This is a genomic window from Terribium retamae (assembly GCF_022347545.1).
Taxonomy (GTDB): domain Bacteria; phylum Pseudomonadota; class Alphaproteobacteria; order Rhizobiales; family Rhizobiaceae; genus Mesorhizobium; species Mesorhizobium retamae.
This window is the reverse complement of sequence record NZ_JAKREW010000002.1, coordinates 55435-112879: the sequence shown is the minus strand read 5'-3', so window position 1 is coordinate 112879 and position 57445 is coordinate 55435. Positions and strand designations below refer to the sequence as shown.

The window sequence follows — 57445 nt, the reverse complement described above, 5'->3', positions numbered from 1 at the left end:
TGTCAAGGCGACGCTGGGCGCCGGCCAACTGGCGCGGTTCACAGGCCTGCCCTGGCGCTCCGGCGGCGGCAGCGCCGCCAACATCTCCGACGTGCAGGCCGCGCATGAGACACAGTTTTCGCTGTGGGGCACAGTGCTCGCGGGGGCGACCATGTGTATCCACGCCGCTGGTTGGCTGGAAGGGGGCCTGAGCGTTTCCTTCGAAAAACTGATCACCGATGTCGAGGCGCTGCAGACTATCGCCGAACTGTGCATCGCAGTTCCCGGCGATGCGGATTCGATCGGCTTCGACGCGATAGCCGAAGTGCAGCCAGGCGGGCATTTCTTCGCCGCACAGCACACCATGGCGCGCTATCGGACGGCTTTCTATGAGCCGCTGGTCGCTGACCTTTCCAACTTCGGCGCCTGGAGCGAAGCAGGCGCGCGTACCGCCACCGAACGCGCCAACGACATCTGGAAGCGCAGGCTCGCCGAATTCGAGGCGCCGGCCTCGGCGGCCGCCTGCGGCGAGGCTCTCGACGGGTTCATTGCACGGCGAACTGCGCAAGGGGGCGCGGAGCCCGTTTCGTGATGGTGGGCCGGCAAAACCGGAACGCGTGGCGCCGGCTGGATTGAGCGCCTTTCAGAGTAAAACGACCGCAGCGTTCTAGTCGAATGTCATCTGGTCGGCCTGCGCATCGCCCGCGAGGATGCGCAGGTACATGGGGAACATCTCGCGGCGTGCGCGCTGATCCTCCCGAATGCCCAGCGTGTAGTAGCCGACCTGATGGTAGTAGGTGACCCGTGCGCGGATCCCCGCTTCGTAGGGTGGGTAGCCCATTTCGATGAAGACCTGTTCGAAAAGTTTCATGCGAAGATCATCGATCGCGGCCAATTTCCTTGCCACGGCACGCGAACTGCGGGCCCAGTCGCGCATCGCGGAATCGAATTGCCAATCGAAGGCCTTTTCCTCCAGCCACAGCTTGGCCATTGCCAGATATTTTTCGGGTGCACCGATGTCCGCACGCTTTGCGATCTCTTCGAACGGTCCGGTGTTCTGCGACTCCCACAGTTCTATCAGCGCGGCCAGGACTTCAGCCCTGTTCTTGAAATGCCAGTAGAAGCTGCCGCGCGTGATCTTGAGGCGATTGGCAATGAGATCGATCTTGACGGCGTGGACTCCCCCTTTGATGAGCGCCTCGCGCGCCGCAGCAATCCAATCCATCCGCCCCAGGCGTTCCGCACGGTCTTTCTTGGGCAACGCAGTCCCAGGGCGCTTGCGGCTTCGGGATGTGGTCATGCTGTCGTCTCCGGAAGAGCTCACATGCTGCTATCGCATCAGCCCGAAAATCGGAACCGGTTTTCGTTTCTTCGCTACCATGGGCCACCGCCGGTGTGCGGAACAGCACGATCAAGAGCCGTTGACTATACAATACAGCACTGTATGGTTTTGACCATATCGAGGCGGCGGCACAGAGGTGGTTGTTTGCAGATTCCCCGACGTGCAGACCGGCGCACACGCCGTCAGGTGGCTGGAGCCAGAAGCGCATGACCCGCCGCTATTCCGCCTTCTCCCTCTTCAGGGAAGGCATTGCCGGCCAGAAGGGCTGGGAGCCGGCCTGGCGTTCGCCGCAGCCGCGCAAGACCTATGACCTGCTCGTCGTCGGGGGAGGTGGCCATGGTCTGGCGACCGCCTATTATCTGGCCAAGAACCACGGCATCACCAATGTTGCCGTGCTCGAAAAGGGCTGGATCGGCGGCGGCAACACCGGCCGCAACACCACCGTGGTCCGCTCCAACTATTATTATCCCGAAAGCGTCGCGCTCTATGGCTTGGCGCACAGGCTCTACGAGTCGCTGTCGGATGAATTGAACTACAATGTCATGTTCTCGCAGCGCGGCATGGTCACGCTCTGCCATAGCGTCGCCGAGCTGGAGGTCGCCGCTCGTCTCGTCAACGCCATGCAGATCAACGGCACCGACGCCGAACTGTTCTCGGCGGAGGACGTGCGCCGTGTGCTGCCGAATTATAATTTCGCACCGGAGGCGCGCTTCCCGGTCTTCGGTGGCGTCTGGCAAGGTCGCGCCGGCACCGCTCGACACGATGCGGTGGCCTGGGGCTATGCCCGCGCCGCAAGCCGCCTCGGTGTCGATATCGTCCAGAATTGCGAGATCACCGAATTCATCGTCGAAGGCGGACGCTGCCGCGGTGTCGAAACGAAGCGGGGCAGCATCCGCGCCGATCGCGTCGGCATGGCGGTGGCGGGCCACTCCTCGGTTCTGGCAGCCAAGGCAGGGTTCCGTCTGCCGATCAATTCCTACGCCTTGCAGGCCTGCGTCTCGGAACCGGTCAAGCCGATTCTCGACACGGTGGTGCTATCGCCCGGCACCGGCGTCTATGCGAGTCAATCCGACAAGGGCGAAATCGTCATCGGCGGAGGGCTTGACCGCGTGCCATCTTATGGCCAGCGCGGCAACCTGCCGACGCTGGAGAGCGTCATCGCCGGCCTTTTGGAGATGTTCCCCGCCTTCGGCCAGCTCAAACTGATGCGGCAATGGGCCGGTATCGTCGATGTGGTTCCCGATTCCTCGCCCATTATCGGCGAGTCGCCGCTGCCCGGTCTGTTCCTGAACTGCGGCTGGGGTACCGGCGGCTTCAAGGCCATTCCGGCCGGCGGCACGTTGCTCGCGCATCTGCTGGCGACCGGCCGGCATCACGACATCAGCCGCCCCTTCGATCTCGACCGCTTCGCCACCGGGCGCCTTCTCGATGAAGCGGCCGGTTCGGGCATCGCCCACTAGGACCAGCCCCCATGCAGCTCTTCCCGTGTCCATTTTGCGGCCCGCGTCCCGAAACCGAGTTCCACTACGGCGCCGAAGCCGGCAACCTACGGCCCGATGGCGCCGAGGTCGGCGCCGATCGCTGGGCCGGCTACCTCTATATGCGCGCCAACCCCAAGGGCGCGACGCGTGAGATCTGGGTCCACATGACGTGCGGCGAGTTCTTCGCGATGGAACGCGACACGATCGACCACAAGATCGGACGATCGCTCGCGCTGGGGGAGAACGCCGAATGACGGCCGCCCGCCTTTCTGCAGGCGGCAGCGCCATCGACCGCTCCCGTCCCGTCTCCTTCAGCTTCGACGGTCGCATTGTCGAGGCCTTCGAAGGCGACACCATTGCCTCGGCGTTGCTGGCGGCGGATATCGCTGTCGTCGGTCGCAGCTTCAAATATCACCGCCCGCGCGGCATCTGGGGCGCCGGTGTCGAGGAGCCGAACGCGCTGGTGGATGTCGGCGGCAGCCAGCGGGCCGCGCCGAACACGCGCGCCACCACCCAGCCGGTTTGCGCGGGACTGGTGTCGACAAGCGTCAATGCGTCGCCGAATGCCGCGGCCGACCGCAATGCCTTCATCGATCGTTTTGCGCGCTTCATCCCGGCCGCCTTCTACTACAAGACCTTCATGTGGCCGGACTGGCATCTGTTCGAGCCGCGCATCCGGGCTATGGCCGGCCTGGGCAAGGTCGACCCAAACTGGAAGTCACGAGGCCCGGCTGAATTCGCCGAGCAGATCAACCATCATTGTGATGTGCTGGTGGTGGGCGCCGGCCCGGCCGGCCTTGCCGCGGCCAGGCTCGCCGCGGCCGCCGGAAAGTCCGTCATGCTCGTTGACGAGCAGTACCGCCCCGGCGGCTCGCTGCTGCATCGCGATGCCCAAATCGATGGGGCACCTGCCGCTGCCTGGGTCGAGGAGACCGTCGCTGTGCTCGAGGCCGCGGGCCATCCCGTATTATCGTCGACCACGGCCTTCGGTATTTACGACCACAATCTCGTCGGGTTGAACCAGCGCCATCACGATGGCCGGCCCGATACGTTGTGGCGGGTAAGGCCGCGCCGTGTCGTGCTGGCGACCGGCGCCATCGAGCGGCCGCTGCCCTTTGCCGACAATGATCTGCCCGGGATCATGTCGGCGGATGCCGCGCTCGTCTATCTGCGTCGCTACGGCGTTCTGCTCGGCCGCCGCGTCGTCGTCGCCACCAACAATGACAGCGCCTATGAGGTCTCCGGCGCCCTGGCCGCGGCTGGTGCCGAGGTCGCCCTGGTCGACCTGCGCGCAGATGCCCTGCCAATGCCTGCAGGCGTCAGCCCGCATGTGGGACGCGCCGTCGTCTCGGCGCTCGGTCGCATGCGCGTGGAAGGCGTCAGGCTCGACGACGGCACGACACTTGCCGCCGACAGCGTCGTGGTTTCCGGCGGCTGGACGCCCACCGTGCACCTTTTTTGCCAGGCGCGCGGCAAGCTCGCCTGGCATGAAGACCGCGCGTCCTTCCTACCCGGCGATACCGTCGAGGGCATCGCTGTCGCGGGTGCGCTCGCCGGGGCGGTCTCGCTCTCCGATGTCTTCGGCACGGTCGAGCGAGCAGCCGCATCCTTCGCTGAAAGCAAGACTGGATTGCCGCGCAGCACCGGCACCGAGGCCACTGGCGCGATCATGCCGGCATGGCCGGTCCCTGGTGCCAAGGGCCGCGTATGGATCGACTACCAGAACGATGTCACGGCAAAGGATGTCGAACTCGCAGCGCGGGAGAACTTCGTCTCGGTCGAGCACCTCAAACGCTACACCACGCTCGGCATGGCGACCGACCAGGGCAAGACCTCGAACCTTGCGGGCCTCGCCCTGATGGCCGGCATCACCGGCCGCGCGGTGCCGGAGGTCGGCACCACCACCTATCGTCCGCCCTTCACGCCTGTTCCCCTGACCAGTTTTGCCGGTGCGGTCGGCGGCGAACTGATGTCGCCGGTACGCCGCCTGCCGCTCGAAAACGTCCACCGCGCCAGCGGTGCCGTGTTCCAGGAATATGGCGGCTGGCTGCGCCCGGCCCATTATGGCGGAACGGATGCCGATGCCGACGCGGTGATCCGGGACGAGGCGTTGCGAGCGCGAGGCTCGGTGGCATTGTTCGATGGCTCGACCCTCGGCAAGATCGAGGTGATGGGGCCAAAGGCCGCCGAATTCGTCGATTTCATCTACTACAACACTATGTCGACGTTGAAGCCGGGCCGTTGCCGCTACGGTTTCATGCTGTCCGAAAACGGCGTCGTCTTTGACGATGGCATTCTCATCCGCCTCGATGAGCATCGCTTCATCGTTTCCTGCTCGTCCTCGCATGTCGGAGCCGTCCATGCGCGGCTGGAGGAATGGCGGCAGGACCGGTTCGGTCGCGATGCCGTCTATATTCACAACGCCACCGCAGAAATGGCGACGCTCACCGTGTCGGGGCCGCGCTCCAAGGCACTGGTCGAGGCACTCGGCCTTGGCCTGCCGCTCGACGATGCAGCCCTGCCGCATATGGCGATCGGAAAGGGGACATTCGGCAACGATCCCGTGCGTGTTGCGCGCGTCAGCTTCACCGGCGACCGCAGCTACGAGCTGTCGATCCGCGCCGATCGGGCCAAGCCGCTCTGGGCAGTTTTGCAGGAGTCGGGCAAGGCCTTCGATGCCGCAACCATCGGCCTCGAAGCATTGATGATCCTGCGTGCCGAGAAAGGCTATATCGTCATCGGCAAGGATACCGACGGCACCACCATGCCGCACGACCTCGGCGTCGATGGTCCGCGCCAGAAGCGCGGCAGTGACTATGTCGGGCGACGCTCCCTGTTCACCGATGTCGCTACCGCGGACTATCGCCTGCAGTTCGTCGGCCTGAGGGTTGCTGATGGCGAGGCTCCGCTTTCCACCGGCGCTCATGCCATTGCGAAGCCGGAAGGTGCGATCCGCAGCCAGGGCTTCGTGACGTCCAGCTACCACAGCCCCATCCTGCGGCGACCGATCGCGTTGGCCCTGATCGAGCGTGGCGCGACCCGCCACGGCGAGACGATAGACCTCCAGCATCTCGGCATGCTGCGGCGTGCGACGATTGTCGCTCCTTGTGCTTTCGACCCGGAGGGAGGGCGGCTCAATGCGTGATCTGGCGCAGAAATGGACCGCCGTGCCGGATTGGCATCAAGCCGTCGTCGAGTTATCCGGCCTCGCCGTCCGCTCGCGGGCGGGTCTCCATCAGTATCTGGTCAGTGGCAACCTCGATGCCTGGAGCAGCGCGTCGGGCCTGCCGACGCGTGGGGCGGGGGCTTTTGGCATCACTGGCGGAGATCGCTATGCGGTCCAGGTCGCACGCGACCGCGTGCTCGTCGTCTCCGCCACACCGCTCGACATAGGAAACGGCTGGCATGAACAGGGCTTCGGCGTGACGGAAATCAGCGCCGGCCTGCATGTCTTCGAAGGAGAAGGTCCGGGCCTGCCGGAGCTGATTGCGCGAGCGACACCCGTTGACCCTTATCGGGCAAGTGCCTCGGCTGCGATGTTGTTCGGCGGGGTCAATGCGATCGTGTATCGCTACGACGCCGGGCTGCGCATCCATGTCGACCGCAGCTTGGCAACCTACCTCTGGAGCTGGATAGGAACAGCCGGAATGCCGGTAGCGAAGTCGTAATATCCGTCATTCATGGCCGTCGTCACTCCGCCACCGCCATCTTCGCAACCGCCGACAGCCAACGAACGGCGGGCTCGATGATGTCGTCGTTGAAGTCGTAGCGCTCGTTGTGGAGCTTGCCGCCATCCACGACCGGGCCGTTGCCGATCAGCACATAGGCCCCGCCTTTGCCTTCGACCAAAAAGGCGAAGTCGTCGCCGCCCATGGCTGGCCGGATATCCCGTGTCACCTTCAATCCGGCGCTTTCGGCAGCCAGGATCGCGAGGCGGGATTCTTCCGGTGTGTCGGCCATGACGCGTCCGGTCGACTTGATCTCATAGTCGGCCTCGACCCCGAAGGACTTCGCGATACCCTCGATCACCTCGCCCATGCGCTGGATGACCATGGTGCGCACATCGGCATTGAAGGTCCTGAGCGTGCCGACCAGCTCCACGGTCTCCGGGATCTGATTGCTGACCAGCCCGCCATTGACCATGCTGACGGTCAACGCAACCGTGTCGATCGGATCGACATTGCGCGAGACGATGCTGTGCAACGCGACGATCAGGTGGCCGGCGGCAAGGATCGGATCGCGCGTCGCGTGAGGCAATGCGGCGTGGCCGGCGATGCCTTTCAAGGTGACGTGCCAGTCGCCGCCGGCGGCCATGGACGGGCCGTTATGAACGGCGACGACGCCGGGCTCGATTCCCGGCCAGTTGTGGCAGGCAAAGAGTCGCTCCATCGGGAAACGTTCGAACAGCGCGTCTGCGATCATCGCCTTGGCACCCTCGCCATTCTCCTCGGCAGGCTGGAAGACGAAATGGATGGTGCCCGACCAGCTATCGTCGCGCGAAAGTGCCGCAGCCGCTCCGAGCAGGCAGGCGGTGTGGCCATCATGGCCACAGGCATGCATGATGCCCGGATTGACGGAGGCATGGGCGAATTCGTTGGCCTCGGCGATCGGCAGGGCGTCCATGTCGGCCCTGAGGCCCACGGAGCGGTTCGAGTTGCCGCGCTTGAGCGTTGCAACCACGCCGGTTCCACCAACGCCGGTGACATGCGATATGCCGAGTTCGGTCAGCCGCTCGCTGACGAAGGCGCTGGTCTGGCGTTCCTCGCCCGACATTTCGGGATGCCGGTGCAGGTGACGCCGCCATGCCTTCAGCCTGGCCAGCAGTTCATGATCGATGTGGGTCATGGCTAGGAATTCCGATCAGGGCGATTGGCTAGAGAACTTTGGACAGGAAGGCCCTGGTGCGAGGATTGGACGGGCGGTTCAGCACGTCGCGCGGGTCACCTTCCTCGACGACGGCGCCTTGGTCCATGAACACCAGATGGTTGGCGACCTCGCGCGCGAAACCGATTTCGTGGGTGACCAGCATCATGGTCATGCCGGACTTGGCAAGATCCTTGATGACATCCAGTACTTCCCCGACCAATTCCGGGTCCAGCGCCGAAGTTGGCTCATCGAACAGCATCACCTCCGGCTCCATCGCGAGAGCCCTGGCGATGGCGACACGCTGCTGCTGGCCGCCCGAAAGTTGGCTTGGATAGCGGCCGGCAAGCTCGGCGAGACCGACGCGCTTCAGCAAGGCCTGCGCGTTTTCCCGCGCCTCGGCTCTAGGCATGTTCTTCACCTGTACCGGCCCTTCCATGACGTTTTCGATCGCCGTCATGTGTGGGAACAGGTTGAAACGCTGGAAGACCATGCCAGTGCGGCGGCGCTGCTCGGCGACCCGCCTAGGGGCCAGCACATGCATGCGCCCATCGATCTCGGTGTAGCCGGCGAGTTCGCCGAGCACGAACACCCGGCCGGCAGAAATCTGTTCGAGCTGGTTGATGCAGCGCAGCAGCGTCGACTTTCCGGAACCGGATGGACCGATGGCGACGCAGACCTCGCCGCGCTTGATGGTGAGGTCGACGCCGCGCAAGGCATGCACGGCACCGTAGAATTTATGGATGCCCTGCAGATGGACGCAAGGCTGTGCGTCGGTGCTGCGGGGCGGTGTCATGATGGCGTTCATTCCGTCCTCGCCCGGATCGTGTCGACGCCCTTGCCGAAATGGCGCTCGAGATAATACTGGCCGACCATCAGCAGGCTGGTGATCGAGAGGTACCAGAAGCCGGCGACCAGCAGCAGCGGTACCGGCAGATAGAGCCGGTTGGCGATGGCATTGGTGGCGAACATCAGGTCGAGCGTAAACGGCACGGCCAGCACCAGCGACGTCATCTTCAGCATGCCGATCGTCTCGTTGCCGGTCGGCGGCACGATCACGCGCATGGCCTGCGGCAGCAGGATGCGCCGCCAGATCCGGCCCTGCCGCATGCCCAGCGCCTGCGCTGCCTCGAGCTGGCCACGGTCGATGGCGTTGAAGCCGGCGCGGAAGATCTCGGCGAGGTAGGCGGATTCGTTGAAGCCAAGCCCGACGATCGCCGCCACGGCCGGCGTGACCAGCATCTTGGTGTCGAGGCCGACGATCTCCCCGCCAAAGGGCAACGACAGCGAGATGCGCGGAAAGAGCACCGCAAACAATCCCCAGAACAAGAGCTGCGTGTAGACGGGCGTGCCGCGGAAGAACCAGATCCAGAACCAGGCGCAGGTCCTCAGGATCGGATTGTCGGAACCGCGCATGACGACAAGCAGCAGCGCGATCGAGATCGCCACGGCCATTGCCGCCACCGTGAGCAGGATCGTCCAGCCGACGCCGCGTATCACCTGCGGAGCGAAGACGTATTGGGCAAAGATGTCCCAATGGAAGTTCTCGTTGGTCGCCACGTTTTGAGCAAAGGAAATCGCCAGCCACAGAAGCAGCAGCGTCGCCACCCAGCGGCCGGGATGGCGCCTTGGAACCACTTCGTTCAGCTTGACGGCACCAACCCGGTCGGCTTGCCGTGTCGGTACCAGACGGTCCGGCGCGGCCTTCTCGATGTCCATGCTCACCTGATCGGCTCCCGTTTCGGCGACCTCAATCCTTCACCTTCGGATTGATTTCGGCCACCGGAATGTTGGAATCGTCGATACCCCACATGCCGTAGATTTCCTTGTAGACGCCGTCGACGATGAGCTTGTTGGTGACTTCCGCGACGAGTTCAGTCAGCGCGGTGTCCTTCTTGGCGATGGCGATGCCATTGAGGCCGAAGCCGCCGAGCTTGCCGGCCGGGCGCATGGTCTGCAGCCTGCCATTCGACTGCTTGGCAGCATAGCCTATCGTGGCAGAGCCGGAGACCGTGGCATCGGCGCCATCGGCGGCGACACGCGTCAGCGCTTCGGCCTGCGTCGCGAACGGGATCATCTCGATCTCGGGCTTGCCGGCGGACACACAGGCCTGGCTTTCGTCCTGCAGCAAGCGCTGGAAGTAGCTGCCGCTCTGGATCGCGACATTGCGCCCGCACAATTCGTCCGGCTTGAAGGCCTTGGGGTTGCCGGCCTTCACGGCCCACAGGGCGCCGGTCTGCGAATAGCTGACGAAGTTGACGGCCTTCAGCCGTTCATTGCTGATCGAGAAGGCGGAGATGCCGAGATCATATTTGGCACCGAGCGCCGGCAGAATGCCGTCGAAAGCCGCCGTGCGGAAATCCAGTTTCAGCCCGAGCGTCTTGGCCATGGCTTCAGCGATGTCGACGTCGATGCCTTCGGGCGTCTTGCCATCCTTCTCGGAAATATACTCCCAAGGTGCGTAGGCCGTATCCGAACCGACGACCAGGACGCCCGCCTTGGCGATGTGCTCGGGTAGCTTCGCGGCCAGTGCGGGATCGGTCGTAATCTTATCCGGGTTGAAGTTCGGTGCTTCCTGCGCCATCGCTGGCGCGGCCGCCATGAGCGCAACGATGGCCGCAGCAACGGCCCCTCTGGACTTCGTCATCGTGTTCCCCTGTTTTTGCGATCCGGCTTCCTGGCCGGTCGATTGCGGTCGGACCTTGTGAAATCAGGGCCGAGACCCATCCGTCTGTCGAGGCACGTCCGATGATGAAGACTAGTCAGACGAAAGGCATTCCGTCCAATATTGAGTTTTGTCCGCTCTATTCCGCCTGGTTATAGGCTCGGTAAGGCGCCATCTGTCTGAGCACCATGGTGCGCAACCAGTAATCAGGCGCGCTGTGAGGGGTGGAAAGCCGCAAACTCGACGCTCACTCGAAAGCGGAGGCGCTCAGCTTACCGGTCTGCAACAGGTGCTGCAGCGCGTAGGCGACTGATAGAGCGTCATCGAGCGCGTCATGTCCTCGAAGCGATGGATGCCTAACCCCGTAATATTCTGCAAGCTTGTTGCTGGGGGTCCTGGCCAGATCTTCGATCGGCATGCCCGCCGCCAGCAACAGTTTCACCGCATTGCCGAAACGCTGTGGCGGGATTGTCGGTGCAATGCCTTCGACATAGCAACTGATGGCGACCATGTTCAGCTCGTCCTTGCCCCAGGACCAGAACCGCGCTCCATTCGAAAAATCGTCGAGCTCGCGCAAGGCTTGGCGTAGTGGAAGGCCCTGTGCGGCGATCATGTCCGCCGTTATTCCAGTCAGTTGCGTAAAAAATGGATCGATGGCGTATTGCTGGCCAAATCGATTCATGGGGCGAACGTAAGATTTGTGGGTGTCGAGGATCGCATACGGACCCTCCAAGTCGAGCTTCACCGCCCCGATCTGGGCGATGACCGGGTCCGGATCGCCAGCGCCACACCAGAAACGACGCTGTGACCCTTCGGCGCACAGGAACTCGCAATCAAAGATGATCGCAGTTTTCATCGCTGGTTTCGCTCCTCTTGCGGGACGCGATCTATCTGGGCCAAATGACTGGTCATGGTTCGCCGCTACTATAACCTCCCTTCGCTGATCGCACTCGCGGCTTTTGAAGCGGCCGCGCGTCATCTGAGCCTCACCAAGGCAGCCGAAGAGCTCAACGTCACGATCGGTGCCGTCTCCAAACAGATCCGTATGCTGGAAGAGGAGCTCGGCAACCCGCTATTCCTGCGCCGGCATCGCGCGCTCGAACTGACCCGTGAAGGGGAAACCCTGGCGACGGCTCTCAAGGAAGGCTTCGAGCGCATTTCCTCGACCTTTCGTCAGGTCAAGAGCTCGGGCGGGCAGTCCAGCGTTACCATCGGCTGCACCATGGCGATGGCCCACCTGTGGCTGATGCCACGCATGAGCGCCTTCTGGGGCAGCCATCAGGATATCGCCGTCGACCATGTCATCTCCGACCATCCGCGCGGCCTTGACCGGCCGGACATCGATCTGAGGCTTCGTTATGGCAGCGGCGAGTGGCCGGACGAACTGTCAGCCAAACTCTATGACGATCGCATTTTTCCGGTCGCCAGTCCCGACTTTGCCCGCGAGCACGCGATCGAGACGCTCGACGATCTTGCCAAGCTGCAGTTGCTTTCCGTCGAAGGCATTGACTGGAGCTGGACCACTTGGGCGGACTTTTTCCGCGAACTCGGCTCGCCGAACCGGCGCCTCAACGTGCGGCGTTTCAACAGCCATGTGATCGCTCTGCAGGCGGCGCGCAGCGGGCAAGGCGCCGTGCTGGGCTGGTCAAGCCTGGTCACGCCACTCATAGAAAGCGGCGATCTGGTGCAACTCGGCTCGGCTGAGATCGCGGCGCCGCAATCCTACTTCGTCACCTGGAGCGCGCGCCGTCCGCTCAGCCGTCCCGCGGAGTTGTTGCGGGACTGGTTGCTTACGCTTGATGGTTGAGTTGAATTCAAGCGAACAGGGCTCCTTATTCGCTTGAACAACCAGTGCGCAATGCGTTTCCTTTCTCAAAAGGGAGAACGTCAAGCATGGGTGTTGCTACTGTTGCGGAGGTCAACCCGGAAACGCCGGCCACGCATCGCCGCGGCGGCGGGCGTGTCGGACGCAAGGCGCTCAGAAGCGCCGCCATGCCCGCCTTTCCCACGTTGGTGCGTCAGATACCTGTCTATGAGATTGTTCCCGACGAAGCAGTCGAGCTGATCCATCAGGAATCGCTTTCCATCCTGGAAGAGGTCGGCTGCGAATTCCGCGATGACGAGGCGATTGCGTTGTGGCGGCAGGCCGGAGCCGATGTTTCCGGCACGCGGGTTCGCTTCGATCGTGGCATGCTGATGGATTTGGTATCGAAGGTTCCCGCGGAATTCATGCTTAATGCGCGCAATCCAGAGCGCTCCGTGCGGGTCGGCGGCAAGAATTCCATCTTCGTGCCGATGTATGGCGCGCCCTATGTGCGTGACCTCGACAACAATCGGCGTTACGGGACGCTGGCCGACCTGCAGAATTTCCACAAGCTCGCCTACATGGCGCCGGCCTTGCATTCGTCGAGCTCGATCATTTGCGAGCCGATGGAAATCCCGGTGCCGAAGCGGCACCTCCACATCATCCACTCCGCGCTGAAGCACTCCGACAAGCCGTTTATGGGCATCGTGACGTCGAAAGACCGCGCCGAGGACACGATGGCCATGGCCGGCATCGTGTTCGGCGAGGATTATGTCCACGACAATCCGGTGCTGGTGTCGATCACCAACTGCAACTCGCCGCTGGTGTGGGATGCGACCATGCTCGACGCCATGAAGGTGTATGCACGGAACAACCAGCCCTTGATCCTCGCCCCTTTCGCTCTTTGCGGCGCCTCGACGCCGGCTTCGTCGGTGGGGGCGGTCGCGCAGGTCAATGCCGAGGCGCTGGCGGGCGTCGCCTTCACCCAGCTCCTGCGTCCCGGTTCGCCGCAGATCTACGGGCAGTTCATGGTCGCGGTGGACATGAAAACGGGTGCCCCGATGGGCGGCACGCCGGAAGCCGCCCAGATGATGTACCTCATGGGTGCGCTAGCCCGGAAATACCGGTTGCCCTGGCGCACTTCCGGCTTCCATGTCGGTTCCAAGCTGAACGACGCCCAGGCGGGTTACGAGGCGAATATGCTGATGCACGCGGCGATCCTGGCCGGCGCCAACTACATCTGGCATTCCGCCGGCTGGCTGGAAGCTGGGCTGGCCTGCGGTTACTCGAAATTCGCCACCGACTGCGAGCAACTGGTCGGCTGGTACAAATATGCCGGCGGGGTGCCGTTCGAGGATTTCAAGGACGCGATGGCGGCCGTGCGCGAGGTCGGTCCGGCCGGCCACTATCTCGGCACCCAGCACACGCTCGATCATTTCGAGAACGCCTTCTTCAGCCCCAGCATCATGGACTTCAATTCCTACGAGCAATGGAACGCCGAAGGGGCGAAGGATCACGACACACGCGGCCGGGAAAAGGCGCGCAACATGCTGGCCGACTATGAGGAACCGAAGCTCGAAGAGGGCATCGCGGAGGCGCTGGAAGATTTCATCGCGCGGCGCGAGGAAAGGCTGCCGGATACCGTCAATTGAAAAAGTTGGTCTCAGGGTCACAAATCGGCATGATCGGGCTGCAGGTCCCATCCAGATCCAGACAGGCAGCCGCATGACTTCGCTGACAAACGACCCTCTCCTTCAACCATACCGTTTGAAGCACCTGGTGCTGAAGAACCGGGTGATGTCGACGAGTCATGAACCGGCTTACTCGGAAGACGGCATGCCGAAGGAGCGGTACCGCCTCTATCATGCCGAAAAGGCCAAGGGTGGCATGGCGCTGACGATGACGGCAGGCTCGGCCATCGTTTCCCGAGACAGCCCGGCCGCCTTCGGCAATTTGCATCTCTACGACGACGCCATCGTGCCTTGGCTGGCAGAACTTACCGACGCCTGCCACGAGCACGATTGCAAGGTGATGATCCAGATCACCCATCTCGGCCGCCGCACCGGCTGGAACAAGGCCGACTGGCTGCCGGTGCTGTCGGCTTCGCCGGTGCGTGAGCCGGCGCATCGCGCTTTCCCGAAGACGGCAGAAGACTGGGACATCGAGCGGATCGTCAAGGACTATGCTTCCGCGGCGCAGCGCTGCCAGGCCGCCGGCCTCGACGGGATCGAGTTCGAGGCCTATGGCCATCTCATCGACGGCTTCTGGTCGCCGGCGACCAACCACCGGGACGACGAGTTCGGCGGTTCGCTGCAGAATCGGCTGCGCTTCACCGACATGGTGCTGGACGCGGTGCGGGCAGCCGTGGGCAAGGACTTCATCGTCGGCATCCGCATGGTGGCGGACGAGGATTTCGCCGCCGGCCTTTCGAAGGAGGAAGGCATCGAGATCGCTCGCCGGCTAGCCAATTCCGGCAAGGTCGATTTCCTCAACATCATCCGCGGTTCGATCGAGACCGATGCCGCACTCACCAAGGTGATCCCGGTGACAGGCATGCGCTCGTCACCGCATCTCGACTTCGCCGGCGAAGTGCGGGCGGCCACCAAGTTCCCGACCTTCCATGCCGCCCGCATCCAGGACGTGGCGACCGCGCGCCATGCCATCGCCACCGGCAAGCTCGACATGGTCGGCATGACGCGCGCTCACATCGCCGATCCGCACATCATGCGCAAGGTGATGGAAGGCCGCGAACATGAGATTCGCCCCTGTGTCGGCGCCACCTATTGCCTGGACCGCATCTATGAAGGCGGCGAGGCATTGTGCATTCACAACGCCGCAACGGGCCGGGAAGCGACGATCCCGCATATCATCAAAAGGACGGACGCGTCGAAGCGTATCGTCGTGGTCGGCGCCGGGCCGGGCGGCCTTGAGGCCGCGCGCGTAGCGGGCGAGCGCGGCCATAAGGTGACGGTGCTGGAAGCGGCCTCGCAGGCTGGTGGACAGGTCCGGCTGGCCGCTCAGAACCCGCGCCGCAAGGAACTGATCGGCATCGTTGAGTGGCGGCTTGCCGAGCTGGAGCGGCTCGGCGTCGATATCCGCTACGATGCCTGGGCCGAAAGCGAAGATGTCCTGGCGCTGGAGCCTGACGCGGTGGTGATTGCCACCGGCGGCATTCCGCAGAACCCTCCGCTGGAGGCAGGCGACGATCTCGTCACTTCGAGCTGGGACATCGCTTCCGGTGCCGTCAAGGCGGCCGAAAATGTGCTGCTTTACGATGACAATGGCGGTCACCAGGGCATGACCGCTGCAGAACTCATCGCCAATCAAGGCGCCAAATTGGAGCTCGTCTCGCCGGAGCGTTTCTTCGCGCCGGAGATGGGTGGGCTGAACCACGTGCCCTATATGGGTGCCTTCCACAGAAAGGGCGTGACCATCACCATCAACACGCGCCTGCGCTCGGTCAGGCGTGACGGAAACCAGCTCGTGGCGACGCTGGGCTCGGACTTTGCCGAAGGATGGCAGGCAACCAGGCTGGTCGACCAGGTCGTCGTCGAGCACGGCACCGTGCCGCTGGACGAGCTGTACCTGACCTTGAAGCCGCTTTCGAAGAATGGCGGCGCTGTCGACTATGAGCGGCTGGTCAAAGGCGGCGATATCTTCCCGCATCGTAACGCGGAGGGCGGCTTCGTCCTCTACCGCGTCGGCGATGCCGTCGCGTCCCGAAACATCCATGCCGCCATCTATGACGCGGTGCGGTTCGGGCTGAGGTCTTGAACAGGAGCGCCATCCAAAACCCGCAGCTGACAGGGAACACACGCTGAGGAACAGATCAGGGAAAACAAAAAGGGAGGAGAAAATGGGATTCTTCGGAAGCAACGGCGATCGCGTGCCCGCGGCCGTCGCGGACATGGCCAGGGAGGTCGCTGCAGGCCGGGTCGACCGGCGCGAATTCCTGGCGCTGGCAAGTGCGCTTGGTGCCTCGACAGCCCTGGCTTATGGCATGGTCGGCCTGGCGGTGCCATCGCCCGCTTTCGCCGAAGAGCCGAGGAAGGGCGGCACGCTTCGCGTGTCGATGCCGGTCAAGGCGCAAAAGGATCCGCGTACCTATGACTGGGTGGAACTTGCCAATGTTTCGCGCAGCTGGCTCGAGCCGCTGGTGCGTTACACCCGCGAATTCACCTTCGAGCCGGTGCTGCTCGAAAGCTGGGACGTGAACGACGACGCCACCGAATATGTGCTGCATGTGCGCAAGGGCGTGACCTGGAACAATGGCGATGCCTTCAACGCCGACGACGTCGCCTACAACCTGACCCGCTGGTGCGAAAAGGCGGCCGCCGGCAACTCCATGGCAGGGCGCATGGGCGCGCTGATCGATGAGAAGACCGGGAAGGCGATGGACGGCGCCATCACCAAGGTCGACGAGCACACGGTGAAGCTGAAGCTCAAGGAGCCTGATATCGCGCTCATTCCCAACTTCACCGACTATCCGGCACTCATCGTCCATCGCAATTTCGATGCGGATGGCGCCGACCCGGTCAAGAAGCCGATCGGTACCGGGCCTTTCGAACTCGTGTCCTATGCGGTCGGCCAGAAGGCCGTGGTCAAGCGGCGCGAGAACGGCAAATGGTGGGGTGGCGAAGCACCGCTCGACGGTGTCGAATTCACCGACTACGGCACCGATTTCAACGCCTCGGTGAACGCGTTCGAATCAGGCGAGATCGACCTCAATTTGGAGACGCCGGCCGACTTCATCGACATACTGGACAAGATGGATCTGGTGAAATCGGAGGTTGCGACCGCCACGACCCTGGTTGCGCGCACCAACGTCACCCACAAGCCTTATGATGATCAGCGCGTCCGCAACGCGCTGCAGATGGCGGTCGACAACAATGTCGTCCTGCAGCTCGGCTACAGCGGGCGCGGAACGGTCGGCGAAAACCATCACGTCAGCCCGATCCAGCCCGAATATTATGCGCTGCCCAAGAAGGAGCGCGATGCTGCCGGCGCCAAGAAGCTGATGGCGGAGGCTGGCCAGGCCGACTTCGAGCATGAGTTGATAACGATCGAGGACGATTGGCAGAAGAACACCGGCGATGCGATCGCCGCGCAGCTGCGCGAGGCCGGCATCAAGGTCAAGCGGACCGTGCTGCCTGGCTCGACCTTCTGGAACGACTGGACGAAGTACCCCTATTCGATGACGATCTGGTACATGCGCCCGCTCGCCGTCCAGGTGCTGGCGCTCGGCTATCGCACCGGCGAGGCCTGGAACGAATCCGGCTATTCCAACCCCGATTTCGACGCCAAGCTTAAAACGGCGCTGTCCATCAACGATGTCGAGAAACGGCGCGAGGTGATGAAGGATCTCGAGACGATCCTCCAGGATTCGGGCGTCATCATCCAGCCCTACTGGCAGAAGCTTTATTGCCACATGAGCAAGAAGGTGAAGAACTACGGCATCCACCAGACCTTCGAGATGGATCTGCAGAACGTCTGGCTGGAAGAGGCCTGATCAGGTCCAGGTTCAGCGATCAGCCGGTGCGGTCGACAGACCGTGCCGGCCATCCAGGCGCCGCGTCATCGCATCGAGCGACGGCCACGGCGGACCCTCGCGCAGGGTGTGGATGAGGTGTTCGCCCCAGCGCCGGCCGTCTGGAAACTGGTCGTCCGCGTCCCACCGCCACGCGGCGACCATGACGAGCACGAGGGCACGGCATTCGTTCAGCAAAGCATGATCGACGTCGGGATAGTGCTCGACGACCGCATCAGGCACATGCGCCAGGTCGAATTCCACCGGCCCACAGCAAAATGTCTCGAGGTCGATGAACAGCGGCCCGAACCTGGTGGCCAGCAGGTTGCCCGGATGTGGTTCGCCGTGCAGCAGCTGCTCCGCAGCGCCCTTGTCGACGATTGTTCGTATGAGGTTCTTCAGCATGCCGCCGAGAAATTCCCGGTCCGCGTCGGCCAGTTCAGGCGTCAGGTGACGGTTGACCAGAAGTCGTTCTGCTTCCGCGACCCGGTCGGTGAAATGCGGCGTGGCAATCCCGATCTTCCGCATACCGACGTGCAGGCGCCGCAGTGAGCCCGCATAATCGACCGGCGCGACGTCAGGCATCCCGGAAGCGTAGTGGGTCCAAAACGTAACCGCGAAACCATCGCGCTCGTAGACACGCGACGGAACGCGGGGCTCGAGCGCAGCTGCGGGGCTGCCGGTCTCAGCGAGTAGCCCGGCGAGCTCGATCTCGGACTGCATCAGGTGATCCCCTGAGGGCGCGACCCGGGCAAGTGTGTCACAGGGCAGGAGGTGCAAGGTGAGCGTGTTCGAATTCTGAAGAACAACGGCATGATCAACCGTCAGTTCCAAGGTCGAGGCGATCGATTTGGCCGCAGCCACGGCACCCGAGACATCGGTAGCTTCCAAGAAACGACTCCGTCTTCATCTGCATCTGTCCGCAGACCCAGCCCAGGGCTCGGTAATGGACGATTTGGTGGAACCTTACTTGCGTCGAGTCCGTAGAAGAAGATTACACCGCGACCTAAGCCAAGGAGCTGCGACGATGATCCGCACTCTCAGCCTCGTTGGTGCACCCTCAAGCGCCGGCGCTTATGCGCCAGGGCAGGAGAAGGCTCCGGCAGCTTTTCGGCGCAATGGATTGGTTCCGGCGCTAATGGAATACGGCCTACACGTGAATGACCGTGGAGATACACCAGGCTTTCGTTGGCGGCCGGACCACCAACGTCCCAAGGCCATGAATCTCGATGCAGTACAACGGACAGCTGCTGCCGTGGCCGACAAGGTCGGAGGTGCGTTGGCCAACGGCGAAGCGGTGTTCGTACTCGGCGGCGATTGCACGGTCGAACTGGGAACCGTGGCCGGTGCGTTGCGCGATGAACCTTCGGTCGGACTCATCTACATCGATTTCGACGTCGACTTGAATTCACCGGCGACGAGTGACGGCGCACTTGATTGGACCGGCGTTGCTCATCTGCTCGACCTCCCGGATACGGAGGCGGCATTGAGCGGCCTTGGCCCGCGTCGGCCGATGCTCAGTCCGGCCGATGTGCTGTATTTCGCTTCAGAAAACATCACTCCCGCCGAGAACAAGGCGGTGGACGCGCTCCGTCTCGAGCGCATCGGCCTCGCGGAGGTCGAAGAAGATCCGATCGGCGCGGCCCGGCGAGCGGTGGATTGGGGCGCGCGTCACAAGCGCCTTCTTATCCATCTCGACGTCGATGTACTGAATTTTACCGACTTTCCTATCGCTGAGAATACTCGGCGTTGCGATGGCTTGAGTTTCGAAGCCCTCTCAGCGGCGCTTGCGCCCTTGGTCGCGGCTCCCAACTGGCGTGCGCTGACGATAACTGAAGTCAACCCCGATCATACGCCCAATGAGCGTGAAGCCTTTGGCCGTTTGATCGCCATGCTGTCCGAGGCGTTGTCAGCGTAATCCAGTATGGAATTGGCGGAGAAGGAGGGATTCGAACCCCCGATACCCTTGCGAGTATGCCGCATTTCGAGTGCGGTGCTTTCAACCACTCAGCCACTTCTCCGCAGCGTGGTCGGCCTTGCCGGCGCGGCGCACTAGATAACGGGTGCTTGGCCGGGACACAAGGCCCTAAATGGCCTGATTTCGGCCCTTTTTGGCGAAGCCGGCTGGCCTTTGCCTTGACTCACCGCGAAGCTACGGTTATGGACGGCCCGCATTCGGCGTGGGGGATTCTCCGCGCCGCTTGTTTTTTGAACCCGCAGACTGACAAAAAGACGGCCGAACCGCCCCGATAGGACAAGCGGTTCAACAAGGCCGACCGAACAGCGAAAGGCAAAAAATGTTCGCAGTCATCAAAACGGGCGGCAAGCAGTATCGCGTTGCCGCCAACGATGTGCTCAAGATCGAGAAGCTCGAGGCCAATGTCGGCGACGTCGTCGAAATCGGCCAGGTTCTGGCGCATGGCGAAGGCGAGAACGTCGTGATCGGCGCTCCGTTCGTCGACGGCGCGGTGGTCACCGCCGAAGTCGTCGAGCAGGGCAAGAACCGCACCGTCATCGCTTTCAAGAAGCGCCGCCGGCAGAATTCGCGCCGCAAGATCGGCCACCGCCAGCTGCAGACCACCGTGCGCATCTCCGAGATTCTGGTCGCCGGTGCCAAGCCTTCCAAGAAGGCGGCTGCAAAGGCCGAAGTGAAGGCGGAAACCGCAGCAGAGGCCAAGGCCGAAGCCGCTCCGAAGAAGGAGAAGGCTGCGCCGAAGAAGGCCAAGGCCGAGGACGCCGCTGAGTAAGACTGCTGAGGCGGCAGAAGCCGCCTGAGTAGACTTGAAACGGAACGCGAACGCGTTCATAAGGGTTTTGAGGCGCCCCCGCGGCGCAAAGGAGCAATGAAATGGCACACAAGAAAGCTGGCGGTTCGTCGCGCAACGGTCGCGATTCGGAATCCAAGCGCCTTGGCGTGAAGAAGTTCGGCAGCGAAGCCGTCGTCGCAGGCAACATTATTATTCGTCAACGTGGCACCAAGTGGCATGCCGGCACCAATGTCGGCATGGGCAAGGACCATACCCTGTTTGCGCTGGAAGCCGGTGTCGTAGCCTTCAATAAAAAAGCCAATGGCCGAACCTACGTGTCGGTAAACCCGACTCTTAAGGCCGCGGAGTAGCCGGTTCCGCACCACGACACCGGCACCCCATCTCGGGAACCGGTGTCTGGCCAAGCCAGGAAAAGGATCAGGGGAGATGGGTGACCATCTCCCCTTTTTCTCGTGCCTGGAGGACTTTCAACATGGTTGCCGAAGCGGACTACACGGACGACGGAGGCTTCACGATCGATCAGCCGGTGCTGCGCACCGAGCGCCTGGTGATGCGTCCGCCATGCGAGGCGGATATCGATCAATTGGTGGCGCTCGCCGACAACCGCCATGTTGCCGAAATGCTTGCCCGCATGCCGCATCCCTATGGCGTCGAAGAAGCCCGCAGCTTCCTGGCGATGGCGCGAGCACCGCGTGGCGGCGTGGTCTACGCGCTGACGCTCGCCGAAAACGGAGCCTTTCTCGGTTGCGCCGGGCTGAACAGCACCGACCGCGGCCTTGAACTCGGCTACTGGATCGGCGAGCCGCATTGGAAGCGTGGCTACGCCACCGAGGCGGCGCATGCTCTGGTCGACCTCGCCTTCACGCGCACGACCATCCAGGTCCTGCACGCCTCCACCCGGGTGATCAATCCGGCGTCGCGCCGGGTCATCCACAAGTGCGGCTTCCAGTATGCCGGACAGGGCATGCTGAATTCGATGGTTGCCGGTCAGGTCCCCGTCGAGCGCTACCGGCTCGACCGCAAGACCTGGACGAGCCTGAGAAGCTGGGTGCGGTTGTAACTCGTTCGGCCGGCGGCATTCGGACAATGGATGTCGCCAGCTTCAAGCGGGAACAGGCAAGACAATGACCCCAATGACGTCACCTGCCATCGTGCCAATGGCTGAAGCCCATATCGAGAGCTTTCATCGTGCGCTCGATATCGTGGCGCAGGAGCGTAGATATCTTATCTTTCTGGAAGCGCCGCCGCTGGCGACCACGCGCGATTTCGTGCGCGGCATGATCGAGAATCGCAATCCGCAATTCGTGGCGCTGGTGGAGCGTGAAGTCGTTGGCTGGTGCGATATTTCGCGCCTCGAGAGGCCCGTTGTGGCGCATCGGGGAACGCTCGGCATGGGAATCGTGCCGGATTATCGTGGGCGCGGGCTTGGCCGGCAATTGATCGAGACGACGCTTACGGAAGGGCGCCGGCAAGGCATTGTGCGTGTCGAGCTGTCCGCCTATGCCGACAATGCACGCGCCATCGCCCTCTATCGTAAAGTCGGGTTCGTCCAGGAAGGCGTCGAACGCGATGCGGCCTGCATCGATGGCCGCTATTGCGACATGATCCTCATGGCGTTGATCGACAAGGCAAACCGAGATGCGTGGCGATCAACGATCTAGAGCGGAATGCGATTTTTGTGAATCGTCATTCCGCTCGAATTCAGCCGAGTTCGAGCCATACGGGCAGATGGTCGGAGCCGTCCGCCCCGCGGTCGACCCAGAGGCGCTTCAGCGAGCCCGCCAGCGAAGCGCTGGTGAAGATGTAGTCGATGCGCTTGTGGCGGCTTTCGTCCTTCGGTCGTTCAGGGTCGACCCAGGTGACGAGATCCGTCTCCCCGACGGCCAGCCGCACGGCGGCGTCGACGGCAAGGTCGGCGCTGAGATGCAGGCCGAATTCGTGATCGGGCAGGCCGGCGAATTCGACATATTCGGGCGAACCGGCCAGCATGTTGAAGTCGCCCATCACGACAAAAGCTTCGGGGCACGGCGGCTCCGGCAGGCCGATCTCGTCGAGGCCGCTCAGGCCGCCGCCTTCGATCGGATAGCTGAGCACACGGTCTCGCAGGAAGCGGATCTGCCTTGCGCGCTCGACGGGATTGCGATGATCGAGATGGGTCGAATAGAAGCGCACGAAGCCGAGCGGCGTCTCGACGAGGGCTTCGATGGCGCCGCGCTGGAAGTTCATGGTGCCGACGGATCGGCTTCGCGGCAGAAGCAGGTTGCGCGAGAGATGGATCGGTGTCTTCGAGAGCACCATGTTACCGAGCTGGAACGTGACCGTGCAGGCGCGGCCGCCAACGATCGACGAGCCGATATTCGCTTCGAAATTGGAGCCATAGACGGCAAAATACTCCGGCAAAGCTTCGCCGATCGCGGCCACCATGTCGTGTCCGCCATTGCGCGGATTGTTGCGCGACACCTCCTGGAGGGCGATGACGTCGGCGCCGCGGACGGTATCGGCAATGCGGGCGAGGTCGTAGCGGCCGTCGAGGCCGATGCCGTACTGGATGTTGTAAGAGACAATCCGCATAACCAACTCTCCCGCCTCCGGCCGCAAAATCGGCCGTGCCTGCTTTCGCTCTAGGCCTTTCCATGGTTTAGAGCAGACAGGTTCATGAAACTCCATAGCAACAGAAATCGCGTCCGATGAAATTCCTCGATCAGGCCAAGGTCTATATCCGCTCCGGCGACGGCGGTGCCGGCGCCGTCTCGTTCCGGCGCGAGAAGTTCATCGAATTCGGTGGGCCGGACGGTGGCGATGGCGGCCGCGGCGGCGATGTCTGGGTCGAGGTGGTCAACGGGCTGAACACGCTGATCGACTATCGCTACCAGCAGCATTTCCGCGCCAAGACCGGCGTTCACGGCATGGGTCGCAACCGCACCGGTGCCAAGGGGGCCGATGTGACGCTGAAAGTACCGGCCGGCACGCAGATCTATGCCGAGGACAACGAGACGCTGATCTGCGACCTGACCGAGGAAGGCCAGCGCTTCCGTCTGGCAGCCGGCGGAAATGGCGGTTTCGGCAACCAGCATTTCAAGACGTCGACCAATCAGGCGCCGCGGCGCGCCAATCCAGGCCTGCCGGGCGAGGAACTGACGATCTGGCTGCGGCTCAAGCTGATCGCCGATGCCGGGCTCGTCGGCCTGCCGAATGCCGGCAAATCAACCTTCCTTGCCGCTGTCACGGCAGCAAAGCCGAAGATCGCCGACTACCCGTTCACGACGCTGCATCCGGGCCTCGGCGTCGCGCGCATCGACGCGCGCGAGTTCGTGCTGGCCGATATTCCCGGCCTGATCGAGGGCGCACATGAGGGCGTCGGTATCGGCGACCGTTTCCTCGGCCATGTCGAGCGCACGCGCGTGTTGCTGCATCTGGTCTCGGCGCAGGAGGAAAGTCCGGGCAAGGCTTACAAGACCGTGCGCAAGGAGCTGGAAGCCTATGGTCACGGGCTGGCGGACAAGGTCGAGGTCGTTGCGCTCTCACAGGCCGACACTTTGGACGAGGATGAACGCAAGAAGAAGCTGGCTTCGCTGAAACGCGCGGCCGGCCGTGCGCCGTTCCTGGTCTCGGCAGTCACGGGCGAAGGTGTCGAAGCGGTGTTGCGCGCGCTGATGGCCGTGGTGGCCGAGGCGCGTGAAGCCGTGTCGGCAAAAGTCGAGACGCGCTGGGAACCATAGGAATGTCCGTGCAGTCTCTGAAGAAATACCGCCGCATCACGGTCAAGATCGGCTCGGCGCTGCTGGTCGACCGCACAACCGGGTTGAAGCGCGAATGGCTGGCCTCGCTGGCGCAGGATATCGGCACGCTGGCCGCCCACGGTGCGGAAGTGCTCGTCGTATCCTCCGGCGCCATTGCGCTCGGCCGCACAATCCTCGGGCTCGGCAAACGCGCCTTGAAGCTCGAGGAAAGCCAGGCCGCCGCCGCCGTCGGGCAGATCGCATTGGCTGGTGCGTGGTCGGATGCCCTTGGCGGTCATGGCCTGAAATCAGGTCAGATCCTGCTCACTTTGGGCGATACCGAGGAGCGTCGGCGCTATCTCAATGCGCGCGCCACCATCTCGACCTTGCTCAAGATGAAGGCGGTGCCGGTCATCAACGAGAACGACACGGTGGCGACGTCCGAAATCCGCTATGGCGACAACGATCGTCTGGCGGCGCGTGTCGCCACAATGATGGGCGCCGACCTCCTGGTGCTGCTTTCCGACATCGATGGGCTTTATACGGCACCGCCGGCACGCGATCCAAATGCCGAGTTCATTCCGGTCGTCGAGCGCATCACGCCGGATATCGAAGCGATGGCGGGTGCCGCGGCCTCCGAACTGTCGCGTGGCGGCATGCGCACCAAGCTCGATGCCGGCAAGATCGCCAATGCGGCAGGCACTGCGATGGTCATCACCTCGGGCACGCGTCTGTCGCCGCTGATGGCGATCGAACGCGGCGAGCGCGCCACCTTCTTCAAACCGAGCCCGACGCCGGTGAAAGGTTACAAGACCTGGATCGCGGGACAACTCGAGCCGGCGGGGCGACTAACCGTCGATGCCGGCGCCATCGGCGCGCTGATGTCAGGCAAATCCTTGTTGCCGGCGGGCGTGAAATTGGTCAGCGGCAATTTTGCACGTGGCGATACCGTTGCTATCCTGTCGCCCGAAGGGCGCGAGATCGCACGCGGGTTGGTTGCCTATGATGCCGCCGATGCCGTAAGAATCGCCGGTCTCAAGACGGCCGAGATCGAAACGGTTCTCGGCTATGAGGCGCGCTCGGCGATGATCCACCGTGACGATCTGGTGGTCAGCCATGCCGGGCAAAGTGGAGAATGAGCATGCTGAAGCTGCATGAAGGGTCGGCGGCCGATACGGGCCAGCTGATGGCTGCAATCGGCCGCAAGGCGCGCGCCGCCGTTCGGCCGCTCGCCATTGCGTCGACCGCTGCCAAGAATGCCGCTCTCTCGGCGATGGCCGATGCCATCCTGCGCAACGAAAAAGAAATCCTGGAAGCCAATGCCATCGATGTGGCGAATGGCGAGGAAGCAGGACTTTCGCCGTCCTTCATGGACCGTTTGAAACTCAACCCGGCACGTATCGGCGCCATGAGCGACGGTATCCGTGAAATCGCTGCGCTGAAGGATCCGGTCGGCGACGTGATCGCCGAATGGGACCGCCCGAACGGCTTGAATATCGAGCGCGTCCGCACGCCGCTCGGCGTCATCGGCGTGATCTATGAGAGCCGTCCGAATGTGACGGCGGATGCCGGGGCGCTGTGCCTGAAGGCCGGCAATGCGGTGGTGCTGCGCGGCGGCTCCGACTCGATCAATTCGTCTGCCGCCATCCATGCCTGCCTCGTCGAAGGGCTGAAGGCGGCCGGGCTGCCGGAAGATGCAATCCAGCTGGTGCCGACCACCGATCGCGCTGCCGTCGGCGAGATGCTGAAGGGCCTGTCCGGCAATCTGGACGTCATCATTCCGCGTGGCGGGCGCAGCCTTGTCGAGCGCGTGCAGACCGAGGCCCGGGTTCCGGTCTTCGCGCATCTCGAAGGCATCTGTCATCTCTACATCGACAAGTCGGCCGATCTCGCCATGGCGGTGAAGATCGCAGTCAACGCCAAGATGCGGCGCACCGGCATCTGTGGGGCGGCGGAAACGCTGCTGATCGACCGCGCCGTGGCCTCCACGCATCTCGTTCCGGTGCTGGAAGCCTTGCGCGATGCCGGCTGCGAACTCCATGCCGATGCCGATGTGCTGAAGGCGTTTTCCGATGCGACACCGGCAACGGATGCGGACTGGGTGACAGAATATCTCGATGCCATCATTGCAGTGAAGCTGGTTGACGGCGTCGGCGGCGCCATCGAGCATATCGAGACGTTTTCCTCGCATCACACCGAGGCGATCGTGGCCGAGGATGCTGCCGCCGTAGAGCGCTTCTTCAACGAAATCGATTCCGCCATCCTGCTGCATAACGCGTCCACGCAATTCGCCGATGGCGGCGAGTTCGGCATGGGGGCCGAAATCGGCATCGCCACCGGCAAGATGCACGCGCGCGGGCCGGTCGGCGTGGAACAGCTCACTTCGTTCAAATATCGCGTGCGCGGCAATGGGCAGGTGCGGCCTTAGCGCCGCTCCCGTGTCCAGGCGGTTGGGGACCAGAATTTGAGATCCGATGGACCTCCGACCGAGACTGGCCAAGGAATTGAAGCTGCGCGCAAGCCGGACGGTTTTCCTGCGCAGTACCTGCGCATGCCCTATGTTGAAAAGGGCATGCAGGTCGGCCTGTTCGGAGGGTCGTTCAACCCGCCGCACGCCGGCCATGCGCTTGTCGCCGAGATTGCCCTGAGAAGACTTGCCCTCGACCAACTGTGGTGGATCGTCACGCCGGGAAATCCGTTGAAGAGCACACGCGAGCTCGCACCGCTCGCCGAACGCATCCGGCTTTCGGAAAAGATCTCCAGGAACCCGCGCATCAAGGTGACAGCCTTCGAGGCCAGCCACCATATACGCTATACGGCCGATACGCTGGCGCTGGTGCGTGCCAAGAACCCGGGTGTCGATTTCGTCTGGATCATGGGAGCGGATTCCCTGCGCGACTTCCATCATTGGCAGCGCTGGCGCCAGATCGCCATGACGTTCCCGATTGCCGTGATCGACCGGCCGGGGGCGACCTTGTCTTTCCTGTCGTCGGTCGTCGCCAAGACCTTCGACTATGCCCGCGTCGACGAAGGTGACGCCCCCATTCTGGCGCATATGCGGGCGCCGGCCTGGACCTTCATCCATGGTCCGCGTTCGCTGCTGTCGTCGACTGCGATACGGCGGGCAGCAAAGAAATAGCGCTTTTCCAAGACAGATCAGCGCTTTGATGGGCAAATGTGAGCCGACAGCGTTTTCGTTTCACGGAAACGCGGATACGCTCCAAGGCATTGTTTTTCCGTAATTCCGGACGCAAAACCGCTGCGCACTTTTGCTGGAATTACTCCCGGCTTGTCTTGAAACTGCAATGCGACTCTGCCTATCTAATTAGCGTCACCTGATTTTGTTGGTGACTTCGTTGTTCTTGTCGCGAAAGGAAAGACACTGAGAACAGCACTGCGGAAGAAGGCCGACATCGTGCCTTCGGCGGCCGGGATAGGCGGCATCGACGCCTCGGCCCGCGCCATCAAGACAGTCCTTGCCAGTCTGGAAGACTCCAAGGCCGAAAACATCGTCTCCATCGACATCCAGGGAAAATCGAGCCTTGGCGACTACATGGTCGTCGCGTCGGGCCGATCGAACCGTCATGTGACGGCGGTTGCCGATCATCTCCTCAAAGCGCTCAAGGACGCCGGCTACGGCGATGCGCGTGTCGAGGGGCTGGCCAGCGCCGACTGGGTGCTGATCGATTCCGGCGATATCATCGTCCACGTCTTCCGACCCGAGGTGCGTGACTTCTACAATCTTGAAAAGATGTGGCAGGCACCCGACCTTGAAGAAGAGACCCTCCACTGAGCCGTAAGGCTTCTTAGAGGCAGGGATGAAGATCATCATACATGCCGTGGGCCGGATGAAAGCCGGCCCCGAAAGGGATTTGGCAGCTCGTTACTTCGACCGCTTCGCGAAAAGTGGTCCCGCGATCGGCCTGGAATTCTCCGGCGTTACCGAAGTTCCCGAAAGCCGTGGCCAGACCGCCAGCGAACGCCGGCGCGAGGAAGGCCAGAAGCTCCAGACCCAGCTGCAGCCAGGTGGAGCATTGATCCTGCTTGACGAGCGGGGACGGCATTTTTCCTCCGAAGAGTTCGCAGGTCGCATCGGATTGTTTCGCGATGGCGGCCGCAAAGCCGTGGTCTTAGCCATCGGTGGCGCCGACGGCCACGACCAGTCGCTGCGTGACCAGGCCGATCTGGTGGTCTCATTGGGCGCCATGACTTGGCCGCATCAACTGGTGCGGGTCATGCTGGGTGAACAGCTCTACCGGGCAGCGACGATCCTTGCGGGTCATCCCTATCATCGTTCATAGCTCTTGACCGATTTTCGCCCCATTGCGGCCTGAGAAGCCCTGGGTGCTGAAGGGGCGAGCACTTATGGTTGATGGTTCGTTAACGAAGCCGGAAATACAGTCAGGCTTCCATGATTGAGCGTGCAAGATCGAAAACCGGCTTCGTGCGCGGCTGCTTGATTGCCGCCGCGCTCGTCGCGTCGTTTTCGGCAAAGGCGGAAGATACGCCCGAGGCTGCACCCGATGCTGACGGGAATCGCGCCGAATATGAACGGATCTCCAGGGAAATCACGCTTTCGGCGGAGCGCCTGAGCAAGCTCGCCGCCGACATCGCCACGGTGAAGAAAGACTCCGCGTCGATTACCGCCGCACTCATCCAGTCTGCCAAGACCGAGCAGAAGCTCGGGCAGGATATCGAAGACATCAGCGGCAAGCTGGACGGCCTCAAAGACCAGGAGAAAAAGCTACGCGAATCGCTGGCGGCGCGCCGTGATGTGCTTGCGGAAGTGCTGGGTGCACTGCAGCGCATGGGGCTCAACCCGCCTCCAGCCATCCTGGTCAAACCGGAAGACGCGTTGTCTTCCGTGCGCAGTGCGATCCTTCTCGGCGCCGTGGTGCCGGAACTGCGCCAGCGAGCCGAGGTCGTCCTGGCCGAATTGAAGGAACTGACGCGAGTGACGACTTCGATCGAGGCGGAGCGAACGCGGCTCACCGCCGCCGTCACCGACCAGGTGGCGGAGAAGCAGCGGCTCAATCTTTTGCTGCAGGCAAAGGAAAAACTGCAGGCCGAAACCGAAACGGCTCTCGTGGACGAGCAGAAGAAGGCCCGCGATCTTGCCGCGAAAGCCTCCAGTCTCAAAGATTTGATCGCTTCCCTAGACGCCGAGGCGGAAAAGACACGCAAGGCAGCCGAAAAGGCGAGGCAGGACGCGGCTGCTCAGGCTGATGCCGATGCAAAGGCGGCAGCCGCCGCTGTTCCGGAAGCGAACCGCCTTGCCTCATCCGCTCCGTTTTCCGCCCTGCAGGGCCAGGTTGCCTTGCCCGTTACCGGCAAGATCCGGCGCCGTTTCGGCGGTGAGGACGGCACCGGCGGCACCATGCAGGGTGACATGGTTGCGACACAATCGGGCGCCATCGTGACCGCGCCGGCGGATGGGAGCGTCCTTTATGCGGGACCATTTCGTTCCTATGGGCAACTCTTGATCCTGAACGCCGGCGACGGCTATCATGTCGTCCTGGCGGGAATGAGCAAATTGAACGTAGCGGCAGGCCAAGCCGTGCTCGCGGGCGAACCAATCGGTGCCATGGGCGAAGCCCGTGTGGCGAGCACGTCGGCAACGCAGAATGGAAATACCACGCCGGAACTCTACATCGAGTTCCGCAAGGATGGAAAACCCGTCGATCCTAACCCATGGTGGGCGGAGCGATTCTCTGGAAGGACGTGAAATGATGCGGAAACTGTCGCTCTTGGTTGCCGGCGCGCTGATGGGTGCGTCTGCCATGAGCCTGGTCTATGGGGTTCCAAGTTCCGCGGCGAACGCGGCAGGCTCCGAAACCTATAAGCAGCTTGCGATCTTCGGTGACATCTTCGAACGCGTGCGCGCGCAATATGTGACGCCGCCGGACGACAAGTCGCTGGTGGAAAATGCCATCAACGGCATGCTGTCTTCGCTCGATCCCCATTCGTCCTACATGAATTCCGAGCAGGCGCAGGATATGCGCGTGCAGACCAAGGGCGAGTTCGGCGGCCTGGGCATCGAAGTCACGATGGAAAACGACCTCGTCAAGGTCATCGCCCCGATCGACGACACGCCCGCCGCCAAGGCCGGTGTTCTGGCCGGCGACTACATCGCCAAGATCGATGGCGACGAAGTGCGCGGCCTGACGCTGAACGATGCCGTCGACAAGATGCGCGGCGCGGTCAACACGCCGATCAAGCTGACCATCCTGCGCCAAGGCGCAGACAAGCCGATCGAGCTGACCGTCGTGCGCGACATCATCAAGGTCAAGGCAGTGAAATTCAGGGTCGAGAACGACATCGGCTATATGAAGATCAACTCCTTCACCGAAAAGACCTATGACGACCTGCAGAACGCGATCGCCGAGATCAAGAAGCAGGTGCCCAAGGACAAGCTGAAAGGCTATGTGCTCGACCTGCGGCTCAATCCGGGCGGTCTGCTCGATCAGGCCGTTTCGGTTTCCGACGCATTCCTGAAGCGAGGCGAGATCGTTTCGACGCGCGGCCGCGATCCGAAGGACGTGACCCGCTTCGACGCCAAGACCAAGACGACCGACGAGATCGACGGCAAGCCGCTGGTGGTGCTCGTCAACGGCGGCTCGGCCAGCGCCTCGGAGATCGTTGCCGGCGCGCTGCAGGATATGAAGCGCGCAACCGTGGTGGGCACGCAGTCCTTCGGCAAGGGTTCAGTGCAGACCATCATCCCGCTCGGCGAGAACGGGGCGCTGCGCCTGACGACGGCGCTCTACTACACCCCGTCCGGCAAATCGATCCAGGGCAAGGGCATCACGCCCGACATCAAGGTCGATCAGCCGGTGCCGGCCGAGTTGCAGGGACGTGACCTGACCCGCGGGGAGTCGGACCTCAAGGGCCATATCAAGGGTGTCGAGGAGAGCTCGCAGGGCTCGGGCTCGGCCGCCTACGTGCCGCCGGATCCGAAGAATGACCTGCAGCTGATCTTCGCCGAACAGCTGCTGCGCGGCGAAAAGACTGATCCAGCCTTCCCGCCGAACCCAGACAAGGCGGTGATGAACCAGTAAAGCTGGCGTTCTTCCAAAGGACACTGGCTGCTCGAACGCAGCAATGCGATGCTGCCGGAACCGCAAGGTTCCGGCAGTTTGATTCGGAGGCTTGCGTAGAACGTCGTGCAGGCGGCAGGGGTTGGCGGCTTGGCAGATTTCACCAAGGAGATCGAGCGTCCACTCGGACAATCAGTCCGAGCGTCTGCGTCGCGTCCCGCGCGACGGTTCAGCCGCGGCCAGGCAGCAGGGATTTTAGGCGTTTTGGCTGTGATCGGTGCTTCGACGCTGATCGCCTTCGGCGAAAAGCCGTTCCGCAAGCCTGTGGTTGTCGCCACTCCGGCACCCCAGGACGTGAAGCCGGCTGAGGCTGTGGCTCAGACGCCGGCTGCAGAGCCAAAACCGATACCGCAGCCGAAAAAGAACGACGGCCCGCAGATCATCCGCGTTCAGCCCACCGATACGGGCGGGCAAGCCGGTATCGTCATCCAGGACGCTTCCGCGGTCGGCCAGAATCTTTCCGTCGCGCATCTGCCTGACAAGGCGCTGATCGAAGACGGCGAAGGCGGTCCCCTGCCGACCCGGTCGGCGGATGGGCGACGGCCGTTCGATGTCTATGCCCGTCCCTGGTCCGGTACGCGTGGCGCCCGGGTCGCCATTGTCATTGGGGGACTTGCCGTGTCGCAGACAGGTACGCAATCGGCGATCGCCAAACTGCCGGGCGAAGTGACGCTCGCCTTTGCCTCGCAAGGCAACAGCATCGGCCGTTGGATGCAGGAGGCGCGCCGGCGCGGCCATGAGATCATCATGCAACTGCCATTGGAACCGTTCGATTATCCCAATGTGAATCCGGGCCGCAACACGCTGACCGTCGATGCCAGCGAGGAAGAAAACCTCAACAACCTGCGCTGGGTGCTGTCGCGTACCACGAATTACACGGCAGTGATGAACTATATGGGTGCGCGCTTCTCGTCCGACCCGGAGGCCTTCGGACCGGTGATGGCAGAACTCGCCAGGCGGGGCATCGGGTATCTCGACGACGGCTCCTCGGCACGTAGCGTGGCGCCCGATCTTGCAAAGAAGGACGGCGTGCCGCTGGCGATTGCCGATACCGCGATCGACAGCGTGCAGGAACGCGGCGCCATCTTGAAGAAACTCGACGAACTGGAGGCGACGGCGCGCGCCAAGGGATATGCGGTTGGCACGGGTTCAGCTTTCAACGTTACCGTCGATGCCGTGGTCTCCTGGGTGAACGAAGCCAAGAAGCGCGGCATCGAGATCGTGCCGATCTCGGCAGTGGCGATCGATCCCGAACGGAAATGAGCATGGCAAAGAAGAAACTCGTCGACCCTGAAACCTTGCCCTACCGGCCCTGCGTCGGCGTCATGGTGCTGAACAGCCAAGGCCTGGTCTGGGTGGGGCATCGCATCGCCGAACCAGACAGCGAGTTTGCCGGCACGCAGCTCTGGCAGATGCCTCAGGGCGGTATCGACCAAGGCGAAGAGCCGTTTGTGGCCGCCACGCGCGAAATCTACGAGGAGACCGGGATGAAGAGTCTCGATCTTCTCGCCGAGGCTCCGCGCTGGATCAACTACGACCTGCCGCGCGAACTGGTCGGCATCGCCTTCAAGGGCCGCTATCGCGGCCAGACGCAGAAATGGTTCGCGTTCCGCTTTCGCGGCGATGAAGACGAGATCAAGATCAACCCGCCTCCTGGCGGGCATGATGCGGAGTTCGACGACTGGGGCTGGAAGCCGATGACCGACCTGCCCGGTCTCATCGTGCCGTTCAAGCGCAAGGTCTACGAAGAGGTCGTTGCGGCTTTCCGGCATCTGGTGGCATAACGATTGCAAGAGCCAATCGTATTGCTGCACGGGGGCGAAGATGGTCGATGCCGCCAGGATTGCAGGAGCTAGAGCAATTCCAGGAAAAGTGTGTTGCGGTTTTCCGTCCGGAATTGCGTAAAAACAAGGAGATAGAGCGTTTCACCGTTTCCATGAAACGGGGAAACGCTTTAGACCACCCGAATTGACTGGAACGACGCCTCATACGCATACCCAGCCCGATGAAGCGGCGGCCGGAGCCATTCTCACCATCGATCTCGGTGCAATACGCGAAAACTACCGTCGCCTGAAGGCGCGCCTTGACGGCGTCGCCTGTGCCGGTGTCGTCAAGGCCGACGGTTATGGGCTGGGTGCCGTGGAAGTGGCGAACGCCTTGCGCAAGGAGGGTTGCGATACTTTCTTTGTCGCGCACCTTTGGGAGGGTATCGTATTGCGCGACGCCCTGGGTGCGGCGCCGACGATTTTCGTCCTGCATGGTTTTCTGCCTGGCTCGGAGGCGCAGGGCGAAGCCGCCGCACTCACGCCTGTCGTCAACAGCACAGCGCAGCTTGTTGCCTGGCGCGACCTCGCACATCGACTTGGCAAGAAGCTGCCGGCTGCAATCCAGATCGACAGCGGCATGTCGCGCATCGGCATGGCGCCGGTCGAGGTCGAAGCGTTGGCGGCCGATCCGTCCGGTTTCGACGGCATTGAACTCAAGCTGGTGATGAGCCATCTCGCCTGCGCCGACGAGCCCGAGCACGGCGCCAACGAGGCCGAGCGGCTGGAATTCGACCGGCTGCGCAAGATGCTGCCGCCGGCGCCGCTGTCTTTTGCCAACTCCTCGGGCATCTTTCTCGGCAAGCCCTATCATCATGATCTGGCCCGACCGGGGGCGGCGCTTTACGGTATCAACCCGACGCCGGGTCACGGGAATCCCATGCAGCCCGTAGTCAAGCTGGAAGCCAAGGTGATCCAGACCCGGCAGATCGATGCCGGAGCGGGTGTCGGCTACGGTCACACTTTTCACGCCTCGGGCCCGCTTCGAACTGCGACGATCGCTCTGGGTTACGCCGATGGCTGGCACCGCCGAACCTCGGCGGCCGCGTTCTTCGAAGGGATAAAATTGCCCTTTATCGGCCGGGTATCGATGGACTCGATCATCCTCGATATTTCGGCGTTGCCGGCAGGGCGTCTCCGAGAAGGCGATCTTGTCGAACTCATCGGGCCTTCTCACCCGCTCGATACGGTGGCGGATGTTGCCGGCACGATCGGTTACGAGGTGCTGACCAGCCTCGGTCACCGTTTTCACCGGCGCTACATCGGCGGCTGAGCGGTTTTGTCGTGCTTGACAAGCCGTGCCGGGTCGGCAAGGCTCGTCGCATGAGCACCTCTGCCCATAACCGGACCTGTTTCAGGATCTGCCCTATCGCGGGAGCGTAGCCCCGGCGCGGACGCTTTTGTGCGTCCGTCCGTACCGGGGCTTTTTTCAAAACCAGACATGAAATTCGAGCTGAAGGCGGCGTGAGTGCGCGTGTCGGTTCGATCCAAGGCCGCGCCCTCTGTGCGGCCGGCCGCGCATCGCCTCGATGCGTTACCAACACGAAAGGTTCCACCATGCAAAGATCGATCAAGGTTCGTCCGCCCGATACCATATTGGTGTCAGCCACCGATCACGGCCGCCTGACCGGCCTGGCGCGGGCATCGCTCGACCGTTTGCCCGATACCGCCGAAGAACTGCTTTCCGAAATGGACCGCGCAACGGTCGCAACAGCCGGTGCGTTACCCGACAATGTAGTGCGCATGGGCTCCACGATCGTCGCTCGCAATGGCGGCGGCGCCGAACAGCGTATGACATTGGTCTATCCAGCTGACGCCGATATCGCTGCTCAACGAATTTCCGTGCTCACCCCGCTTGGTACTGCCCTTATCGGCGCGCAAGTCGGCCATTGCGTGCAGTGGACGACTCGCGACGGCCGCGAGATGATGCTCGATATTGTCGAAGTCCTGCCGCCGCATGCGGACCGGACCTGAGGCGAGGTACGGACATGAACAAGATCTGCCGCCTCACCACCAAGGACTTCGCAATCCTGGAAACGATGCTGGAGCGCCGGCGCGCGGTGAACGACCCGCTCGCCCCCCTTTTGGAGAAGAAGCTCGCTAACGCCAGTGTGGTGTTGATCGATACCGTCGATGCCGATGTCGTCACAATCAACAGCCGCGTCACCTTCCGCATTGGCGCCAATCCCGCGGAGACGCGGACAGTGATCCAAAACGAAGTGCGCGGCATCGTCGGGGCTAGCCTGCCGGTAACGACGCCATGGGGACTTTCGCTGCTTGGCTTGGCAGAGGGCGAGACCGGCCTTGTCGAAAGACCGAGTGGCGAGACGGAGCCGATTCGCGTCGTCAAAGTGTTGTTCCAGCCGGAAGCGGCGCGCCGTGCGAGTGTTGCCCGGCAAGCTCGGCCAACGCTCAGACTGGTCTACAGTGCCAATAGCATTGTGCCACCACTTGGCGCGGTGGAGAAAATCCGGCAGACAGGGCCCGATGACGATCCCGGCGGCCCAACTGCGGCGTGACCGGGGCAGGAGCGCCATTCGTTCATTGGACGCAAAGGCGCTTTGGGTTTGAGGTTGCGTATCGTGCCTGCCAAAGATCATTTTTGATCGAGGGCGGATGCGCTGGAGCTGAATGCGGTCAAAAGCATTTCGCTTCATTTGGTTTTTTTGTCGCATGATTCCGAAACTTCAGGGTCATGTCCTAGGAGCGGGGCGTATGAGAATTCTAGTGCTTGGCAGCGGCGTGATCGGTGTGACCGCTGCCTATTATCTGGCGGAGGCCGGCCATGAGGTGACGGTGGTGGATCGCCAAGGCGGTCCGGCACTGGAAACCAGCTTCGGCAATGCCGGCGAGGTATCGCCAGGTTACTCCTCGCCTTGGGCCGGCCCCGGCGTTCCGGTCAAGGCGATCAAGTGGCTTCTGATGCATTTCGGTCCGCTGGTGATCCGCCCCAAGGTCGACCCGGCCATGGTGTCCTGGGTGCTGAAGATGCTGCGCAACTGCACCGAGGCGCGTTATGCCGTGAACAAGGCTCGCATGGTGCCGATCGCCGAATACAGCCGCGATTGCCTGAAGGCGCTGCGCGCCGAGATCGGCATCCAGTATGACGATCGCGCTAAGGGCACCCTGCAGTTGTTCCGCAACCAGAAGCAGCTCGACGGCACGGCCGGTGATATCGAAGTGCTGAAGCAGTTCGGTGTGCCCTATGAAGTACTCGATCCGGCTGGCTGCATCGGCGCGGAGCCGGCGCTTGCCAATGTCGAAGGCAAGTTCGTCGGCGGCCTCCGATTGCCCGGTGACGAAACGGGCGACTGCAAGATGTTCACCGAGCGACTGGCTGAACATGCAGCCAAACGTGGCGTCACCTTCCGCTTCAATACCTCGATCAAGGGCATCGCCATCGAAGGCGGCCGCATAGCCGGCGTCGACACAAGCGAAGGGCTGCTGACGGCGGATGCCTATGTCTGTGCACTCGGCAGCTATTCCCCGATCATGCTGAAGCCGCTCGGCCTTTCGATCCCGGTCTATCCGATCAAGGGATATTCGATCACGGTGCCCATCACCAATGCATCCGGCGCCCCGGAATCGACCGTCATGGACGAGACCTACAAGGTAGCAATCACGCGCCTCGGCGACCGCATCCGTGTCGGCGGCACGGCCGAGATTTCGGGCTATGACCTGGCTCTGCGTCCGGCGCGACGCGCGACACTCGAACATTCGGTGACCGATTTGTTCCCGCGTGGCGGCGACGTGTCCAAGGCCAGTTTCTGGTGCGGGCTCAGGCCGATGACACCGGACGGTCCGCCGATCATCGGCAAGACACGCTACGACAACCTTTTCCTCTCCACCGGCCACGGCACGCTGGGATGGACCATGGCCTGTGGATCGGGCCGGGTGCTGGCCGACATCGTGTCGGGCAAGAAGCCGGACATCGACGTCAGCGAACTCGGCATGTCCCGCTACGCCTAGAGCGTTTCCGTTTTTACGGAAACGCGGAAACGCTCTAACTTTTTGTTTTCGTAGCATTTTTGTAACGCCAAGTGATTCCGCTTGGCTACAAAATGCTTCTAGGCTGATGTCTCCAAACACGCCGAAACATCGCTACGTTCGGCGTGTTGGATGGTTGTGCAGGCTTCGTTACTTTTTCAACGAGCGCGGCTGCTCTTCCGACTGATACATCGAGATCTGGTGGCCGTCCGGGTCTGCGATCTCGGCCGACCATCCCCCCGGGGCATGGCTGACAGGCGTGACGATGGTGGCGCCTTTTTCGGCCAGGCCGGCAACGACATCGTCAATGCCGCCCTCCGCGATCTCGAAGACGATGATGGGCGAATTGCCCGGTCGTGATTCCTGCTGGAAGAAAATCAGTTCGATGCCGTTGGCGGTCTTCGCCATCAGCCAGCCATGGCCATCACCGTCGTCGCCCATATTGTCGATATCGAGACCGAGAACGTCGCGATAGAAGGTCTCGGTGCGGGCGATGTCGGTGACGAAATAGCAGATGCTGCCAAGCTTTCTGTTGCGAAACACGGGTGTCTATTCCTGAGTTGAGGGTTTGCGTTCGCCCTGTTGCCGCGCCACCCGGATTTGTGAGGGGATGCTCACCAAAAAAAGATGACCGTCGGGGTCATGGCTGGCGAGAAGCACGCCGTCGCGTCGCGCCGGTCCCAGCAAAGCGCGGCGGATGCGCCCGAAATGCAGCGTTCCGTCGAGCCCGGGAATCTCTTCGAACCGATGCCCGCCGGCATCGCGCCATCGCCGCCTGATTTCGGCGATACGCTGTCGCAAAGCAGGATCCGACAGGCGCAGCAGCCAGGTGATTTCCTGGCGCGTGTGGCCAGTCAGCGCCAGAAGCGCGGTGGTTCGCAGTGCCGCCGGTAGCTCTGCCACAAAAGTCCTTGGCATGCCCTCCTGTGCGGAGGATGCGGTTGCCGGTTCGGCTTGCCAACGGGTTTCGCGCTGTCTGCGCCGGATGGCCGTGCGCGCCTCGAATGCGGCCCGCTTGCGGATGGCGCCCTGCAACCATCGGCGGTTGTCGGGACAGGAGAGATCCGAACGACCGGCCTCGATCGCCGAGAGCAGCACCGCTTGTAGCAGATCTTCCGCTTCGTCCGGTCGTCTCGACGCGCGTTGGGCCTGGCGAAGCAGTTCCACATAGGGTCGTGACAACACGTATCTCTCCCGAGCAATTCGCTCGGCCTCTGTGTTCTGACGCAATTCCGGACGGAAAACCGCTACACACTTTTCCTGGAATTGCTCAAAGAAACAGGGCGCGATCCTTTTCGACAAGCCCGGCAATGAAGGATGCCACCACCTGAATACGCCGCAGCTGCCGCACGCTCTCATGATAGACGAGCCAATAGGCGCGGCGAATGGGAGGAGCGGCATCCACGGGCACCAGTTCTGGCATCGAGCGGGCAACAAAAGTGTGCAGGATGCCGACGCCGGCTCCGGAACGCACTGCTTCGGCCTGGCCCATGGCAGACGATATGGCGAAGGTGGAATGCCAGTCGTGGCTGAATTCGGCGGCATAGTCGAGCGACTGACTGACGATCAGATCCGGCACATAGCCGATCAAAGGATGGTCCTTCAGTTCTGACCGGCTCTGCGGCAGGCCGTGCTTTTCGGCGTAAGGCCGAGAGGCGTAGAGACCGAGCGTATAGTCGACCAGCTTGCCGGCAACGAGCCGGCCTTCGGTCGGTCGTTCGACGGTGATCGCGATATCCGCTTCGCGGCGCGAAAGGGAAAACGACCGCGGCACCGGCACCAACTGCACCGTGAGTTCCCGGTGTAAGGCGGTCAGCGCGCCGAGCCGCGGCGCGAGATAAGCGACCCCGAAGCCGTCAGGCGCACCAATGCGGACCGTGCCGGAAATGTCGTCGCCTTCACCGGCAACCGTGGAACGGGCGGCGATCATTTCGGCTTCCATGCGCTCAGCGATGTCGAGGAACCGTTCGCCAGCAGGCGTCAGCTCCGAGCCGGTGGTGAGCCGCCTGAATAGCTTGGTACGCAAAGCTTCTTCCAGAGTGGCGATACGCCGGGACACCGTGGCATGGTTCAATTCGAGGCGCTTGGCCGCTCCAAGGATCTGGCCGGAGCGGGCAACGGCAAGGAAGATGCGCACGTCATCCCAGTTCATGATGTCTCCATGGCGATCGCGATTTGCTGGTGGCAGCGACGGGAAAGGTCACCATATCTTTGCGTCGTTTGATGCTTATGTCCAGGCCGATCTATAATTCATGCACAACGGCTGCGATTTCCCTCGCGTTGCCTTCCGGGCTCGAAAGGGGGACAATGACATCATCAAAATCCAGGGAGAGAACCATGATTGACTACGGTCATTTCATCGGCGGCAAGCGCGTCGCTGGCACCAGCGGGCGCAAGCAGGATGTGATGCAGCCGATGGACGGCTCCGTGCGCGGCACAGTTGCGCTGGCTTCCAAATCGGAACTCCGCGCGGCAGTGGAGAACGCCAAGGCGGCGCAGGTGAAATGGGCTGCCGTCAATCCGCAGCGCCGCGTGCGCGTGCTGATGAAGTTCCTGGAACTCGCCAACCGCGAATATGACTCGCTCGCCGACATTCTGGCCCGCGAACACGGCAAGACCATTGCCGACGCCAAGGGCGACATCCAGCGCGGCCTGGAAGTGGTCGAAGTCTGCATCGGCGCGCCGCACATGATGAAGGGCGAATTCACCGACGGCGCCGGCCCTGGCATCGACGTTTATTCGATGCGCCAGCCGCTCGGCGTGGTTGCCGGCATCACCCCCTTCAACTTCCCGGCCATGATCCCGCTCTGGAAGATCGCGCCGGCGATCGCCTGCGGCAACGCCTTCATCCTCAAGCCGTCCGAACGCGATCCGGGCGTGCCGCTGCGCATTGCCGAGCTGTTCATCGAGGCCGGCCTGCCGGAAGGCGTCCTCAATGTCGTCAACGGCGACAAGGAAGTGGTCGACGCCATTCTCGACGACCCGGACATCAAAGCCATCGGCTTCGTCGGCTCGACGCCGATCGCGCAGTACATCTATTCGCGTGGTTGTGCGGCCGGCAAGCGCGTGCAGTGCTTCGGCGGTGCCAAGAACCACATGATCATCATGCCCGATGCCGACATGGATCAGACCGTCGACGCGCTGATTGGCGCCGGTTACGGCTCGGCAGGCGAGCGTTGCATGGCGATTTCGGTCGCGGTTCCGGTCGGCAACGATACCGCCAACCGTCTGATGGAAAAGCTGATCCCGCGTGTCGAAAGCCTGAAGGTCGGCCCTTCGACCGATTCCGCCGCCGATTTCGGTCCGGTTGTGACCAAGCAGGCGCTGGAGCGCATCAAGGGGTACGTCGACCTCGGCGTGAAGGAAGGCGCCAAACTTGTTGTCGACGGCCGTGGCTTCAAGATGCAGGGCTATGAGAATGGCTACTACATGGGCGGCTGCCTGTTCGACGAAGTGACTCCTGACATGACGATCTACAAGGAAGAGATCTTCGGCCCGGTGCTTTCGGTGGTGCGTGCGCCACGTTACGAGGATGCGATCAAGCTCGCTAACGATCACGAGATGGGTAATGGCGTTGCCATCTTCACCCGCGACGGCGATGCGGCCCGCGACTTCGCAAGCCGCGTCCAGGTCGGTATGGTCGGCGTGAACGTGCCGATCCCGGTTCCGATCGCCTACTATACTTTCGGTGGCTGGAAGGCATCGTCCTTCGGCGACCTCAACCAGCACGGCCCGGACGCGTTCCGCTTCTACACCAAGACCAAGACGGTCACGTCGCGCTGGCCGTCAGGTATCAAGGACGGTGCGGAATTCGTCATTCCGACGATGAATTGATTTCCCAGGCAGTGAAATTGAACGGGCGCGAAGGCGCCCGTTTTTGTTTCGCGAGGGGCGCGGCGAATTCGGATCTATCGAGAGACCGAGGGGATCGGCCGGCATATATCGGCCATCTGCATGGGAATGCTTTTGCAACACGAGCTTGGCGGGTGTGCCCTGCTTGTTTTCGTCCCGATAGCCACCATATCGAATCATAAGCCCTGCGATAAGTCAGGAGGGGACGGGAAGCCGGAATGAGCGATGCGATGAGATCGCTGCGTTCAGCCTGAAGCGTACCGGTATATTGAGGCTGTGCCTCCTTGGCCGATGCGCGCGGGCGAAGGAGGTGCCGGATGGCACGTTATCCTGTTTTTCGATCGTTCAAATTGGCTGCGACTGCTGTCCTGATGGCGCTTTTGCCGCTGCAGGCGGAAGCGCAGATTGGTTGCGGCGCGCGTGACGTCATCGTCGCCCGGCTTGGTCAACTCTTCCAGGAGCACCAGATCGGCTATGGGCTTGTTGGCCAGGCCGCGGTTGTCGAGATCTATGTCTCTGCAGCAGGTACTTGGACGGTGTTGATGACGGATGCGGGCGGCCAAACCTGCATCATGGGTGCCGGCGACAGCTGGGAGAGCACATTGACGGCCAGTGTCAAGGATCGTGACAGCTGATGATTGTCATCGCATCGCGGCAGCCTGGGCGTGCAGGCGCAACAATGCCATCAGCCTGTCGGCTTCGGCCCCTGCCGCATCTTGATCGCGTTCAAGGATGGCGCGGATCAGTGTGACGTGATTTCCTGCGGCTTCGGCAAGCCCGGTACCGCTTTGGAAGCGGAACCAGAAACGTCGGCTGTGGGTCTGCAGTGGTGCGACAAGGCGGGCGGCAAATTGATTGTCTGCTGCAACGGCGATTGCCTCGTTGAGCGATTTGTCTGCTTCGAGGTACCCGACGACATCGTTGGTGACGACTGCGTCGTGAATGGCGATCGCAATCGTTTGCAGCCGAGCGATGATTTCTGGCGTGGCGAAACGGGCAGCCGCGTGTGCGAGAATGACTTCCATGCCCCGCCGTGCGTCGAGCACCTTCAGCCAATCGCCGGCATGCAAGGGGGCAATTTCGAGGCCGGCGCGTGGACGAATTTCGATGAGCCCTTCCAGGGCGAGACGCTGGATTGCTTCCCTGACCGGCGTGCGACCGAGTGACAATTTTTCGATCAGGGCTCTTTCGGTGGTCAGACGGCCGGGAGCGAGATCCAGCGTGACGATCATTTTTTCGAGCGCCCGGTAGGCCTTGGCGCTGATCGATTCAGCCGTCTCGCTCTGCGATATTTCAAACTGCACTGTATTCAATACGCTTGTCCCATTTTTGATATACCGCTTGATATATCAGTAGAAAAACTCAACAAATCTAAGGGCTTCGTAGAAGATATATCATTGGTATATCACTGGCGGAAATCTGCCCCTATGGGTTTTCCCCTGCCATTGCTGCCAAGTTCATGGCTCTCTGATGCAATCAGCCGTGCATTGGATGTTTCGCGCTTCCGAAGAGGGATCGCTCATTGCGGCGGTGCGATCGCCATGCGGTCTCTACGGCCAAACGTAAGACGGGATGGCGATGTCGAAGGCCTCTGGCGATTCATTCGCGAGCCAGCCGGGTCAAGAGAAACGCGGCCCACGAGGGGCAGCCAAGGTGGCGAATCGGCTCGTTGGCCGCTGCGTGGACGGGGCGCGTGGAGCGGTGATTTCGGCGCGTGGCGAGCCGGCCGCCGAGCTCCTGGCTGCGAACTGGGCGCGCGTGATGCGACTGAATGCGGTTTTCTTTGACGGTTCTGATCCGCTCGCACCCTGCTTTGCTGTCAACCAACCATCGCAAAAGGCGTTTGTCGGCGAATAAGGAGGAAAAATGACCGCTCGAAAAGACGCAAGGAATCGTCTTCTCAACCGATTTTGAAGACGGAAGTTTCGAAAATGGGTGCAAACTAATTCGGAATCGTCAAAGACATTGCTTTGTGCCAATGATACGGTCCGCCCTAGTCCACGAACCGGGCAACGACAATAAGGCAGTCGCGAGGCGCGCAGGAAACACGCGCCAGACGATAGAAAAATGCCGTTGCAATCTGGGTTTGAGACCTTAGGACTAAGGGGAAATACGAGAGAGACGCGTCAGGGCCGACGACGTCTCAGGGGAGCCTCGGGAATATGCAGTATTTCGTTCAGCAGCTTGTGAACGGGCTGACGCTCGGGTCCATTTATGGGCTCATCGCGATCGGCTACACTATGGTCTATGGCATCATCGGCATGATCAACTTCGCCCATGGCGATATCTTCATGGTCGGGGCGTTCACGGCGTTGATCGTGTTCCTGATCCTGGCAGCGGCCTTCGGCTCGGTACCGATCGTGGTCGCCCTGCTGGTGATGATGATCGTGGCGATGCTGCTTACCAGCCTCTACAACTGGACGATCGAAAAGGTCGCCTATCGTCCGTTGCGTGGCTCCTTCCGCCTTGCCCCGCTGATCACGGCCATCGGCATGTCGATCGCACTTTCCAATTTCGTGCAGGTCACGCAGGGTCCGCGCAACAAGCCGATCCCGCCGATGGTCAGCCAGGTCTACAACATCGGTGGCATTTCCATTTCGCTGAAGCAGATCATCATCGTGGTCGTCACGGCGGTGCTGCTGGCGCTGTTCTGGTATCTGGTCAACAGAACGGCGCTCGGACGTGCCCAGCGCGCCTGCGAGCAGGACCGCAAGATGGCTGCGCTTCTCGGTATCGATGTCGACCGCACCATCTCCATCACCTTCATCATGGGCGCAGCCCTCGCCGCCGTCGCCGGCACGCTGTTCCTCATGTATTATGGCGTCGTTTCCTTCTCCGATGGTTTCGTGCCGGGCGTGAAAGCCTTCACTGCGGCTGTTCTCGGGGGCATCGGCTCCCTGCCTGGCGCTGTGCTGGGCGGCTTGCTCATCGGCTTCATCGAAAGCATGTGGTCGGCCTATTTCTCCATCGACTACAAGGACGTCGCCGCCTTCTCGATCTTGGCGATCGTTCTGATCTTCCTGCCTTCCGGCATCCTCGGCCGGCCAGAAGTCGAAAAGGTCTGAGCCCATGGCCGTTACCGTTTCAAACAATACCGGCGAGACCGTCGCCAACCCGATGGCTCGCGCCTTGCGCGAGGCAATCTATGCCGGCCTGATCGCGCTTGGCTTGTTCATCCTGTTTATAGGTCTGAGGACAGACCAGAACATTCGCAACGAACTGGTGCTGATCCAGCGCTGGGGGCTGCTGGCGACCGTGGTGGTGATCACCGCCGTGGGGCGGTTTCTCTACGTGGCGTTTGTCATACCTGCGATCGAACGCGCCAAGGCGGAAAAAGCGGCTGCGCCTGCGGCGGTTGCCGAGCCGGGCTTTATTCGCCGCAATTTCAACTGGCTCGGCATTGCGGTGCTGCTGCTTTATCCCGTCGTGGTGGTGTCGCTGGTCGGCTTTCAGAGCTCACTGAAATGGGTCGATAATTTCGGCATCCAGATCCTGATCTATGTGATGTTGGCCTGGGGGCTGAACATCGTCGTTGGTCTCGCGGGCCTGCTCGATCTCGGCTATGTCGCATTCTATGCTGTGGGCGCCTACGCCTACGCGCTGCTCGGTACGCATTACGGCCTGTCTTTCTGGATCCTGCTGCCGGCCGCCGGCATCATGGCCGCGTTCTGGGGCGTGCTGCTCGGCTTCCCGGTATTGCGCCTGCGCGGTGATTATCTTGCCATCGTGACGCTCGCTTTCGGTGAAATCATCCGTCTGGTGCTGATCAACTGGCGCGAGGTCACCAACGGAGCCGCCGGTATATCCGGCATCCCCAAGGTCTCATTCTTCGGCCTGATGTCGTTCAATGTGTCGGATCCGAACTACATCTCCAAAGTGTTGGGCATTGCCCAATCGGGCGCCTACTACAAGATATTCCTGTATTATCTGGCGCTCGCCTTGGCGCTGCTGACCGCCTTCGTCACCATCCGCCTGCGTCGCATGCCGGTGGGGCGAGCCTGGGAGGCATTGCGCGAGGATGAGATCGCCTGCCGGTCGCTTGGCATCAACACCACCACCACCAAACTCACCGCTTTTGCCACGGGCGCGATGTTCGGCGGTTTCGCCGGTTCTTTCTTTGCGGCGCGGCAAGGTTTCGTGTCACCGGAATCTTTCGTCTTCATCGAATCGGCCATCATCCTGGCGATCGTGGTGTTGGGCGGCATGGGTTCCCTCGCCGGTATCGCGGTCGCAGCGGTGGTGATGATCGGCGGCACCGAGATCCTGCGCGAGCTGGAGTTCCTGAAAGTCGTGTTCGGGCCCGATTTCACGCCGGAACTGTACCGTATGCTCCTGTTCGGCATGGCCATGGTCATCGTGATGTTGTGGAAGCCGCGCGGCTTCGTCGGCAGTCGAGAACCGACTGCGTTCCTCAAGGAACGAAAAGCGGTTTCGAGCTCCTTCACAAAGGAAGGCCACGGCTGATGGACGCGAGTGCTCCCATGAACAAGACACTTCTTCAGGTCGAGCACCTGTCGATGAAATTCGGCGGCCTCGTCGCCATCGGCGACCTGTCCTTCGAGGCCAGGCGCGGCGAGATCACCGCGCTTATCGGTCCGAATGGTGCCGGCAAGACGACGGTGTTTAACTGCATCACCGGCTTTTATAAGCCGACAGAAGGCATGATCCGCTTCACCGACCAAAGTGGCGGCGAGTTCCTTCTGGAACGCATGCCGGATTTTCAGATCACGGCCAAGGCCAAGGTCGCACGCACCTTCCAGAACATCCGCCTGTTCTCGGGCATGACGGTGCTGGAAAACCTGCTCGTCGCCCAGCACAACAAGCTGATGAAGGCTTCCGGCTATACGATTGTCGGCATGCTCGGCCTCGGCAGCTACCGTCGCGCGTCGAGTGAATCGGTCGAGCTGGCCAAACACTGGCTGGAAAAAGCCGATCTCATGGATCGTGCCGACGATCCCGCCGGAGACCTGCCTTATGGTGCGCAACGTCGGCTGGAGATTGCCCGCGCCATGTGCACGGGCCCTGAGCTCCTCTGCCTCGATGAGCCCGCTGCCGGTCTCAATCCGAAGGAGTCGCTGGCGCTCAACGATCTGCTGATGGACATCAAGAACAGCACCGGCACCTCGATCCTGCTCATCGAGCACGACATGTCGGTGGTGATGCAGATCTCCGATCACATCGTGGTGCTGGAATATGGCCGCAAGATCTCCGATGGTGATCCGGCTTTTGTCCGCTCGGATCCCAGGGTCATCGCCGCCTATCTCGGCGTCGACGACGAGGAGGTCGAGACTGTGCTCACCGATGTCGGCGACGAGAACATCATCGAGCAGCTCGAAGCGCATCCCGATACCGCACATGGACCAAATACGTCCGCTTCGATGATGGCCGGGCCGATCAGCGAGACTATCGATCACGTCGAAGGTGAGCGCGTCACGGTCTCCAAAGGTGCATCGAAAGCCGCCCTGGTGGAAGCACGCGGGGATGTCGCCTCCGGCGTGCCTTCCGCCTTGGCGGCCATCGCGAAGGCCAAGCCGGCAAGGAGCAAAGCCATAAAAGGGAAGGGTGACGGCCCCGCCAAGGCAAAACCTGCTCAAAAAGAACTCGCGGAAGTCGGTGCGACCTCAAGTGCGGCCGCTCCCGCCAAAACCGGATCTAAGGCAGCAACAGCGTCCGCGGCTAAGACAGCCAAAGCACCCGGGGCCAAGACGGCCGCGGCAGCGAAGCCCACAGCCGGGATTTCGAATCGCCTTTCCGCGCCACGTGGCGGCAAGGCCGATAATTTGACGCGCATCAAGGGCATCGGCTCGGTCAACGAAAAGAAGCTGAACGATCACGGCATCTATCATTTCGATCAGATCGCCACCTGGAAGAAGGCAGATGTCGTTGCCGCGGAAGCCTACCTCGCCTTTGACGGGCGCATTGCCCGCGAAGACTGGATCGGCCAGGCGAAGCTGCTTGCCAAGGGCAAGGACACGGAATTCTCGCGTCGGGTCGACGCGGGTGACGTACCAACCAGCCATGTCTCGGCAAAGTCCGCAGCGGCCAAGCGCGGAGGGCGTAAGTAATGGCCGGTGCACCACTGCTCGATATCAAGGGCGTCCATACCTACTACGGCAACATCCGGGCGCTGAATGGCGTCAATGTCAGTGTCAACGAAGGCGAGATCGTCGCCTTGATCGGAGCCAACGGCGCCGGCAAGTCGACGCTGATGATGACTGTGTTCGGCGCGCCGCGGGCGCGCACGGGAACGATCACCTTCGCCGGCACCGACATCACGCAGATGCCGACGCATGAAATCGCCAGGCTGCGCATCGCGCAGTCGCCGGAAGGACGCCGCATCTTCCCGCGCATGACGGTGATGGAAAATCTGCAGATGGGGGCAAGCCTCGACAACCTCAAATATTACGATGAGGACGTCGAAAAGGTGTTCACGCTGTTCCCCAGGCTGAAGGAGCGCATCAACCAGCGCGGCGGCACGCTTTCGGGCGGTGAGCAGCAGATGCTGTCGATCGGGCGTGCGCTGATGGCACGGCCGAAGCTGCTGCTGCTGGATGAGCCGTCGCTTGGTTTGGCCCCGCTGATCGTCAAGCAGATTTTCGATGCCATCCGCGAGCTCAATCGCACACAGGGACTGACGGTGTTCCTGGTTGAGCAGAATGCCTTCGGTGCGCTCAAGCTCGCCACGCGTGGCTATGTCATGGTGAACGGCAACGTCACCATGAGCGGTACCGGCAAGGATCTGCTCGCCAATCCGGAAGTGCGCGCCGCCTATCTCGAAGGCGGACACCACTAGAGCGTTTCCGTTCGCGGAGACGTTCCAATTTTTGTTTTCACGCAATTCCAGGCCGCTACACGTGCCGGAATTGCTCAAGTTCAGGGGGTCTTCATCATGCAGGGTATCATCTATGAAGAGGCCTCCATCTGGCAGTTCTTCTTCGTCACCTGCCTGTTGGGCGGATGGGCAGCCTGGATGACAGGCAGAGCCTGTGCGCAGACATGGCGCACACGGCCAATGCTGTTCCTCTACATCCTGGGCCTGGGCCTCGGCGTGCGCTTCATTCATCACGCCCTTTTCGAGGGTACGATGTTCACGCTGCAATACTACATCGTCGATACGGTCGTGCTGATGGTACTCGCGTTCCTCGGTTACCAGTATACCCGCACGAACCAAATGGTGACGCAGTATAGCTGGCTATACGAAAAGGTTTCGCCGCTTAGCTGGAAGCCCAAAGCCTAATGTTTTGACCTGCGCCCTTCGACCAAGAATCGGCGTGACAAGACCTTAAAATGAGGCAAAGTACGTTTTCTGCGATTGGGGTGGGCATCGCGTGAAAACTCTATCATCGCCCGCCCGGGAAATGGGAGCGTTTCAATGAAAAAATCACTTTTGTCCGCCGTGGCCCTGACCGCGCTGCTCGCGTTCAGCGGCAGCGCGTGGGCTGACCTTCAGATTGCCGTTGGTGCCCCGATCACTGGCCCCAATGCTGCCTTCGGCGCGCAATTGCAGAAGGGTGCCGAAATGGCCATCGCCGAGATCAATGCGGCTGGCGGCATCAATGGCGAGCAGGTCAAGCTGTCGGTCGGCGACGACGTGTCCGATCCGAAGCAGGGTATTTCGGTTGCCAACAAGTTCGTCGCGGACGGCGTCAAGTTCGTGGTCGGCCACTTCAATTCGGGCGTGTCGATCCCGGCCTCGGAAGTCTATGCCGAGAACGGCATCGTCGAAGTGACGCCTGCCGCCACCAACCCGGTCTTCACCGAACGCGGCCTGTGGAACGTATTCCGCACCTGCGGCCGTGACGACCAGCAGGGTGGCATTGCCGGCGCCTACATCGCCAAGAACTTCAAGGACGCCAAGATCGCGGTCATTCACGACAAGACCCCTTATGGTCAGGGCCTTGCCGACGAGACCAAGAAGGCAATGAATGCCGCTGGCGTCAAGGAAGTCATGTACGAAGGCGTCAACGTCGGCGACAAGGACTTCTCGGCTCTGATCGCCAAGATGAAGGAAGCTGGCGTCACCCTGATCTACTGGGGTGGCCTCCACACCGAAGCCGGCCTGATCATCCGCCAGTCGACCGACCAGGGCCTGAAGGCCCCTCTGATGTCGGGTGACGGCATCGTCTCGAACGAGCTTGCCTCGATCGCCGGCGACGCGGTAGCAGGCACGCTGAACACGTTCGGTGCCGATCCGCGCCTCAACCCGGCCAACAACGACCTGGTTGCGAAGTTCCGCGCCCAGGGCTTCGAGCCGGAAGCCTACACGCTGTACTCCTATGCAGCCGTGCAGGTGATCGCTCAGGCCGCGGCCGCCGCCAAGTCGAACGACACCCAGGAGGTCGCCAAGGCGATGCACGAGAAGGGTCCGTTCAAGACCGTTCTCGGCGAACTCTCCTATGATGAAAAGGGTGACCCCAAGCTTCCGGGCTACGTCATGTACATCTGGAAGAAGGGCGACGACGGCAAGTATACCTACGTGCCGAAGGTCGACTGATCTTTCGTTCAATCCTGATGAGATGCCCGGCCGAGCGCCGGGCATTTTTCGTTTTGCAGGTCAGTTTATTCAGAAAACGACCGGGGAGAGTCGCCCGCGGGCACGATTATCCTGGCGATTCCTGTCCCCATGCCGCAACGGAATTTTCGATGGCTTTCTCGCTTCCGAGTGCCGCCGTTGCCTGATCCGTATTCATTCCGCAGGGGTGCTTATTTTAGTTGCACTGCAGCATTTTCCCGCTAATCATGCGCCCGCCTTTCTTCGATAGAGCGTTTCCGTTCTCACGGAACGCGTAAACGCTCTAACTCTTTGTTTTTACGCAATTCCAGGCAGAAAACGCTACGCGCTTTTCCTGGAATTGCTCTGGTCGGCTGGAGTACCTCCTTGGCAATCACGAAGATCCTTGTCGCCAACCGTTCCGAGATCGCAATCCGCGTGTTTCGCGCGGCCAACGAACTGGGACTCAAAACGGTGGCGATCTGGGCGGAGGAGGACAAATACTCGCTGCATCGCTTCAAGGCCGACGAGAGCTACCAGGTCGGTCGCGGTCCCTGGCTTGCCAAGGACATGGGTCCGATCGAAAGCTACCTGTCGATCGACGAGGTGATCCGTGTTGCCAAACTCTCGGGCGCGGACGCCATCCATCCGGGATATGGCCTTCTGTCTGAGAGCCCCGAATTCGCCGAGGCCTGCGTCGCCAACGGCATCACCTTCATCGGTCCGAAGCCGGAGACCATGCGTCGGCTTGGCAACAAGGTGGCGGCGCGCAACCTTGCCATCGAAGTCGGCGTGCCTGTCGTGCCGGCGACCGATCCGCTTCCGGACGATGCCGAGGAAATCAAGAAGTTGGCCAAGGCGATCGGTTATCCGGTCATGCTCAAGGCCTCCTGGGGCGGTGGCGGGCGTGGCATGCGCGCCATCCGCAGCGAAGCCGATCTCATCCGCGAGGTCACCGAGGGCAAACGCGAAGCCAAGGCGGCTTTCGGCAAGGATGAGGTCTATCTCGAAAAGCTGATCGAGCGGGCCCGCCACGTCGAGGTGCAGATCCTCGGCGACACGCATGGCAACGCCGTGCATCTGTTCGAGCGTGACTGTTCGATCCAGCGCCGCAACCAGAAGGTGGTGGAGCGGGCCCCCGCACCCTATCTCAGCAACGAACTGCGCCAGGAGCTGTGCGGCTATGCGCTGAAGATCGCCAACGAGACCAGCTATATCGGCGCCGGCACGGTCGAGTTCCTGCAAGATGCCGATACCGGCAAGTTCTACTTCATCGAGGTCAATCCGCGTATCCAGGTGGAACACACCGTCACCGAGCAGGTGACCGGTATCGATATCGTCAAGGCACAGATCCACATCCTCGACGACTTCGCCATCGGCACGCCGGAATCGGGTGTGCCGGCGCAGAAGGATATCCGGCTGAACGGCCATGCCCTGCAGTGCCGCATCACGACCGAGGATCCGGAGCAGAACTTCATTCCCGACTATGGTCGCATCACTGCTTATCGCGGCGCCACTGGTTTCGGCATTCGGCTGGATGGTGGCACGGCCTATTCGGGCGCGGTGATCACCCGCTACTACGATCCGCTGCTCGAGAAAGTCACAGCTTGGGCGGCGACCTCGGATGAAGCGATCTCCCGCATGAACCGCGCCCTGCGCGAGTTCCGCATCCGCGGCGTGGCAACCAACCTCACTTTCCTCGAAGCGATCATCAATCACCCGAGCTTCGCCGACAATTCCTACACGACGAAGTTCATCGACTCGACGCCGGAACTGTTCGCGCAGGTCAAGCGTCAGGATCGCGCGACCAAATTGCTCAACTATCTGGCTGACGTGACCGTCAACGGTCACCCCGAGACGCGCGGCCGGCCGAAGCCGAACCCGGATGCGGCTGCGCCGATCATCCCATGGTTCACGGCACCGATTCCGGACGGAACCAAGCAGAAGCTCGACCAGCTTGGTCCGGAAGGCTTCGCCAGATGGATGCGCGAACAAGATCAGGTACTGGTCACCGACACGACCATGCGTGACGGACACCAGTCGTTGCTGGCGACGCGCATGCGCACGCATGACATCGCGCGTATCGCCGGCACCTATGCACGTGCCTTGCCGCAGCTGCTGTCGCTCGAATGCTGGGGTGGCGCCACGTTCGACGTGGCCATGCGCTTCCTGACCGAGGATCCGTGGGAGCGGCTGTCGCTGGTGCGCGAACGGGCGCCGAATATCCTTCTGCAGATGCTGCTGCGCGGCGCCAATGGCGTCGGCTACACCAATTATCCCGACAATGTGGTGCAGCATTTCGTCAAACAGGCCGCGGAAGGCGGCATCGACCTGTTCCGCGTCTTCGACTGCCTTAACTGGGTCGAAAACATGCGCGTCGCCATGGATGCAGTCGGCGCCGAGGGCAAGCTGGTCGAAGCGGCGATGTGCTACACCGGCGATATCCTCGATCCGGACAGGGCCAAATACAGCCTGAACTATTATGTCGGGCTGGCCAAGGAGCTAGAAGCTGCCGGTGCGCACATCATCGCCGTCAAGGACATGGCCGGTCTGCTCAAGCCGGCGGCCGCGCGCGTTCTGTTCAAGGCGCTGCGCGAAGCGACCGACCTGCCCATCCATTTCCACACGCACGATACCTCCGGCCTGTCGGCAGCGACCGTGCTGGCAGCGGTGGAGAGCGGTGTCGATGCGGTCGACGCGGCTATGGATGCCTTCTCCGGGAACACGTCGCAGCCTTGCCTGGGCTCAATCGTCGAGGCGTTGAAAGGTACCGACCGCGACCCGGGTCTCGATCCGAAGTGGATCCGCAAGATCTCGTTCTACTGGGAAGCGGTGCGCAACCAGTATGCCGCCTTCGAAAGTGACCTCAAAGGACCGGCTTCCGAAGTCTATCTGCACGAGATGCCCGGTGGGCAGTTCACCAACCTCAAGGAACAGGCGCGTTCGCTCGGGTTGGAAACACGCTGGCACGAGGTGGCCCAGGCCTATCACGACGTCAACCTGATGTTCGGCGATATCGTCAAGGTGACGCCGTCCTCCAAGGTCGTTGGCGACATGGCGCTGATGATGGTCAGCCAGGACCTGACGGTCTCCGATGTCGAGAACCCGGCGAAGGATATCGCCTTCCCCGATTCCGTCGTTTCGATGCTGCGTGGTGATCTCGGTCAATCGCCGGGCGGCTGGCCGCAAGCCTTGCAGAAGAAGGCGCTGAAAGGCGACAAGCCGATCACGGTGCGTCCGGGATCGCTGCTCAAGCCGGCGGACCTGAAGAAGAGCCGCAAGGAGATCGAGGAGAAGCTCGGCCGAAAGCTGGCCGAGAACGAGTTCGCCTCATGGCTGATGTATCCGAAGGTGTTTTCCGATTTCGCTGCCGCCCAGGAGACTTATGGTCCGGTCAGCGTGTTGCCGACCCCGACCTATTTCTACGGCATGAAGCCGGAAGATGAGGTTTTCGTCGATATCGAAAAGGGCAAGACGCTGGTCATTCGCTGCCTCGCTGTCGGCGATACCGACGAGAAGGGCATGGTCACCGTCTTCTTCGAGCTGAACGGCCAGCCTCGCCGCGTCAAGGTACCGGACCGGGCGCATGGCGCTTCGAACGGCAAGGCCAGGCCGAAGTCCGAGCCCGGAAACGACGCGCATCTCGGGGCGCCGATGCCTGGTGTGGTTTCGGGCGTATCGGTCTCCGCTGGCCAGAGCGTCAAGGCCGGTGACGTACTGCTCTCCATCGAAGCGATGAAGATGGAGACCGCGCTGCATGCCGAGCGCGACGGCGTCGTTGCCGAGGTGCTGGTCAAGGCAGGTGATCAGATCGATGCCAAGGATCTCCTGGTGGTGTTCGGCTGAGGCAATACCAGAGGCATTGCTGACAATCAGGCCTTGACCTGCCATGTCCGGTCGGGCATCGAACCGGCCGGAAAACCGGCTGCCGCTTGCCCGAGTCGTGGCCGCTGAAGAAGAATGGAGACCATTATGGCCGACGAAATCACCGAAACCAGCCAGACTGTAGCCGCCGGCCAGTTGCGCGCGCTCATCGAGCGCATCGAGCGTCTCGAGGAAGAGAAGAAGACGATCGCGGACGACATCAAGGACGTCTATGCGGAAGCCAAAGGCACAGGCTTCGACACCAAGGCGATCCGCACCATCGTGCGCCTGCGCAAGCAGGACCAGGCCGAGCGCCAGGAAGCGGAATCGATCCTTGATCTGTACAAGGCCGCGCTCGGCATGGTGTGATTTTTCTCGGCGCGGCAAGGCCGTACGAGAAATCGTGAGTTGGTCCGGAAGCCTTGTGCTTCCGGTTTTCATTTGCGGGAAGGCTATTCCAGCCGTCACCGGCTGGAGCCGACCGTAGCAGCATTCCGCGCCGGAGATGCCTGCACTCTCCAGACCGTGTAGGCCGAAGTGCCCGGCCGATCATTGAGACTAGCCGGGATACCGCTTCGATTCCGCTGCCCGGTCGTCTTAGGCGGACAGAAACCGCTCCGTCAGTCGGGCCCACATTGCAGCGCCGGTGGTCAGGCTGTCGTCATTGAAGTCGTATTTCGAGCTGTGCAGGATCGCGGAATCGACACCGTTTCCGAGGCGCAGGAAGCAGCCCGGCTTGTGTTCCAGAAAATAAGCGAAGTCCTCGCTGCCTGGAATCATCGGGCAGATGCCGACCTTGTCTTCTCCCACCAGTTCCCTGGCCACCTCGCTGGCGAAGGCGGTTTCCTGTTCCGAGTTGATGACCACCGGGTAGCCGCGTTCATAATCGATGGAAACGCTGGCGCCATGCGCCCCGGCTACCGAAGAAGCGATGTCACGTACCCGCTGCTCGAGTGTGTCGCGCACCTCGGGCGAAAAGGAACGGATGCTGACGGTTATTTCCGCGCTTTCGGGTATCACGTTGGACGCGGTTCCGCCGTGAATGGTTCCGACCGTCACGACGGCGGTCTCCGTCGGATTGACGTTGCGCGACACGATTGTCTGCAACGTCATGACCATGTTAGCGGCAACGACAATCGGATCGACCGTCAGATGTGGGCGGGACGCGTGGCCGCCGCGGCCGGCGATGGTGATCGTGGCCGTGTCGGCTGCAGCCATCAACGGTCCTGATCGCATCAGGAAGGTCCCTGCCGGTGCGCCCGGATGGTTGTGCAGGCCAAAGATCGCATCGCAGGGGAAGCGTTCGAAAAGCCCGTCCGCGATCATGGCTTGGGCGCCACTCCCCTTGCCGGCCTCTTCCGCCGGCTGGAAGATCAGGTTGATCGTCCCATTGAAATGGCGTGTGCGCGCAAGATATTCGGCGGCGCCGAGCAACATGGTCGTATGGCCGTCGTGGCCGCAGGCATGCATCTTCCCGTCGGTCGTGCTGGCATAGGACAAGCCGGTGGCTTCCTGAATCGGCAAGGCATCCATGTCTGCACGGATCGCGATGCTGCGACCGCCATTGCCTTGCTTCAGACGCCCCACGACACCGAGACCGCCGACATTCCTTGTCACCTCGTAGCCCCAGCTTTCGAGCTGTCCGGCGACATAGGAGGCCGTTTCATGCTCTTCGAAGGACAATTCCGGATGGGCGTGGAGGTGCCGGCGTGTCGCGACGAGTTCCCCGGCCCGGTCCTCGAGATCCGAGATGCGGGCGAACTGATTTGAAGCAGGGGCCATGAAATGTGTTCCTTGGTCGTACGCGGCGATCAGATGAAGCGGCTGAGGAAACTTCTGGTCCGGGCGTGTTTGGGATTGGCCAGAACTTCACCGGGAGGTCCCTGTTCGACGACAACGCCCCCATCCATGAAGACGACGCGGTCGGCAGCCTCCTTGGCAAAACCGATCTCGTGCGTGACGACGATCATGGTGAGCCCTTCCTTGGCCAGGTCGCGCATCGTGGCCAACACTTCGCCAACGAGCTCGGGGTCGAGTGCAGAGGTGGGTTCGTCGAAGAGCATCAAGCGTGGGCGGATCGCCAGGGCACGCGCGATCGCCACGCGCTGTTGCTGGCCGCCCGACAATTGCCGGGGATAGGCATCGAACTTCTCGGAAAGACCGACCCGTGTCAGCAGCTCACGGGCATAGCGCGTGGCTTCGTCGCGGCTCTGCTTGTGCACTCCGATGGGTGCCTCGATCACATTCTCCAACGCAGTCATATGCGGATAGAGATTGAACTGCTGGAACACCATGCCGATCCTGCTGCGCTGGGCGGCAATCTCGCGATTGGTGAGTTTGTTAAGCCGGCCGTTCTTGAGACGGAAGCCGATCTGCTCCCCATCCACCTCGACAAAGCCTTGATCGATCGTCTCGAGATGGTTGATGCAGCGCAGAAATGTCGACTTGCCCGAGCCGGACGGTCCGAGGATGACCACAACCTCGCCGGCAGCCACATCCAGGTCGATACCTTTCAGGACTTCAAGCGGACCGAACGCCTTGTGGACGCCGCGAGCGCGAACGAGAACGGTTTCAGGCGCGCTCATCGACGGCTCCTGAAGGCATGGGATTTTCCTTTTTCTTGTCGGTGGTGAGACCACGGTCTCCGCGGCTGTAATGGCGCTCGATGGCACTTTGCCCGATGTTCAGGATCGACGTGATGAGCAGGTACCACAGGACCGCAACAAGCAGCAGCGGGATGATTTCGAACGTCCGGTTGTAGATCGACTGGACGGAATAGAGCAGATCCGCCATGGCGATCACGCTGACCAGAGAGGTCGCCTTGATCATGCTGATCAGCTGATTGCCGGTGGGAGGGACGATCGACTTCATCGCCTGCGGAATGATGATGCGGCGCAGAGCGCGCGCCTTGGTCATGCCGAAGGCTTGCGCAGTCTCGGCTTGGCCCTTGTCCACCGAAAGCAGGCCGCCGCGGATGATTTCCGCCATATAGGCTGCCTCGTTGAGGGCTAGGCCGACAATGGCTGCAGTCAGGGGCGTGATAAGGTCATTGGTGTTCCAGCTCGCGATGCCTATCGAAATGCGCGGGAACAACGTCGACATGTTGTACCAGAAGATGAGCTGCACCAGCAGCGGCGTTCCGCGGAAGAACCAGATGAACAGTCCCGCCAGCGAAGACGCCAGCCTGTCCTGCGACATGCGTGCGATCGCCAAAATCAACCCGAGCGCGACGCCGATGATCATGGCGACAACCGTCAGCCCCAGCGTCACCGACAGACCCTGCATCACAGTCGGGTCGAAGAAATACTGAGCGACGACCGGCCAGCCGAAGTTCGGGTTGATCGCAACGATGTAGGCGAAACCCAGAGCGACGGCCAGGGTGAATGCCCATAGGGCGACGCGGGGGAGGGGGAAGGGCACGTGCGCGAGTTTGACATCGCGCAGCGCATCATCCGACGGGTTGAAACCGGACATGGCTACTGTCCCTGATTGATGCCGGGTTTGTCGATCATGTTGTTCTCGAGGCCCCACTTCTTCATGATCTGGGCATAGGTGCCGTTCTTGATCAGGATCGTGAAGGCATCGAGCAGCACCCCGCCCAGAGGCGAGTCCTTCTTGACGACGGCGCCCTGATAGATGTCCTTGAAGCCGTTCGCCTGGCCGACGGCCGCAAGTTCGAGCTGGCCGTTCGCCTGCTGCACGAAGTATGTAAGCGGGGCCTGCGAGGAGAAGAATGCGTCCGAACGCTTCGATCTCACGGCCAGGATCGAGCTCGGCTGGTCGGTGTAGGATTGAACCTCGACGGCAGATTTTCCGCCATCCGTGCATTTCTTCGACTGCTCCTTGATGACCTTTTCCGCCGAGCCGCCGGCCATCACCGCGATACGCTTGCCGCAGGTCGCATCGAGTGAGGTGATGCCGGACGGATTGCCTTTTTCTACAGCGAAGACGACATATTCGCGGGCCCAGTCGACGAAGTCGTTCGCCTTCTGCCGGTCGGGATAGTCACCGACCGGACCCATGGCGAACTGATAGCGGCCGGAATTGATGCCGCTGAGCAGAGCGGGAAGGCCTGCAACCGAGGCATGGTCGATGGTGATGCCGAGCAATTCGCCGATTGCGGTCGATATATCCTTGGTCGCCCCGGTGAGTTCGGTGCCGGTCACGATTTCATAAGGAGGGA

The 57445-nt window shown here is 62.0% G+C and carries 53 protein-coding genes, 1 tRNA gene and 1 pseudogene (2 of these 55 running past the window's edge); 38 read left to right on the top strand and 17 right to left on the bottom strand.

The features are described 5' to 3' along the window. On the top strand, positions 1 to 571 hold the final stretch of the coding sequence (locus L4923_RS03990; RefSeq protein WP_239362215.1) for a trimethylamine methyltransferase family protein. 977 nt of this gene lie to the left of the window's left edge; the window shows 571 of its 1548 coding nt (coding positions 978-1548); its start codon lies off the left edge, out of view; it ends in the stop codon at positions 569 to 571. 75 nt (positions 572 to 646) lie between these two features. On the opposite strand, the gene L4923_RS03985 is transcribed toward L4923_RS03990, so the two are convergent. Then, positions 647 to 1279 (bottom strand): TetR/AcrR family transcriptional regulator, encoded by a 633-nt coding sequence (locus L4923_RS03985; protein WP_239362214.1) that lies wholly within the window; start codon positions 1277 to 1279, stop codon positions 647 to 649. Between the two features lie 248 nt (positions 1280 to 1527). Between L4923_RS03985 and L4923_RS03980 the strand changes: the two genes are divergently transcribed. The 4 genes from L4923_RS03980 to L4923_RS03965 are packed head-to-tail and all read left to right on the top strand — an operon-like array spanning position 1528 to position 6470. Continuing rightward, a complete protein-coding gene (locus tag L4923_RS03980) occupies positions 1528 to 2781 on the top strand; it encodes a sarcosine oxidase subunit beta family protein (protein WP_239362213.1) in 1254 nt (417 codons plus the stop codon). Positions 2782 to 2792: 11 nt separating this feature from the next. Then, on the top strand, positions 2793 to 3056 hold the full coding sequence (locus tag L4923_RS03975) for a sarcosine oxidase subunit delta (RefSeq protein ID WP_239362211.1): 264 nt from the start codon (positions 2793 to 2795) through the stop codon (positions 3054 to 3056). After that, the gene (locus tag L4923_RS03970; protein WP_239362210.1) at positions 3053 to 5947 is read left to right on the top strand and encodes a sarcosine oxidase subunit alpha family protein; all 2895 of its coding nucleotides are present in this window, start codon (positions 3053 to 3055) and stop codon (positions 5945 to 5947) included. The genes L4923_RS03975 and L4923_RS03970 overlap by 4 nt, the downstream gene beginning before the upstream one ends. Then, the gene (locus L4923_RS03965) at positions 5940 to 6470 is read left to right on the top strand and encodes an aminomethyltransferase family protein (RefSeq protein ID WP_239362209.1); all 531 of its coding nucleotides are present in this window, start codon (positions 5940 to 5942) and stop codon (positions 6468 to 6470) included. Before L4923_RS03970 ends, L4923_RS03965 begins: the two co-directional genes overlap by 8 nt. Positions 6471 to 6492: 22 nt before the next feature. On the opposite strand, the gene L4923_RS03960 is transcribed toward L4923_RS03965, so the two are convergent. From L4923_RS03960 to L4923_RS03940, 5 genes are all read right to left on the bottom strand, one after another. Next, positions 6493 to 7647, bottom strand: a complete 1155-nt coding sequence (locus L4923_RS03960) for an amidohydrolase (RefSeq protein ID WP_239362208.1) — start codon at positions 7645 to 7647, stop codon at positions 6493 to 6495. Positions 7648 to 7675: 28 nt separating this feature from the next. After that, complete coding sequence (locus L4923_RS03955; RefSeq protein ID WP_275448245.1) at positions 7676 to 8473, bottom strand: amino acid ABC transporter ATP-binding protein; 798 nt, start codon at positions 8471 to 8473, stop codon at positions 7676 to 7678. Continuing rightward, positions 8470 to 9384: an amino acid ABC transporter permease gene (locus L4923_RS03950; protein ID WP_239362475.1), complete on the bottom strand. Its 915-nt coding sequence runs from the start codon at positions 9382 to 9384 to the stop codon at positions 8470 to 8472. Before L4923_RS03950 ends, L4923_RS03955 begins: the two co-directional genes overlap by 4 nt. A gap of 31 nt (positions 9385 to 9415) precedes the next feature. Further along, entirely contained in the window at positions 9416 to 10312 is an 897-nt protein-coding gene (locus L4923_RS03945) for an ABC transporter substrate-binding protein (RefSeq protein WP_239362206.1), read from the bottom strand. Between the two features lie 265 nt (positions 10313 to 10577). After that, positions 10578 to 11186 (bottom strand): 3'-5' exonuclease, encoded by a 609-nt coding sequence (locus tag L4923_RS03940; protein WP_239362205.1) that lies wholly within the window; start codon positions 11184 to 11186, stop codon positions 10578 to 10580. A gap of 54 nt (positions 11187 to 11240) precedes the next feature. Between L4923_RS03940 and L4923_RS03935 the strand changes: the two genes are divergently transcribed. The 4 genes from L4923_RS03935 to L4923_RS03920 all read left to right on the top strand — a co-directional run bounded on the left by L4923_RS03935 (position 11241) and on the right by L4923_RS03920 (position 17643). Beyond that, entirely contained in the window at positions 11241 to 12137 is an 897-nt protein-coding gene (locus tag L4923_RS03935) for a LysR substrate-binding domain-containing protein (protein ID WP_239362204.1), read from the top strand. 86 nt (positions 12138 to 12223) lie between these two features. Then, positions 12224 to 13786, top strand: coding sequence for a trimethylamine methyltransferase family protein (locus tag L4923_RS03930; protein ID WP_239362203.1), 1563 nt, complete (start codon positions 12224 to 12226; stop codon positions 13784 to 13786). A 73-nt stretch (positions 13787 to 13859) separates the two neighbouring features. Continuing rightward, positions 13860 to 15908 (top strand): NADH:flavin oxidoreductase, encoded by a 2049-nt coding sequence (locus L4923_RS03925; RefSeq protein ID WP_239362202.1) that lies wholly within the window; start codon positions 13860 to 13862, stop codon positions 15906 to 15908. 82 nt (positions 15909 to 15990) lie between these two features. Continuing rightward, complete coding sequence (locus L4923_RS03920) at positions 15991 to 17643, top strand: ABC transporter substrate-binding protein (protein WP_239362200.1); 1653 nt, start codon at positions 15991 to 15993, stop codon at positions 17641 to 17643. Positions 17644 to 17655: 12 nt separating this feature from the next. Here the strand turns inward: L4923_RS03920 and L4923_RS03915 are convergent, their stop codons facing one another. Beyond that, on the bottom strand, positions 17656 to 18552 hold the full coding sequence (locus tag L4923_RS03915) for a phosphotransferase (protein ID WP_239362198.1): 897 nt from the start codon (positions 18550 to 18552) through the stop codon (positions 17656 to 17658). 55 nt (positions 18553 to 18607) lie between these two features. Here L4923_RS03915 and L4923_RS03910 point away from each other — a divergent pair, with 55 nt between their 5' ends. Next, positions 18608 to 19579 (top strand): arginase family protein, encoded by a 972-nt coding sequence (locus tag L4923_RS03910; RefSeq protein WP_343302648.1) that lies wholly within the window; start codon positions 18608 to 18610, stop codon positions 19577 to 19579. Positions 19580 to 19592: 13 nt separating this feature from the next. On the opposite strand, the gene L4923_RS03905 is transcribed toward L4923_RS03910, so the two are convergent. Next, positions 19593 to 19682, bottom strand: a tRNA-Ser gene (locus L4923_RS03905). A 276-nt stretch (positions 19683 to 19958) separates the two neighbouring features. Between L4923_RS03905 and rplU the strand changes: the two are divergent. The 4 genes and pseudogenes from rplU to L4923_RS03885 form a co-directional block, all read left to right on the top strand. Further along, positions 19959 to 20402, top strand: a pseudogene (gene rplU, locus L4923_RS03900) (50S ribosomal protein L21); the annotation flags it as partial. A gap of 107 nt (positions 20403 to 20509) precedes the next feature. Beyond that, positions 20510 to 20779, top strand: coding sequence for a 50S ribosomal protein L27 (gene rpmA / locus L4923_RS03895; protein ID WP_144222850.1), 270 nt, complete (start codon positions 20510 to 20512; stop codon positions 20777 to 20779). 122 nt (positions 20780 to 20901) lie between these two features. Continuing rightward, positions 20902 to 21489 carry a GNAT family N-acetyltransferase gene (locus tag L4923_RS03890; protein ID WP_239362196.1) on the top strand — a complete coding sequence of 196 codons (588 nt, stop codon included), beginning with the start codon at positions 20902 to 20904 and terminating at the stop codon, positions 21487 to 21489. 64 nt (positions 21490 to 21553) lie between these two features. Continuing rightward, complete coding sequence (locus L4923_RS03885; protein ID WP_239362195.1) at positions 21554 to 22090, top strand: GNAT family N-acetyltransferase; 537 nt, start codon at positions 21554 to 21556, stop codon at positions 22088 to 22090. Between the two features lie 40 nt (positions 22091 to 22130). Here L4923_RS03885 and L4923_RS03880 read toward each other — a convergent pair whose 3' ends face one another. Continuing rightward, positions 22131 to 23000, bottom strand: a complete 870-nt coding sequence (locus L4923_RS03880; protein ID WP_239362194.1) for an endonuclease/exonuclease/phosphatase family protein — start codon at positions 22998 to 23000, stop codon at positions 22131 to 22133. Positions 23001 to 23116: 116 nt separating this feature from the next. On the opposite strand from L4923_RS03880, the gene obgE reads away from it, so the two are divergent. The 14 genes from obgE (at position 23117) to L4923_RS03810 (ending at position 37037) form a co-directional block, all read left to right on the top strand. Next, positions 23117 to 24148 carry a GTPase ObgE gene (gene obgE / locus L4923_RS03875; RefSeq protein WP_239362192.1) on the top strand — a complete coding sequence of 344 codons (1032 nt, stop codon included), beginning with the start codon at positions 23117 to 23119 and terminating at the stop codon, positions 24146 to 24148. 8 nt (positions 24149 to 24156) lie between these two features. Then, positions 24157 to 25287 carry a glutamate 5-kinase gene (gene proB / locus L4923_RS03870; RefSeq protein ID WP_239362473.1) on the top strand — a complete coding sequence of 377 codons (1131 nt, stop codon included), beginning with the start codon at positions 24157 to 24159 and terminating at the stop codon, positions 25285 to 25287. 2 nt (positions 25288 to 25289) lie between these two features. Beyond that, positions 25290 to 26576 (top strand): glutamate-5-semialdehyde dehydrogenase, encoded by a 1287-nt coding sequence (locus L4923_RS03865; RefSeq protein WP_239362191.1) that lies wholly within the window; start codon positions 25290 to 25292, stop codon positions 26574 to 26576. Positions 26577 to 26699: 123 nt separating this feature from the next. Beyond that, complete coding sequence (locus tag L4923_RS03860; protein WP_239362470.1) at positions 26700 to 27287, top strand: nicotinate-nucleotide adenylyltransferase; 588 nt, start codon at positions 26700 to 26702, stop codon at positions 27285 to 27287. A 276-nt stretch (positions 27288 to 27563) separates the two neighbouring features. Further along, positions 27564 to 27941 (top strand): ribosome silencing factor, encoded by a 378-nt coding sequence (gene rsfS / locus L4923_RS03855; RefSeq protein ID WP_054309842.1) that lies wholly within the window; start codon positions 27564 to 27566, stop codon positions 27939 to 27941. A 25-nt stretch (positions 27942 to 27966) separates the two neighbouring features. Continuing rightward, positions 27967 to 28449, top strand: a complete 483-nt coding sequence (rlmH, locus tag L4923_RS03850; protein WP_239362190.1) for a 23S rRNA (pseudouridine(1915)-N(3))-methyltransferase RlmH — start codon at positions 27967 to 27969, stop codon at positions 28447 to 28449. Between the two features lie 110 nt (positions 28450 to 28559). After that, on the top strand, positions 28560 to 29873 hold the full coding sequence (locus L4923_RS03845; RefSeq protein WP_239362189.1) for a murein hydrolase activator EnvC family protein: 1314 nt from the start codon (positions 28560 to 28562) through the stop codon (positions 29871 to 29873). A gap of 1 nt (position 29874) precedes the next feature. Beyond that, positions 29875 to 31206 carry a S41 family peptidase gene (locus L4923_RS03840; protein ID WP_239362188.1) on the top strand — a complete coding sequence of 444 codons (1332 nt, stop codon included), beginning with the start codon at positions 29875 to 29877 and terminating at the stop codon, positions 31204 to 31206. A gap of 129 nt (positions 31207 to 31335) precedes the next feature. Then, positions 31336 to 32508, top strand: coding sequence for a divergent polysaccharide deacetylase family protein (locus tag L4923_RS03835; RefSeq protein WP_239362187.1), 1173 nt, complete (start codon positions 31336 to 31338; stop codon positions 32506 to 32508). Positions 32509 to 32510: 2 nt separating this feature from the next. Further along, positions 32511 to 33029 carry an RNA pyrophosphohydrolase gene (locus tag L4923_RS03830; protein WP_239362185.1) on the top strand — a complete coding sequence of 173 codons (519 nt, stop codon included), beginning with the start codon at positions 32511 to 32513 and terminating at the stop codon, positions 33027 to 33029. Positions 33030 to 33213: 184 nt separating this feature from the next. Further along, positions 33214 to 34341, top strand: a complete 1128-nt coding sequence (gene alr, locus L4923_RS03825) for an alanine racemase (RefSeq protein ID WP_239362183.1) — start codon at positions 33214 to 33216, stop codon at positions 34339 to 34341. Positions 34342 to 34625: 284 nt separating this feature from the next. Further along, a complete protein-coding gene (rnk, locus tag L4923_RS03820; RefSeq protein WP_239362182.1) occupies positions 34626 to 35042 on the top strand; it encodes a nucleoside diphosphate kinase regulator in 417 nt (138 codons plus the stop codon). 14 nt (positions 35043 to 35056) lie between these two features. Further along, positions 35057 to 35587, top strand: a complete 531-nt coding sequence (locus L4923_RS03815; protein WP_239362181.1) for a GreA/GreB family elongation factor — start codon at positions 35057 to 35059, stop codon at positions 35585 to 35587. Between the two features lie 196 nt (positions 35588 to 35783). Further along, positions 35784 to 37037 (top strand): D-amino acid dehydrogenase, encoded by a 1254-nt coding sequence (locus L4923_RS03810; protein ID WP_239362180.1) that lies wholly within the window; start codon positions 35784 to 35786, stop codon positions 37035 to 37037. A 168-nt stretch (positions 37038 to 37205) separates the two neighbouring features. Here L4923_RS03810 and L4923_RS03805 read toward each other — a convergent pair whose 3' ends face one another. The 3 genes from L4923_RS03805 to L4923_RS03795 form a co-directional block, all read right to left on the bottom strand. After that, positions 37206 to 37598, bottom strand: a complete 393-nt coding sequence (locus L4923_RS03805) for a VOC family protein (protein ID WP_239362179.1) — start codon at positions 37596 to 37598, stop codon at positions 37206 to 37208. A gap of 6 nt (positions 37599 to 37604) precedes the next feature. After that, on the bottom strand, positions 37605 to 38240 hold the full coding sequence (locus L4923_RS03800; RefSeq protein WP_239362178.1) for an RNA polymerase sigma factor: 636 nt from the start codon (positions 38238 to 38240) through the stop codon (positions 37605 to 37607). Positions 38241 to 38325: 85 nt separating this feature from the next. Beyond that, entirely contained in the window at positions 38326 to 39207 is an 882-nt protein-coding gene (locus L4923_RS03795; RefSeq protein WP_239362177.1) for a LysR family transcriptional regulator, read from the bottom strand. 185 nt (positions 39208 to 39392) lie between these two features. Between L4923_RS03795 and L4923_RS03790 the strand changes: the two genes are divergently transcribed. Both L4923_RS03790 and L4923_RS03785 read left to right on the top strand, forming a co-directional pair. Next, positions 39393 to 40889, top strand: coding sequence for a CoA-acylating methylmalonate-semialdehyde dehydrogenase (locus L4923_RS03790; protein WP_239362176.1), 1497 nt, complete (start codon positions 39393 to 39395; stop codon positions 40887 to 40889). A 335-nt stretch (positions 40890 to 41224) separates the two neighbouring features. Further along, entirely contained in the window at positions 41225 to 41542 is a 318-nt protein-coding gene (locus tag L4923_RS03785) for a hypothetical protein (protein ID WP_239362174.1), read from the top strand. 6 nt (positions 41543 to 41548) lie between these two features. Here the strand turns inward: L4923_RS03785 and L4923_RS03780 are convergent, their stop codons facing one another. Further along, positions 41549 to 42139 (bottom strand): GntR family transcriptional regulator, encoded by a 591-nt coding sequence (locus L4923_RS03780; protein WP_239362468.1) that lies wholly within the window; start codon positions 42137 to 42139, stop codon positions 41549 to 41551. Between the two features lie 930 nt (positions 42140 to 43069). On the opposite strand from L4923_RS03780, the gene L4923_RS03775 reads away from it, so the two are divergent. The 8 genes from L4923_RS03775 to L4923_RS03740 all read left to right on the top strand — a co-directional run bounded on the left by L4923_RS03775 (position 43070) and on the right by L4923_RS03740 (position 53631). Further along, positions 43070 to 43972, top strand: a complete 903-nt coding sequence (locus L4923_RS03775; protein WP_239362171.1) for a branched-chain amino acid ABC transporter permease — start codon at positions 43070 to 43072, stop codon at positions 43970 to 43972. 4 nt (positions 43973 to 43976) lie between these two features. After that, complete coding sequence (gene livM, locus L4923_RS03770) at positions 43977 to 45371, top strand: high-affinity branched-chain amino acid ABC transporter permease LivM (RefSeq protein WP_239362168.1); 1395 nt, start codon at positions 43977 to 43979, stop codon at positions 45369 to 45371. Beyond that, on the top strand, positions 45371 to 46972 hold the full coding sequence (locus L4923_RS03765) for an ATP-binding cassette domain-containing protein (protein ID WP_239362165.1): 1602 nt from the start codon (positions 45371 to 45373) through the stop codon (positions 46970 to 46972). Before livM ends, L4923_RS03765 begins: the two co-directional genes overlap by 1 nt. After that, positions 46972 to 47700, top strand: coding sequence for an ABC transporter ATP-binding protein (locus L4923_RS03760; RefSeq protein WP_239362164.1), 729 nt, complete (start codon positions 46972 to 46974; stop codon positions 47698 to 47700). The genes L4923_RS03765 and L4923_RS03760 overlap by 1 nt, the downstream gene beginning before the upstream one ends. A gap of 96 nt (positions 47701 to 47796) precedes the next feature. Then, positions 47797 to 48144 carry a DUF6867 family protein gene (locus L4923_RS03755; protein WP_239362163.1) on the top strand — a complete coding sequence of 116 codons (348 nt, stop codon included), beginning with the start codon at positions 47797 to 47799 and terminating at the stop codon, positions 48142 to 48144. A 135-nt stretch (positions 48145 to 48279) separates the two neighbouring features. Continuing rightward, entirely contained in the window at positions 48280 to 49401 is a 1122-nt protein-coding gene (locus L4923_RS03750; RefSeq protein WP_239362162.1) for a branched-chain amino acid ABC transporter substrate-binding protein, read from the top strand. A 384-nt stretch (positions 49402 to 49785) separates the two neighbouring features. Then, entirely contained in the window at positions 49786 to 53244 is a 3459-nt protein-coding gene (gene pyc, locus L4923_RS03745; RefSeq protein ID WP_239362161.1) for a pyruvate carboxylase, read from the top strand. A 126-nt stretch (positions 53245 to 53370) separates the two neighbouring features. After that, on the top strand, positions 53371 to 53631 hold the full coding sequence (locus L4923_RS03740) for a DUF2312 domain-containing protein (RefSeq protein ID WP_239362160.1): 261 nt from the start codon (positions 53371 to 53373) through the stop codon (positions 53629 to 53631). A 228-nt stretch (positions 53632 to 53859) separates the two neighbouring features. Here L4923_RS03740 and L4923_RS03735 read toward each other — a convergent pair whose 3' ends face one another. The 4 genes in view from L4923_RS03735 to L4923_RS03720 are tightly spaced (at most 29 nt apart) and all read right to left on the bottom strand, a layout consistent with a single transcriptional unit that may run on beyond the window. Next, complete coding sequence (locus L4923_RS03735; protein WP_239362159.1) at positions 53860 to 55044, bottom strand: M20 aminoacylase family protein; 1185 nt, start codon at positions 55042 to 55044, stop codon at positions 53860 to 53862. 29 nt (positions 55045 to 55073) lie between these two features. Next, positions 55074 to 55847: an amino acid ABC transporter ATP-binding protein gene (locus tag L4923_RS03730; RefSeq protein WP_239362158.1), complete on the bottom strand. Its 774-nt coding sequence runs from the start codon at positions 55845 to 55847 to the stop codon at positions 55074 to 55076. Then, complete coding sequence (locus tag L4923_RS03725) at positions 55834 to 56736, bottom strand: amino acid ABC transporter permease (RefSeq protein WP_239362157.1); 903 nt, start codon at positions 56734 to 56736, stop codon at positions 55834 to 55836. The genes L4923_RS03730 and L4923_RS03725 overlap by 14 nt, the downstream gene beginning before the upstream one ends. A gap of 2 nt (positions 56737 to 56738) precedes the next feature. Further along, positions 56739 to 57445, bottom strand: partial view of an ABC transporter substrate-binding protein gene (locus tag L4923_RS03720; RefSeq protein ID WP_239362154.1) — the 3' portion only. 166 nt of this gene lie beyond the right edge of the window; only the last 707 of its 873 coding nucleotides appear in the window; its start codon lies beyond the right edge, outside the window; the stop codon is at positions 56739 to 56741.

Bases quoted from the DNA above. Each gene is read 5' to 3' on its own strand.
- L4923_RS03970 (WP_239362210.1), top strand. From the start codon at position 3,053: ATGACGGCCGCCCGCCTTTCTGCAGGCGGCAGCGCCATCGACCGCTCC.
- L4923_RS03730 (WP_239362158.1), bottom strand. From the start codon at position 55,847: ATGAGCGCGCCTGAAACCGTTCTCGTTCGCGCTCGCGGCGTCCACAAG.
- L4923_RS03940 (WP_239362205.1), bottom strand. From the start codon at position 11,186: ATGAAAACTGCGATCATCTTTGATTGCGAGTTCCTGTGCGCCGAAGGG.
- L4923_RS03725 (WP_239362157.1), bottom strand. From the start codon at position 56,736: ATGTCCGGTTTCAACCCGTCGGATGATGCGCTGCGCGATGTCAAACTC.
- L4923_RS03920 (WP_239362200.1), top strand. From the start codon at position 15,991: ATGGGATTCTTCGGAAGCAACGGCGATCGCGTGCCCGCGGCCGTCGCG.
- L4923_RS03885 (WP_239362195.1), top strand. From the start codon at position 21,554: ATGACCCCAATGACGTCACCTGCCATCGTGCCAATGGCTGAAGCCCAT.
- L4923_RS03760 (WP_239362164.1), top strand. From the start codon at position 46,972: ATGGCCGGTGCACCACTGCTCGATATCAAGGGCGTCCATACCTACTAC.
- L4923_RS03810 (WP_239362180.1), top strand. From the start codon at position 35,784: ATGAGAATTCTAGTGCTTGGCAGCGGCGTGATCGGTGTGACCGCTGCC.
- L4923_RS03960 (WP_239362208.1), bottom strand. From the start codon at position 7,647: ATGACCCACATCGATCATGAACTGCTGGCCAGGCTGAAGGCATGGCGG.
- obgE (WP_239362192.1), top strand. From the start codon at position 23,117: ATGAAATTCCTCGATCAGGCCAAGGTCTATATCCGCTCCGGCGACGGC.
- L4923_RS03945 (WP_239362206.1), bottom strand. From the start codon at position 10,312: ATGACGAAGTCCAGAGGGGCCGTTGCTGCGGCCATCGTTGCGCTCATG.
- L4923_RS03795 (WP_239362177.1), bottom strand. From the start codon at position 39,207: ATGAACTGGGATGACGTGCGCATCTTCCTTGCCGTTGCCCGCTCCGGC.
- L4923_RS03845 (WP_239362189.1), top strand. From the start codon at position 28,560: ATGATTGAGCGTGCAAGATCGAAAACCGGCTTCGTGCGCGGCTGCTTG.
- L4923_RS03755 (WP_239362163.1), top strand. From the start codon at position 47,797: ATGCAGGGTATCATCTATGAAGAGGCCTCCATCTGGCAGTTCTTCTTC.
- L4923_RS03955 (WP_275448245.1), bottom strand. From the start codon at position 8,473: ATGAACGCCATCATGACACCGCCCCGCAGCACCGACGCACAGCCTTGC.
- L4923_RS03980 (WP_239362213.1), top strand. From the start codon at position 1,528: ATGACCCGCCGCTATTCCGCCTTCTCCCTCTTCAGGGAAGGCATTGCC.
- L4923_RS03740 (WP_239362160.1), top strand. From the start codon at position 53,371: ATGGCCGACGAAATCACCGAAACCAGCCAGACTGTAGCCGCCGGCCAG.
- L4923_RS03890 (WP_239362196.1), top strand. From the start codon at position 20,902: ATGGTTGCCGAAGCGGACTACACGGACGACGGAGGCTTCACGATCGAT.
- L4923_RS03865 (WP_239362191.1), top strand. From the start codon at position 25,290: ATGCTGAAGCTGCATGAAGGGTCGGCGGCCGATACGGGCCAGCTGATG.
- L4923_RS03765 (WP_239362165.1), top strand. From the start codon at position 45,371: ATGGACGCGAGTGCTCCCATGAACAAGACACTTCTTCAGGTCGAGCAC.
- L4923_RS03790 (WP_239362176.1), top strand. From the start codon at position 39,393: ATGATTGACTACGGTCATTTCATCGGCGGCAAGCGCGTCGCTGGCACC.
- livM (WP_239362168.1), top strand. From the start codon at position 43,977: ATGGCCGTTACCGTTTCAAACAATACCGGCGAGACCGTCGCCAACCCG.
- L4923_RS03975 (WP_239362211.1), top strand. From the start codon at position 2,793: ATGCAGCTCTTCCCGTGTCCATTTTGCGGCCCGCGTCCCGAAACCGAG.
- rpmA (WP_144222850.1), top strand. From the start codon at position 20,510: ATGGCACACAAGAAAGCTGGCGGTTCGTCGCGCAACGGTCGCGATTCG.
- L4923_RS03965 (WP_239362209.1), top strand. From the start codon at position 5,940: ATGCGTGATCTGGCGCAGAAATGGACCGCCGTGCCGGATTGGCATCAA.
- L4923_RS03840 (WP_239362188.1), top strand. From the start codon at position 29,875: ATGATGCGGAAACTGTCGCTCTTGGTTGCCGGCGCGCTGATGGGTGCG.
- L4923_RS03880 (WP_239362194.1), bottom strand. From the start codon at position 23,000: ATGCGGATTGTCTCTTACAACATCCAGTACGGCATCGGCCTCGACGGC.
- L4923_RS03830 (WP_239362185.1), top strand. From the start codon at position 32,511: ATGGCAAAGAAGAAACTCGTCGACCCTGAAACCTTGCCCTACCGGCCC.
- L4923_RS03750 (WP_239362162.1), top strand. From the start codon at position 48,280: ATGAAAAAATCACTTTTGTCCGCCGTGGCCCTGACCGCGCTGCTCGCG.
- L4923_RS03735 (WP_239362159.1), bottom strand. From the start codon at position 55,044: ATGGCCCCTGCTTCAAATCAGTTCGCCCGCATCTCGGATCTCGAGGAC.
- L4923_RS03935 (WP_239362204.1), top strand. From the start codon at position 11,241: ATGGTTCGCCGCTACTATAACCTCCCTTCGCTGATCGCACTCGCGGCT.
- L4923_RS03925 (WP_239362202.1), top strand. From the start codon at position 13,860: ATGACTTCGCTGACAAACGACCCTCTCCTTCAACCATACCGTTTGAAG.
- L4923_RS03910 (WP_343302648.1), top strand. From the start codon at position 18,608: ATGGACGATTTGGTGGAACCTTACTTGCGTCGAGTCCGTAGAAGAAGA.
- rlmH (WP_239362190.1), top strand. From the start codon at position 27,967: ATGAAGATCATCATACATGCCGTGGGCCGGATGAAAGCCGGCCCCGAA.
- L4923_RS03775 (WP_239362171.1), top strand. From the start codon at position 43,070: ATGCAGTATTTCGTTCAGCAGCTTGTGAACGGGCTGACGCTCGGGTCC.
- L4923_RS03780 (WP_239362468.1), bottom strand. From the start codon at position 42,139: ATGATCGTCACGCTGGATCTCGCTCCCGGCCGTCTGACCACCGAAAGA.
- rnk (WP_239362182.1), top strand. From the start codon at position 34,626: ATGCAAAGATCGATCAAGGTTCGTCCGCCCGATACCATATTGGTGTCA.
- L4923_RS03950 (WP_239362475.1), bottom strand. From the start codon at position 9,384: ATGGACATCGAGAAGGCCGCGCCGGACCGTCTGGTACCGACACGGCAA.
- L4923_RS03785 (WP_239362174.1), top strand. From the start codon at position 41,225: ATGGCACGTTATCCTGTTTTTCGATCGTTCAAATTGGCTGCGACTGCT.
- L4923_RS03985 (WP_239362214.1), bottom strand. From the start codon at position 1,279: ATGACCACATCCCGAAGCCGCAAGCGCCCTGGGACTGCGTTGCCCAAG.
- L4923_RS03930 (WP_239362203.1), top strand. From the start codon at position 12,224: ATGGGTGTTGCTACTGTTGCGGAGGTCAACCCGGAAACGCCGGCCACG.
- L4923_RS03815 (WP_239362181.1), top strand. From the start codon at position 35,057: ATGAACAAGATCTGCCGCCTCACCACCAAGGACTTCGCAATCCTGGAA.
- L4923_RS03860 (WP_239362470.1), top strand. From the start codon at position 26,700: ATGCCCTATGTTGAAAAGGGCATGCAGGTCGGCCTGTTCGGAGGGTCG.